The sequence below is a fragment of the Bifidobacterium pullorum subsp. gallinarum genome (assembly GCF_000741215.1).
Classification (GTDB): domain Bacteria; phylum Actinomycetota; class Actinomycetes; order Actinomycetales; family Bifidobacteriaceae; genus Bifidobacterium; species Bifidobacterium pullorum_B.
Genome location: NZ_JGYX01000001.1, coordinates 230687 through 286298 on the forward strand (window position 1 = coordinate 230687; position 55612 = coordinate 286298).

Annotated in this window: 57 protein-coding genes and 3 tRNA genes (2 of these 60 cut by a window edge); 14 read left to right on the forward strand and 46 right to left on the reverse strand. The window is 66.2% G+C overall.

What is annotated here, in order from left to right; translation table 11 throughout:
• On the reverse strand, positions 1–756 hold the 5' end (the start) of the coding sequence (locus BIGA_RS01065) for a S10 family peptidase (protein WP_033505768.1). Its footprint begins 810 nt before the window's first position; 756 of the gene's 1566 nt are visible here — the first part of the coding sequence; it begins with the start codon at positions 754–756; its stop codon lies off the left edge, out of view.
• Positions 757–873: 117 nt separating this feature from the next.
• Between BIGA_RS01065 and BIGA_RS01070 the strand changes: the two genes are divergently transcribed.
• Positions 874–1410, forward strand: a complete 537-nt coding sequence (locus BIGA_RS01070; protein WP_272944564.1) for an LURP-one-related/scramblase family protein — start codon at positions 874–876, stop codon at positions 1408–1410.
• Positions 1411–1568: 158 nt separating this feature from the next.
• On the opposite strand, the gene BIGA_RS01075 is transcribed toward BIGA_RS01070, so the two are convergent.
• The 3 genes from BIGA_RS01075 to BIGA_RS01085 form a co-directional block, all read right to left on the reverse strand.
• Positions 1569–1973 carry a pyridoxamine 5'-phosphate oxidase family protein gene (locus BIGA_RS01075; protein WP_033505772.1) on the reverse strand — a complete coding sequence of 135 codons (405 nt, stop codon included), beginning with the start codon at positions 1971–1973 and terminating at the stop codon, positions 1569–1571.
• Between the two features lie 121 nt (positions 1974–2094).
• The gene (locus BIGA_RS01080; RefSeq protein ID WP_033505923.1) at positions 2095–3096 is read right to left on the reverse strand and encodes a VanZ family protein; all 1002 of its coding nucleotides are present in this window, start codon (positions 3094–3096) and stop codon (positions 2095–2097) included.
• A gap of 251 nt (positions 3097–3347) precedes the next feature.
• Positions 3348–4031, reverse strand: coding sequence for an endonuclease III domain-containing protein (locus BIGA_RS01085; RefSeq protein WP_033505774.1), 684 nt, complete (start codon positions 4029–4031; stop codon positions 3348–3350).
• A gap of 193 nt (positions 4032–4224) precedes the next feature.
• Between BIGA_RS01085 and BIGA_RS01090 the strand changes: the two genes are divergently transcribed.
• Positions 4225–4806 carry a GNAT family N-acetyltransferase gene (locus tag BIGA_RS01090; RefSeq protein ID WP_033505775.1) on the forward strand — a complete coding sequence of 194 codons (582 nt, stop codon included), beginning with the start codon at positions 4225–4227 and terminating at the stop codon, positions 4804–4806.
• Between the two features lie 15 nt (positions 4807–4821).
• On the opposite strand, the gene BIGA_RS01095 is transcribed toward BIGA_RS01090, so the two are convergent.
• The gene (locus BIGA_RS01095; RefSeq protein ID WP_033505777.1) at positions 4822–5034 is read right to left on the reverse strand and encodes a helix-turn-helix transcriptional regulator; all 213 of its coding nucleotides are present in this window, start codon (positions 5032–5034) and stop codon (positions 4822–4824) included.
• A gap of 39 nt (positions 5035–5073) precedes the next feature.
• Positions 5074–5343, reverse strand: coding sequence for a DUF6442 family protein (locus BIGA_RS01100; protein ID WP_034259521.1), 270 nt, complete (start codon positions 5341–5343; stop codon positions 5074–5076).
• Positions 5344–5503: 160 nt separating this feature from the next.
• On the opposite strand from BIGA_RS01100, the gene BIGA_RS01105 reads away from it, so the two are divergent.
• Both BIGA_RS01105 and BIGA_RS01110 read left to right on the forward strand, forming a co-directional pair.
• Positions 5504–5701, forward strand: coding sequence for a type II toxin-antitoxin system HicA family toxin (locus BIGA_RS01105; RefSeq protein WP_033505925.1), 198 nt, complete (start codon positions 5504–5506; stop codon positions 5699–5701).
• Positions 5698–6111, forward strand: a complete 414-nt coding sequence (locus tag BIGA_RS01110; RefSeq protein ID WP_033505780.1) for a type II toxin-antitoxin system HicB family antitoxin — start codon at positions 5698–5700, stop codon at positions 6109–6111. Before BIGA_RS01105 ends, BIGA_RS01110 begins: the two co-directional genes overlap by 4 nt.
• Before the next feature lie 156 nt (positions 6112–6267).
• Here the strand turns inward: BIGA_RS01110 and BIGA_RS01115 are convergent.
• From BIGA_RS01115 to BIGA_RS01125, 3 genes are all read right to left on the reverse strand, one after another.
• Positions 6268–6343, reverse strand: a tRNA-Ala gene (locus BIGA_RS01115).
• 75 nt (positions 6344–6418) lie between these two features.
• Positions 6419–6491 (reverse strand) — tRNA-Ala (locus BIGA_RS01120).
• A gap of 101 nt (positions 6492–6592) precedes the next feature.
• Complete coding sequence (locus BIGA_RS01125) at positions 6593–7603, reverse strand: hypothetical protein (protein WP_033505782.1); 1011 nt, start codon at positions 7601–7603, stop codon at positions 6593–6595.
• Between the two features lie 235 nt (positions 7604–7838).
• On the opposite strand from BIGA_RS01125, the gene BIGA_RS01130 reads away from it, so the two are divergent.
• Positions 7839–8624 (forward strand): DUF1287 domain-containing protein, encoded by a 786-nt coding sequence (locus BIGA_RS01130; RefSeq protein WP_081929301.1) that lies wholly within the window; start codon positions 7839–7841, stop codon positions 8622–8624.
• Between the two features lie 103 nt (positions 8625–8727).
• On the opposite strand, the gene BIGA_RS01135 is transcribed toward BIGA_RS01130, so the two are convergent.
• From BIGA_RS01135 to BIGA_RS01170, 8 genes are all read right to left on the reverse strand, one after another.
• Complete coding sequence (locus BIGA_RS01135) at positions 8728–9429, reverse strand: histidine phosphatase family protein (RefSeq protein ID WP_033505783.1); 702 nt, start codon at positions 9427–9429, stop codon at positions 8728–8730.
• Positions 9426–9803: a ribosome silencing factor gene (gene rsfS, locus BIGA_RS01140; RefSeq protein WP_033505785.1), complete on the reverse strand. Its 378-nt coding sequence runs from the start codon at positions 9801–9803 to the stop codon at positions 9426–9428. Before rsfS ends, BIGA_RS01135 begins: the two co-directional genes overlap by 4 nt.
• Before the next feature lie 4 nt (positions 9804–9807).
• Positions 9808–11190, reverse strand: coding sequence for a bifunctional UDP-N-acetylglucosamine diphosphorylase/glucosamine-1-phosphate N-acetyltransferase GlmU (gene glmU, locus BIGA_RS01145; protein WP_033505787.1), 1383 nt, complete (start codon positions 11188–11190; stop codon positions 9808–9810).
• 70 nt (positions 11191–11260) lie between these two features.
• Positions 11261–11331 (reverse strand) — tRNA-Gln (locus BIGA_RS01150).
• A 113-nt stretch (positions 11332–11444) separates the two neighbouring features.
• The gene (locus BIGA_RS01155; RefSeq protein WP_033505789.1) at positions 11445–12464 is read right to left on the reverse strand and encodes a ribose-phosphate diphosphokinase; all 1020 of its coding nucleotides are present in this window, start codon (positions 12462–12464) and stop codon (positions 11445–11447) included.
• 134 nt (positions 12465–12598) lie between these two features.
• Positions 12599–13327, reverse strand: coding sequence for a nicotinate-nucleotide adenylyltransferase (gene nadD, locus BIGA_RS01160; RefSeq protein WP_033505790.1), 729 nt, complete (start codon positions 13325–13327; stop codon positions 12599–12601).
• Positions 13324–13899: a hypothetical protein gene (locus BIGA_RS01165; protein ID WP_033505792.1), complete on the reverse strand. Its 576-nt coding sequence runs from the start codon at positions 13897–13899 to the stop codon at positions 13324–13326. Before BIGA_RS01165 ends, nadD begins: the two co-directional genes overlap by 4 nt.
• Positions 13896–15182 carry a glutamate-5-semialdehyde dehydrogenase gene (locus tag BIGA_RS01170; RefSeq protein WP_033505794.1) on the reverse strand — a complete coding sequence of 429 codons (1287 nt, stop codon included), beginning with the start codon at positions 15180–15182 and terminating at the stop codon, positions 13896–13898. The genes BIGA_RS01165 and BIGA_RS01170 overlap by 4 nt, the downstream gene beginning before the upstream one ends.
• 134 nt (positions 15183–15316) lie before the next feature.
• Here BIGA_RS01170 and thrC point away from each other — a divergent pair, with 134 nt between their 5' ends.
• Positions 15317–16804 (forward strand): threonine synthase, encoded by a 1488-nt coding sequence (gene thrC / locus BIGA_RS01175; RefSeq protein WP_033505795.1) that lies wholly within the window; start codon positions 15317–15319, stop codon positions 16802–16804.
• 176 nt (positions 16805–16980) lie between these two features.
• Here the strand turns inward: thrC and BIGA_RS01180 are convergent, their stop codons facing one another.
• From BIGA_RS01180 to BIGA_RS01210, 7 genes are all read right to left on the reverse strand, one after another.
• A complete protein-coding gene (locus BIGA_RS01180) occupies positions 16981–17706 on the reverse strand; it encodes an ABC-2 transporter permease (RefSeq protein WP_033505797.1) in 726 nt (241 codons plus the stop codon).
• Between the two features lie 5 nt (positions 17707–17711).
• The gene (locus BIGA_RS01185; RefSeq protein WP_033505798.1) at positions 17712–18419 is read right to left on the reverse strand and encodes an ABC-2 transporter permease; all 708 of its coding nucleotides are present in this window, start codon (positions 18417–18419) and stop codon (positions 17712–17714) included.
• A 3-nt stretch (positions 18420–18422) separates the two neighbouring features.
• Positions 18423–19310: an ABC transporter ATP-binding protein gene (locus BIGA_RS01190; RefSeq protein WP_033505800.1), complete on the reverse strand. Its 888-nt coding sequence runs from the start codon at positions 19308–19310 to the stop codon at positions 18423–18425.
• Positions 19307–19684, reverse strand: a complete 378-nt coding sequence (locus BIGA_RS01195) for a GntR family transcriptional regulator (RefSeq protein WP_033505802.1) — start codon at positions 19682–19684, stop codon at positions 19307–19309. The genes BIGA_RS01190 and BIGA_RS01195 overlap by 4 nt, the downstream gene beginning before the upstream one ends.
• A gap of 118 nt (positions 19685–19802) precedes the next feature.
• A complete protein-coding gene (locus tag BIGA_RS01200) occupies positions 19803–20462 on the reverse strand; it encodes an HAD family hydrolase (RefSeq protein WP_033505803.1) in 660 nt (219 codons plus the stop codon).
• A gap of 127 nt (positions 20463–20589) precedes the next feature.
• Entirely contained in the window at positions 20590–22449 is a 1860-nt protein-coding gene (locus tag BIGA_RS01205; protein WP_033505805.1) for a DNA repair protein RecN, read from the reverse strand.
• A gap of 6 nt (positions 22450–22455) precedes the next feature.
• A complete protein-coding gene (locus BIGA_RS01210; RefSeq protein WP_051912196.1) occupies positions 22456–23466 on the reverse strand; it encodes an NAD kinase in 1011 nt (336 codons plus the stop codon).
• A 174-nt stretch (positions 23467–23640) separates the two neighbouring features.
• On the opposite strand from BIGA_RS01210, the gene BIGA_RS01215 reads away from it, so the two are divergent.
• The 3 genes from BIGA_RS01215 to BIGA_RS01225 all read left to right on the forward strand — a co-directional run bounded on the left by BIGA_RS01215 (position 23641) and on the right by BIGA_RS01225 (position 26647).
• Positions 23641–25092, forward strand: a complete 1452-nt coding sequence (locus BIGA_RS01215) for a TrkH family potassium uptake protein (RefSeq protein WP_081929303.1) — start codon at positions 23641–23643, stop codon at positions 25090–25092.
• A gap of 68 nt (positions 25093–25160) precedes the next feature.
• Positions 25161–25814, forward strand: a complete 654-nt coding sequence (locus tag BIGA_RS01220; RefSeq protein ID WP_033505807.1) for a potassium channel family protein — start codon at positions 25161–25163, stop codon at positions 25812–25814.
• A gap of 152 nt (positions 25815–25966) precedes the next feature.
• Complete coding sequence (locus BIGA_RS01225) at positions 25967–26647, forward strand: hypothetical protein (protein WP_033505809.1); 681 nt, start codon at positions 25967–25969, stop codon at positions 26645–26647.
• Between the two features lie 7 nt (positions 26648–26654).
• Here BIGA_RS01225 and BIGA_RS01230 read toward each other — a convergent pair whose 3' ends face one another.
• From BIGA_RS01230 to tyrS, 5 genes are all read right to left on the reverse strand, one after another.
• A complete protein-coding gene (locus BIGA_RS01230) occupies positions 26655–27428 on the reverse strand; it encodes a TlyA family RNA methyltransferase (protein ID WP_033505811.1) in 774 nt (257 codons plus the stop codon).
• Positions 27428–27595, reverse strand: coding sequence for a hypothetical protein (locus BIGA_RS09655; protein WP_162832086.1), 168 nt, complete (start codon positions 27593–27595; stop codon positions 27428–27430). The genes BIGA_RS01230 and BIGA_RS09655 overlap by 1 nt, the downstream gene beginning before the upstream one ends.
• A gap of 8 nt (positions 27596–27603) precedes the next feature.
• Positions 27604–28656 (reverse strand): HAD-IIA family hydrolase, encoded by a 1053-nt coding sequence (locus tag BIGA_RS01240; RefSeq protein WP_033505814.1) that lies wholly within the window; start codon positions 28654–28656, stop codon positions 27604–27606.
• Between the two features lie 4 nt (positions 28657–28660).
• Complete coding sequence (locus BIGA_RS09780; RefSeq protein ID WP_033505815.1) at positions 28661–30433, reverse strand: helicase; 1773 nt, start codon at positions 30431–30433, stop codon at positions 28661–28663.
• Positions 30434–30580: 147 nt separating this feature from the next.
• Positions 30581–31903, reverse strand: a complete 1323-nt coding sequence (gene tyrS, locus BIGA_RS01250; RefSeq protein ID WP_033505817.1) for a tyrosine--tRNA ligase — start codon at positions 31901–31903, stop codon at positions 30581–30583.
• A gap of 109 nt (positions 31904–32012) precedes the next feature.
• On the opposite strand from tyrS, the gene BIGA_RS01255 reads away from it, so the two are divergent.
• From BIGA_RS01255 to BIGA_RS01275, 5 genes are all read left to right on the forward strand, one after another.
• A complete protein-coding gene (locus tag BIGA_RS01255) occupies positions 32013–33878 on the forward strand; it encodes a DUF975 family protein (protein WP_237744009.1) in 1866 nt (621 codons plus the stop codon).
• A 188-nt stretch (positions 33879–34066) separates the two neighbouring features.
• On the forward strand, positions 34067–34609 hold the full coding sequence (locus tag BIGA_RS01260; RefSeq protein WP_033505821.1) for a hypothetical protein: 543 nt from the start codon (positions 34067–34069) through the stop codon (positions 34607–34609).
• Complete coding sequence (locus tag BIGA_RS01265; protein ID WP_033505823.1) at positions 34606–34905, forward strand: transcriptional regulator; 300 nt, start codon at positions 34606–34608, stop codon at positions 34903–34905. The genes BIGA_RS01260 and BIGA_RS01265 overlap by 4 nt, the downstream gene beginning before the upstream one ends.
• A 19-nt stretch (positions 34906–34924) precedes the next feature.
• A complete protein-coding gene (locus BIGA_RS01270) occupies positions 34925–35701 on the forward strand; it encodes an ATP-binding cassette domain-containing protein (RefSeq protein ID WP_033505824.1) in 777 nt (258 codons plus the stop codon).
• Complete coding sequence (locus BIGA_RS01275; protein ID WP_033505826.1) at positions 35698–36396, forward strand: hypothetical protein; 699 nt, start codon at positions 35698–35700, stop codon at positions 36394–36396. The genes BIGA_RS01270 and BIGA_RS01275 overlap by 4 nt, the downstream gene beginning before the upstream one ends.
• An 8-nt stretch (positions 36397–36404) precedes the next feature.
• On the opposite strand, the gene BIGA_RS01280 is transcribed toward BIGA_RS01275, so the two are convergent.
• The 17 genes from BIGA_RS01280 to pheT all read right to left on the reverse strand — a co-directional run.
• Positions 36405–37178, reverse strand: coding sequence for a putative ABC transporter permease (locus BIGA_RS01280; RefSeq protein ID WP_033505828.1), 774 nt, complete (start codon positions 37176–37178; stop codon positions 36405–36407).
• 12 nt (positions 37179–37190) lie between these two features.
• Positions 37191–37748, reverse strand: a complete 558-nt coding sequence (locus tag BIGA_RS01285; RefSeq protein ID WP_033505830.1) for an HD domain-containing protein — start codon at positions 37746–37748, stop codon at positions 37191–37193.
• A 237-nt stretch (positions 37749–37985) separates the two neighbouring features.
• Positions 37986–38558 carry an anthranilate synthase component II gene (locus tag BIGA_RS01290; protein WP_033505832.1) on the reverse strand — a complete coding sequence of 191 codons (573 nt, stop codon included), beginning with the start codon at positions 38556–38558 and terminating at the stop codon, positions 37986–37988.
• Positions 38555–40024 (reverse strand): anthranilate synthase component I family protein, encoded by a 1470-nt coding sequence (locus tag BIGA_RS01295; RefSeq protein WP_033505933.1) that lies wholly within the window; start codon positions 40022–40024, stop codon positions 38555–38557. Before BIGA_RS01295 ends, BIGA_RS01290 begins: the two co-directional genes overlap by 4 nt.
• 200 nt (positions 40025–40224) lie before the next feature.
• Entirely contained in the window at positions 40225–40677 is a 453-nt protein-coding gene (locus tag BIGA_RS01300) for a hypothetical protein (RefSeq protein ID WP_033505833.1), read from the reverse strand.
• 151 nt (positions 40678–40828) lie between these two features.
• A complete protein-coding gene (locus BIGA_RS01305) occupies positions 40829–43618 on the reverse strand; it encodes an ABC transporter permease (RefSeq protein ID WP_033505835.1) in 2790 nt (929 codons plus the stop codon).
• Positions 43618–45093: an argininosuccinate lyase gene (argH, locus tag BIGA_RS01310; RefSeq protein WP_033505836.1), complete on the reverse strand. Its 1476-nt coding sequence runs from the start codon at positions 45091–45093 to the stop codon at positions 43618–43620. The genes BIGA_RS01305 and argH overlap by 1 nt, the downstream gene beginning before the upstream one ends.
• Before the next feature lie 67 nt (positions 45094–45160).
• Positions 45161–46399: an argininosuccinate synthase gene (locus BIGA_RS01315; RefSeq protein WP_033505838.1), complete on the reverse strand. Its 1239-nt coding sequence runs from the start codon at positions 46397–46399 to the stop codon at positions 45161–45163.
• 91 nt (positions 46400–46490) lie between these two features.
• Positions 46491–47012, reverse strand: coding sequence for an arginine repressor (argR, locus tag BIGA_RS01320; protein WP_033505840.1), 522 nt, complete (start codon positions 47010–47012; stop codon positions 46491–46493).
• A 15-nt stretch (positions 47013–47027) separates the two neighbouring features.
• Positions 47028–47993: an ornithine carbamoyltransferase gene (gene argF, locus BIGA_RS01325; protein WP_033505841.1), complete on the reverse strand. Its 966-nt coding sequence runs from the start codon at positions 47991–47993 to the stop codon at positions 47028–47030.
• A gap of 40 nt (positions 47994–48033) precedes the next feature.
• Positions 48034–49335, reverse strand: a complete 1302-nt coding sequence (locus BIGA_RS01330) for an acetylornithine transaminase (RefSeq protein ID WP_033505843.1) — start codon at positions 49333–49335, stop codon at positions 48034–48036.
• On the reverse strand, positions 49325–50278 hold the full coding sequence (argB, locus tag BIGA_RS01335; protein ID WP_193345846.1) for an acetylglutamate kinase: 954 nt from the start codon (positions 50276–50278) through the stop codon (positions 49325–49327). The genes BIGA_RS01330 and argB overlap by 11 nt, the downstream gene beginning before the upstream one ends.
• Positions 50279–50287: 9 nt before the next feature.
• A complete protein-coding gene (gene argJ, locus BIGA_RS01340; RefSeq protein ID WP_033505846.1) occupies positions 50288–51457 on the reverse strand; it encodes a bifunctional glutamate N-acetyltransferase/amino-acid acetyltransferase ArgJ in 1170 nt (389 codons plus the stop codon).
• Positions 51454–52548, reverse strand: a complete 1095-nt coding sequence (gene argC, locus BIGA_RS01345) for an N-acetyl-gamma-glutamyl-phosphate reductase (RefSeq protein ID WP_033505848.1) — start codon at positions 52546–52548, stop codon at positions 51454–51456. The genes argJ and argC overlap by 4 nt, the downstream gene beginning before the upstream one ends.
• Before the next feature lie 145 nt (positions 52549–52693).
• Complete coding sequence (locus tag BIGA_RS08865; RefSeq protein WP_051916985.1) at positions 52694–53365, reverse strand: response regulator transcription factor; 672 nt, start codon at positions 53363–53365, stop codon at positions 52694–52696.
• 70 nt (positions 53366–53435) lie between these two features.
• Entirely contained in the window at positions 53436–54101 is a 666-nt protein-coding gene (locus BIGA_RS01355) for a hypothetical protein (RefSeq protein ID WP_033505850.1), read from the reverse strand.
• Positions 54102–54213: 112 nt separating this feature from the next.
• A protein-coding gene (gene pheT, locus BIGA_RS01360; protein WP_033505852.1) for a phenylalanine--tRNA ligase subunit beta crosses the window boundary here: on the reverse strand, positions 54214–55612 show its 3' portion. The gene runs 1211 nt beyond the window's last position; 1399 of the gene's 2610 nt are visible here — the last part of the coding sequence; the start codon falls outside the window, past its right edge; the stop codon is at positions 54214–54216.

A 55612-nucleotide genomic window follows, 5' to 3' on the forward strand; every position in this document is an offset into this window, starting at 1 on the left:
CTGACCGGCCTTGCCGTGGTAGTGCGCCACCGAGACGTAGGTTGGGAAATAGCCGACGTAGCACTGGTCGCTGGTGTCGAACACATGCGCGTAGTCGAGGATGTTCGAGATGAGCGTCAGGCCGTTCAGCGAGACGCCATCCTGCTGGAGACGGTAGGCGAGCGCCGCGCCGCGGGTGGTGCCGTAGGATTCGCCGAGCACGTACTTGGGCGAGTTCCAGCGGCGGTACTTGCTCAGGTAGGCGCGGATGAACGCGCTGAAGCCCTTGACGTCGCCGTCCACGCTCCACAGTTCGGGCTTGGCCTTGTCCAGGATGGTGGAGAAGCCGGCGCCGGCCGCGTCGATGAACACCAGGTCGCTGACCGGCAGCAGGGTTTCGGGGTTGTCGGCGAGCGTGTAGGGGGCGGCGGGCACGGGGTCCGTGTCGGTCACGTCGATGCGTTTGGGCGCGATGGATCCCAGCAGCAGGAATGTGGAGCTGGAGCCGGGGCCGCCGTTGAAGATGAAGGTCACCGGGCGGGTCGCGTCCATGGCGCCCTGGTCGTCCACGGCGTTGAATGCGGCGAAGAAGATGCTGGCGGCCGGCTTGACCTTGGCGGTGTCGATGGTGATGGTGCCCAGGGTGGCATCGTAGCGCCATTCGCGCCCGTCCAGCGTGATGGTGTGGCGCGTGGTCTTCTCGTAGGGTTCGGGCAGGCGCTCCTTGTCGGCGTCCGCGGACGGCGTCTGCGCCGCGGTGGTGTTCTGATCGGTCATTGATCGTCCTTTGCTCGATGATGGACAGGATGTCTCCCATGATACGGTTCGCACTGCTTCGGGGTTTGTTCTTCAGGACACGGTGTTCCGCCCCTGTTGGATTTGCGCCCTGAAGTAGTGCGAACCTACAATGATGATTCCATGAGACGGCTGTATATCAAGCAGAGGATGTTCGCATTCGGCGGCGAGCAGTTCGACGTCACCGACGAGGATGAACGCCCGGTCTATCACGTCGAGGGCAGCTTCATGCGCATCCCCAAGTCCTTCACGATCACCGACGAGAACGGTTTCGAAGTGGCGCGCATCGAGAAGAAGACGCTGAGCTGGCTGCCCCATTTCAGCGTCATCGTTGACGGGGTCGAGATTGCGGGCATCGACAAGGAGTTCTCGTTCTTCAAGCCGAAATACCGCATCGATGCGCAGGGGTTGCGCGTCGAAGGCGACTGGGTCGATCTGAACTTCACGGTCGTGCGCGGCGATGAACTGGTCGCCGAGATCTCGCAGCGTTGGCTGAGCTGGGGAGACAGCTATGAGGTCATCGTGCACGATGATGCGATGGCGACGATCGTCGTGGCGCTGGTCATCGCCATCGACAAGGTCAAGGCCGACGAGGAGAGCAGCGGCAGCGCCGCGGCCGTCAGCGACTCGTTGTGACCGGAATCCGCGGGACGGGCACGAGGACAAGGAACAGGAAGAAGCCGGGCCGGGCAGTCGCAATGACGGTCGGCGGGACGGCACACATATGCGATGTCCCTCGTTCATCGTCGTAAAACGACGCGGAACGAGGGACCGACGAGGGGCCGACGAGGGGCTCAGTCCTTGTCGATGGTCTTGCCGGCGTTGGCGCCGGAGGTCAGGTCCTGGATTTCGGTGATCTCCATGACCGGGACGCAGGCCGGGATCTTGGTGCCCTTCTCCTGGGCGACCTTGACCTGCGCGTCGTAGATCTCGCCCTCGGTGTGCAGGGTCACGGGGCCGCGGAATCGGTAGCCCTTCTTCTCGGCCAGGTTGGCGACGGCGATGACCAGCGGGCTGCCGTCCTGCAGGTTGCGGTACACCTGGCCGGCCGTGCGTTCGTGGTAGGCCAGATGGTGGTCGTCGAGCACGAACATCGACATCTTCGGGCCCAGATCGAGCTGGCCGTCCTTGCCGATCGTGGTGACCCACGCCAGATTGTTCTCGATGAAGGTCTTCATCTCTTCGGTGAGCGTTGCCATATGTCCATCCTTTCGTTAGACGTATCTCCAGCCTACTGCACCGCGGTGGGATTCACCCCGTGGAATCACCGACTGTGACCAACATCACGGCATGGCGCGACCCGCTCGGATAATCGGATAATCAGATAAGGTCATAGGGCATGCGGTACTCCACCAGCCAGAACACCCCGAGGCCGAGCGGCACCACACCGAGCACCCCTCCCCCGTTCCCGGTCATCCAGCACACAGCCAGGCAAAGCACTGCGAAGCGGGCCAGATAGAATACGGCACGCCGGGCTCCGCGCCGAGGCCTGGTCTCCACGCTCATCCGGACGAACCCGGCCCCCAGCGTGCGACCGCCGCGCACCCACGGAATCCACAGTTCGGTGACGGCCAGGCATATCAGGAACATCGGGACCCCCATCGCGAAGGTCAACGGCCTGAACCCGGTGAATTGGATGCCGACGAGATACACGATCGCCGTGCACGGCACGCTGACGATTCCGGTGATCACGCAGTCGATGCAGAAGGCGACGCAACGGCGCACGAACCCGGGTTCCGTCACGATGCCTTCGTCGACGTCCCGCCGCGGCAGTGCGTGGTTGGCGAGCGCCGCGACGGCGTAACCGAGGAGCGCGCCCAATGTGTTCCAGATCAGGTCGTCGACGTCGAACAGTCGGTAGGAGCAGGGGTAGAGGTGGAAGATGCCGGTGAGCTGCGCGGTTTCAATCAGCAGCGACACGGCGAACCCCATCAGAGCCGTGCGCGCGAGCCCCGCGCGGAGGAAACGGCCCAGGATGAAGCCGAGGGGAACGAAGAACACGATGTTCATGCCGATCTGCAGCAGCGCGGTCACGCCGTCGGTTCGGATGTCGCCGATGAACCGCAGCGGATCAAGCTGCGGAGTCAGATGGTGCGTCGCGCAGTATGCCGCCGCGTCCTGCGGCATCGGGTACAGCGTGAAGCAGCCGAGTGCGAGCAGGTAGAGCACGCACCCGTAGGAGACGGCGACCGAAGTCAGCCGGATGCGGTTCTCGCGATGGTAGAGCATCGCCAGCACCGGCAGCGTCAGCACCGCTGAGGCGAATGGCCAGATCGCCACCGCGAGGATGAACGGTTCGGTGAAGTCGCCGAGGAATGCCATCATGTCGTTTCCCGCCTTCCGACCGGGTTCGTACACGACGATCGTGACGTCTGCCCGGGTCCGACGGTGTCATGCTACGGCGCCGATCGCACGGCGCGCATCGGCCGTCGGGCCTATTCGCGGACGGGATTGCGCGCAGCATCCGTCCTGCGGATGACCCCGGTTCCCGTCGGCGCCGGCATATCGGACGATGATGCCGAGTCGTCCCGTGGCATCGCCATCCATGCGAAGACATGCCGCGGGCGCCGTTCTCACGGCAGCGGCATGCGGTATCCGGCAACGATGCTGTGATTCCAATCCTCCGGCGTACGGCAGGTCTTGCCGAGTTCGTCGATCAGACCGTGGAACTCCTGGAATTCCGGGATGCTCCAGGCGTCGGCGTCGATCTGCGGCATGACGCGGCGACGGAACCCCTCATAGGATTTCGGCAGGTCGTCCACGCCGAGCGTTTCGAACATGCGACGGGCGTAGCGGTCGGCGATGAACGCGGGCCGGTCGAACACATACAGCAGCAGGTCGTCGGCCGTCTCGCCGCCCACGCCGCGGATGGACAGCAGCTCGCGGCGCAGCGTCTCGTCGTCGACTTCCCGCACGAGGGCGGGGATGTCGTCGTCATGGCTCCACTCCCCCAGATCCAGGAACCATTGGCAGAACGCGCGCAGATACACGGCCTTCTGCCGGTAGTAGCCGGTCGAACGAATCAGGTCCCACAATGTTTCGTCCGGCAGATCGGCGATCGAACGGGCGTTCAGCACGTCGGCCGCCTTCATCCGGTCGAGTGCCGTCTCCACATTGCCCCATGCGGTGTTCTGGGTCAGGATCGCACCGATGGCGATCTCGAACCGCGTGTCGGCGGGCCACCAGTGCGTGGGTCCCATATGGTCCAGCAACAGCTCGTACAGACCCCGCACATCGATCAGACACCGTTCATCCATGATGCCATCCTACCCAGCCGCCGACGCATGTCGCCGAACACTCCCCTCCCGAGCAACCCCGACATCTTCCGCGCGGTGCCGCAGCCCGCCGATATCCAGTGCGATGGACGGGGGTCGCGGCACATCCGTTAGCTATCGTGGTGAATGAGGGTATCGTGATCGCACACGATCAACGACAAGACAGGAGACCGACATGACCATGCTGGAGACGGAACGGCTGACGCTGCGACCTTGGCGAATGGATGATGCCGCGGACGCACAGGCCCTGTTCACGTATGCCAGCAGTCCGGATGTGGGGCCGGCCGCGGGCTGGCAGCCGCATCGGAGCGTCGCGGAAAGCGCCGAGATCATCCGTGCGGTGCTGAGCGCACCGGAGACGTATGCCGTCGTCCTCAAACGAACCGACGAACCGATCGGCAGCATCGGATTGCAGAAGCCGTGCGCCTCCGTCATCGGCACGCCGGGATATCAGACCCCGGCCCTGGAAATCGGATATTGGATCGGGAAACCGTACTGGGGGCAGGGACTCGTTCCCGAGGCGTCGCGTGCGTTGATGCGCCATGGGTTCGAGGATCTGGATCTGCAGGCGGTCTGGGGTACGCATGACATGGAGAACGCGAAATCCTCCCGCGTGATGGACAAGCTCGGATTGCGGCTCGTCCGCGTCCAGCCGCATGTGCGCATGGAGCTGTTGGGGGACGTCTGGCGCGATGAAGCCGTCCGCCGCATCACCCGCGAACAGTGGGAGGCCGGAGTCGCGGATGCGCTGGACTGAGCCGATGCCCCGTGGTCATTCGTCGAAATAAAACAGTTCCTCGAACTCCCTGTCCAGGGCGACGCACAGGATCAGGGCGAGCTTGGCCGTCGGGTTGAACTGACCGGTTTCAATGGAGCTGATCGTCTGACGGGAGACTCCCACGAGCTCAGCCAACTGCGCTTGCGAAAGCCCCTTTTCCGCCCGCGCCGCCCTCAAACGGTTCCGCAGAATCAGACTATTGTCCAACCAGTCACCTCACGTGCCATTGGTTACGAATGGATGATCCTACAGTAGCGTGGACAGCACATAGCCCACCAACGCGATCACCGTCCCCACACTCCCCACAATCCCAGTCGCCAGAACAACCGTTTCACGACGCGCCACATACTGCCCCCAAGCCTGGCAGGTCAGGTATCCGAGAAGAAATACCAACGGCAGCGAGATGCTGATGCCAATCGCCGCGTTATAGATGATGACGACGGCAATAAGAACCATGAATCCGGCGACCCCCACCCGCCGCCCCTTTCTGGTGCGCGTCCAGAGCCCCTTCGTCATGGAGACGATTGTCCTTCCGGCCCTTTTCCAGTATTTCATCCCTATCCATGAGAGATCCCCCTTTCATGCTATGCCAAGTTTACTTGACATAGTGATTGTATGTCAAATCTACGTTGTTTCCGCTCTGGCAAACAATGCGCATCATGCGTATAATATGGACATGAGGTTCAAGGAAATCGAGAGACGTCTGATGGCGGACGGGTGGCAACTGGCCGGGCAACGCGGAAGCCACTGCCAGTACGTGCATCCGACCAAGCCCGGGCGCGTGACCGTGCCCAAGCACAATGGGGACGTCAACCCGGTCACGGTCCGGTCGATATGGAGACAGGCCGGCATCGACGAAAGGAGGACGAAATGAAGTTGGCATATCCCATCATCCTGATTCCATTCGAGGACCACAGCGGCGGATACGCGGTGGAGGTGCCGGATCTCCCCGGGTGCGTCACCGAAGGCAAGAACCTTGCTGACGCCCTGCTCATGGCCGAGGACGCGGCCAGCGGCTGGGTCCTCTCCGAGCTGGAGGAAGGCGGCACCGTGCCCGAAGCCAGCGACCCACGCGACGTGCAGCCCGAGGAGGACGACGCGCTAGTCAGCATGGTCGCGCTCGACATGGACGCGTATGCCGCCAAATACGGCAGCAAGGCCGTACGTAAGAACGTCACCATCCCCGCTTGGCTCGACACCTGGGCAGACAAGCATGATATCAACTACAGCGGCGTACTGCGCGACGCACTCGAGTACATGTATCAACAGCCCGTCGCAGTCTGACGCGAACACTCCGCCAGCAAACGCAAATCCGTCCCGGCGCCCCATCAGCGAACGCCGGGGCGGTTCACATCCACACCCCACCTTGCGAGCATACGCCCTAAAATCGGGGCGTTTCAACGAACAAGGCCGGTCATTGTTGACCGGCCTTGTGTTTGGTGGTGGAGCTAAGGGGATTCGAACCCCTGACCCTCTCCATGCCATGGAGATGCGCTACCAGCTGCGCCATAGCCCCGTTTTCAGTTGTCGGTTCGCGGGAGTTACGTGAACCCGCCGCGAATCCGTGGCAGAACCCGTAGGCTCTGCTGAGTGGAGCTAAGGGGATTCGAACCCCTGACCCTCTCCATGCCATGGAGATGCGCTACCAGCTGCGCCATAGCCCCGTTTTCAGTTCTTGCCGCTCTCGAAGAGCCTTAGATACATTACAACACGGATGTCATTTCGGCAAACATGGCGTGTCGCGCGGGTTGCCGCATGACATCGGTCACTTGCCCGCCGTGTCGGTCCCCGAGGTTGACGAGCCCGACGACCCCGAGGAGGTGTCGGAGCCGGTCGTCCCCTGGGTCCCGGTATCGGTGGATCCCTGCAACGTCCCACCGCCCTGCGATGACGATCCATCGACTCCGGTCGAACCATCAACGGATCCGTCTTCGGTCCCGCTATCCGTCGTTCCGTCCGTCGACGACTCGCCGTCTGGCTGCGGTGTGGTGGTGCCCGAGGCGCCGGAATCATTCGAACCGGAAGCACCGCCCGTGTTCCCGTCCGTCGTGTCCGGCGTATTCGTCGACGGGTCGCTTCCGGTCGTCCCGTCATCCGTACCCGCGGCACCGTCTTCCGGCTCACGGTCGCGGTCACCGCCGTCAACCGGCCCGATCGGCCGCTCGGTATAGGACCGGTCGACCCAATCGCGCACCACGCTGTCGGTGCCCTGCCCCTGGGTCACGGCCAGGATGATGCCCGCGGTCACCGCCACCGCGACCAGGGCGCTGCCGATGGCGACGAGTATGGCGACACGCTTGGCTTTTGCCGACGCCGCAGTCCCGCGTTGCCGGTTCACGCCCGACCGGTTGCGGCCGACTTCCGCCGCCCCCGACGATACGCCATCGCGCCGTGATACGGATGCGCTGCCACGCACCACCCGCCCTGTGACCGGCATCGTTTGCGTGGCGGCCACAGGTTCGGCAGCGGATTCGGCGATGGCGTCCAGCCGCGTGGTCGCATCATCGGCGGATACAGCCGTTTCACCTTCCAAGCCGTCCGCGCCATCCGCGCCATCCGTCGCATGGAACGGCACGGCGTTCTGCAGTTTCTCCGATGATGCCTTGAGCACGTTCTGGTAGATCTGCGAGGCGACGGCGGAGACGATCGAACCGACGGCCACGCCGATGACGGATCCGGCGATGCCGATCTTCGCGGACAGCAGGAACGAGGTGACCGCGGCCAGCGCCCCCGCGCTGAGCTGCGTGACCGATAAACCCTTGAAGAAGTTTCTCACGACTCTCGACCGTAGCGGCATTCCCTGCCGATATCCTCAACTTACGCTGAAAGCCGTTGAAGTTTCACGATACCGTTGCAAACCACCACCTTGCCCAGAAAAGGCATCGCCATACGGCACGCGTCGCATCCGCTTCCGACACCGGCCAGTTGTATCGGCCGTGTGGCGGAAACACGGACGTCGCACTATCGCGACGTCCGGCGGTGTACATTCGTTGGCAACGACAATCATTCAGATGGGGGGATTCGCCATGCAGCATGGGTCATCCATACCTCGACGTCACCGCACCGGCCGACGAGTCGCGGTCGTCATCGCCGCCGTCGCGGTGGTGACGATCGTCGCCGCCGTGGTCGTCACGCACCTGTCGGACACCGGCGTCATCGCACCTGCGTTGGGCGGCGATACGCATGCCGCGGACGAGTCGATGCGGGGCCGATACCCGATGACGCCCAGCGACGTGGACTTCGATGGCGACGGTGTGGACGACTACACGGATATCCTCGCCGGCGCCCGCAAGGACGCCGAGGCGGCCCCGGCCTACGACGACGGCTACTACCAGGGCGGTTATCCGCCCGCGGACCGCGGCGCCTGCACCGATGTGGTCTGGCGTGCGTTCGCCGAGGCCGGCTACGACCTCAAGGCGATGGTCGACGCCGATGTCGCCGCCCACCCCGCCGACTATGCGAGCGCCGCGCCCGCGCCCGATCCGAACATCGACTTCCGCCGCACCGGCGTGCTTGACGTGTTCCTGTCCAAGTACGCGCAGACGCTGACCACCGACACGTCCGACAAGGCCGCCTGGCAGGGCGGCGACATCGTGGTGTTCGAAACCACCCGGCATATCGGCGTGGTCTCGGACCAGCGGGACGGCGATGGCCTGCCGTTCATCATCCACAACATGGGCCAGCGCCAGCGCGAGAACGATTACCTTTCGTTCCGCAAGCACATGGCGGTGACCGGCCACTACCGGTTCGACGCCTCGCAGGTGCCGCAGGACATACTGCGGCCGTGGAACGGCTGAGCGCGCCCACGCCGCCTTCCCGTCGTTTTGCACACTCGCAAAACGTCGGATGCCCCGGAATCACTGAGATTCCGGGGCATCATCTAATGATTCCGGTCGCGTCTCAGCCGAGCGGCGGGTTCTCCCATTGCGGGGTGTCGGCGATGGCCGGCCCGTGGTTGTATTCCATCAGCCGCCAGCGCACCTCGCCGTCGCTCCGATCCAACGGCAGGAGCCGCACCCAGTGGGCGTTGCGCATCGACAGCACGCTGGCGAAGTCCGGGAACGCCGCGCTGATGCCCAGCAGCGTCTGCAGGGTCTGGGAGATCCATGCGCCGTGGGTGAAGAAGAACAGGTCGGTGTGCTCATCGCCGAGGGCCGACCACTCGTGGATGGCCTCCACGCCGCGCCTGCCGACGGCCTCCTTCGATTCGGCGCCGTATTTCATCTCACCGCCGCGGAATTCGGCCCAGGACCGGTAGTCCTCCGGGTAGCGTTCGGCGAGTTCGTCCACGGCCGTGCCGTCCCACTCGCCGAAGCTGCGTTCGCGCACGCGCGGGTCCAGATGCACATCCAGTTCCAGCGGGTCGGCGAAGGCGTGCGCGGTGGCGGAGGCACGGCACAGGTCCGAGGCCACCACAATGCGCTTCGTGACATCCGGCCGGCGTTCCACGTACAGTTCGCGCAGCGTCTCGCCGGTGCGTTCGACCTGCCAGCGGCCGACCTCGTCCAGCGGGATGTCGACCTGCCCCTGCAGGCGGTGCGCCGCGTTGTACGAGGTGCGGCCGTGGCGGACAAGGAAGATGGAACGGACGTGCTGGCTCATGACTCCTCCGGATGCTCAAGCTCAAGGTCGATGGTCGGCTGGTCGCGCCACAGGCGTTCGAGCCCGTAGTAGTCGCGCGATTCCTGATGCATGATGTGGATGACGAAATCGCCGTAGTCGAGCAGGATCCACTGGCCTTCGGTCAGGCCTTCGCGCGAGCGCGGCGAGAGTCGGGCCTTCAGGTGCAGGTCCTTCTCCACCTCCTCGGCGATGGCCAGCACCTGGCGCTCGTTGGAGGCGGAGGCGATCATCATGACCTCGGTGAACGCGAGCAGGTCGGTGACGTCGAAGGCCACGATGTCGTTGGCCTTGACGCGGTCGGCCGCGGAGGCGGCGATGCGGACGGCGTCGATGATGGTGGTTGCGGCGGTCATCGGATCAGCGCTCCCAGGCGGGCTTCCAGCCCTCGACGACGTGCTGCGTGTTCTCGGAGTAGACCATCGCGTCGTCCGGGACGGCGTGACGGATCACGGAACCGGCGCCGGAGGTCACGTTGTCGCCGACTTCGACCGGGGCGACGAACAGGTTGCCCGCGCCGATGTGCACGTTCGAGCCGATGTTGGTGTGGTGCTTGTGCACGCCGTCGTAGTTGGCGGTGATGGTGCCGCCGCCGATGTTGGTGTGTTCGCCGAGGTCCGCGTCGCCGACGTAGCTCAGGTGCGGCACCTTGGTGCCGTTGCCGATATGGGCGTTCTTCATCTCCACGAACGCGCCGGCCTTGGTGCCGGTTCCTAGTTCGTTGCCGGGGCGCAGGTAGGTCCACGGGCCGATGGTGGCGTCCGCGCCGATGTGCGTGCCCTGCACGCGGGAGCGTTCCACGGTGGCGCCGGCGTCGACGACCGCGTCGATCAGCGTGGTGTAGGGGCCGACGACCGCCCCTTCGCCGATGACGGTGCGCCCCTGCAGGAACGAACCGGGCAGGATGGTCGCGTCGCGTGCGATTTGCACGTCGTCCTCGATCCAGGTGGTCGCCGGATCCAGGATGGTGACGCCGTCGCGCATCCACCGCTCGCAGATGCGGCGGTTGTACGCCTTGGAGAGTTCGGAGAGCTGGACGCGGTCGTTGACGCCCTCCACGGTCAGCGGGTCGGGCGCGGCGAAGGCGCCGACGTTGCCGTCCGCCTTGGCCATCTCCAACGCGTCGGTCAGGTAGAACTCGCCCTGCGCGTTGTTTGACTTGAGTCCCGCGATGGACCTGGCCAGCACGGCGGCCTCGAACACGTAGACGGAGGTGTTGACCTCCTGCACGGCCAGTTCGCTGCGGTTGGCGTCCTTCTGCTCCACGATGCGCAGCACGTTGCCCTCGCGGTCGCGGATGATGCGGCCGTACCCGGTCGGGTCGTCGAGGATGGTGGTCAGCACGGTCGCGCCGTTGCCGCTGGCCTCGTGGAACTCCAGCAGGTCATGCAGGGTGCCGGCGTCGAGCAGGGGCATGTCGGAGGCGGCGATGAGCACCGGGCCGCTGAGTTCGCCGCGTTCGGCCAGCTGGGTCATCGCGCACTGCACGGCGCGTCCGGTGCCGGGGATGTCGTCCTGGTTGACGATTTCGACCTGGTCGTTGTAGGAGCGGGCGGCGGCGGCCACACGGTCGGCCTGGTAGTGCACGACGACGGCGAGCGTGTCCGGATCCTGCGCGCCTACGGACGCCATCACGCGTTGGAGGAAGGTTTTGCCAGCGAAGGTGTGCAGCACCTTCGGGGTACGCGAACGCATGCGTGTGCCCTCGCCCGCGGCGAGGATGATGGCGGCGGATAGTGCCATGAGATATGCTCCATTCCCTCGTGGACTCGCCTGGGGCGGCGGCCGCGAGGGCCACCGCCCCGGCACCAAGCTCCCCCACCTGGACTCGAACCAAGACAAAGGGTTCCAAAGACCCGTGTGCTGCCATTACACCATGGGGGAACGGCGGGACGAATCCCGCCAAGTGTTCATTATGCCATACGGCTGGACCACGTCAACCGCTCCAGCGGGTTGCCTTGCGATTCCGGGGTGTAAACCGTATCGGAGGATTGCCGTCAGGCGAACAGGAAGCCCTGCCCGTGATGCTCGGGATAGGTGTCGAACAGCTCGGCGACCGAACCATCCTCGAACACCGCGCGGATGGCGCTGGCCAGCAGCGGCGCGATCGAGAGCACAGTCAGGCCGTCCCAGCGCTTCTCCTCGGGAATCGGCACGGTGTCGGTGAGCACCACCTCGCGGGCGCCGCACTCCTTGAGCCGGTCCACCGCGGGGCCGGAGAGCACGCCGTGCGTGGCCACCACGGTCACGGAGTTGGCGCCGGACTCGCGCAGCACCTTGCAGGCGCCGGCGATCGTGCCGGCCGTGTCGATCAGGTCGTCCACGAGGACGCAGTCCTTGCCCTCCACGTCGCCGACCACGCGGTTGGCGACGGCGCGGTTCGGCCGGGTGATGTCGCGCGTCTTGTGCACAAAGGCCAGCGGGCCGCCGCCGAGGCGCTGCGCCCACTGTTCGGCCACGCGGATGCGGCCGGCGTCCGGGGAAACGACGGCGACGTTGTCCAGATGATTGAAGAAGCGGTCCCGGATGTAGTCGACGAGCACCGGCATGGCGATCAGATGGTCGACCGGGCCGTCGAAGAACCCCTGGGACTGCGCGGCGTGCAGGTCGACCGACATGATGCGGTCGGCGCCCGCGGTCTTGAGCAGGTCGAACATCAGACGGCAGGAGATCGGCTCACGGCCGCGGTGCTTCTTGTCCTGGCGCGAATAGCCCAGCAGCGGGCACACGGCGGTGATCGAACGCGCGGAGGCGCGCTTCAGCGCATCGATCATGATGAGCTGTTCCATGATCGACTTGTTGATTGGGTTGGCGTGGCTCTGCAGCACGAACACGTCCGCGCCGCGCACCGATTCGGTGTAGCGCACGTACATCTCGCCGTTGGCGAAGTCGTAGGCCGTGGTCTCCAGGACATCGATGCCGAGTTGCTCGGCCACGTCCGCCGCCAGCTTAGGGTGGGTACGCCCCGTGACGAGAATGAGGTTCTTATCGGGCTTGCCTGTAAGGATTGCGCTCACCGTATCTCCAAACGTGTGTTTCGCTGACGTGGACTGAACCTTAGTCTAACCATGTGCGCCGACGTGCGACACGGCCGGACGCCGCCGACCAAGACCTCGCTGATAACGCTCACATCGGCGGAATCCCGCGCCTGCTACTCCGACCGCCGCCGGTACAGACCGTGTTTGCCGATGTACTGGACCACGCCGTCGGGCACCAGGTACCAGACCGGCTCGTCGTGCGCGGCGCGGCGCCGCACGTCGGTCGAGGAGATCGCCAGCGCGGGGATCTCCAGGGTGTCGACCTTGCCCTCGGGCAGGTGCGCCCCCTCGGGGCCGGAGTACCCCGGGCGGGTCACGGCCACGAAGTGCGCCAGGTCCCACATCCGCTCCGCGTCCTTCCATTCCATGATCTCGGCCACCGCGTCCGCGCCGGTGATGAAGAACAGTTCCGCGTCCGGATGCTGCGCCCGGATGTCACGCAGCGTGTCGATGGTGTAGGTGATGCCGGGACGGTCGATATCCACCCGGGACACGGTGAATTTCGGATTGGACGCTGTGGCGATCACGGTCATCAGGTACCGGTCCTCGGCGTTGGTCACATGCTTGTCGAGCTTGAACACGGGGCGTCCGGTCGGCACGAAGATCACCTCGTCCAGGTCGTATACCCAGGACACCTCGGAGGCGGCCACCAGGTGCCCGTTGTGGATCGGGTCGAAGGTGCCGCCCATGATGCCGATGCGCCGACGGCTGTGCCAGTTGCCTCGTGCCGAAAGCCTGCCTTTGCCGGGCGCGTGGACGCTTTGCGTCGCCGACGCGGGCAGCAGGTCGGACATCCGGCGTTCCTGCTCCCCCGCCATCGTCTCGCTCGTATCCGCGGTCATGCGGCAACGCCCCCCTCATGTCCGGTCTGCCGGCGATCGGCCTCGCGCGTCTCCTGCTCGGCCTGGTCGGCCGTGGAGATGGCGCCGTCGGCGTCGATCCTGTCCATGTCCTCGTCCCACTCGTCCTGCACGACCTGTTGGATCTCGGCGAAGGTCGGCAGCGCGAAGTCGGGCTGGTACAGTCCGCGGATCACGGCCACGCATTCGGTGACCTTGACCAGCGTGTCGGTCATCCCGTCGACGTCCCCGTCCCGTTCCTGCCTGCGGAAGTCCAGGATCCGCCGCTCCATCAGTTCCATCTGCGCGCCTACCGTGGCCAGCTGGTCCCCGTCCAGGTCGGCGACCTCATGCGAGTCGGTCTCCGGCCAGCCGATCAGCACCGCGTCCGCGTATTCGAGCGAGGCGCGCTGCGCCGCCGTGGCGATGCCGTCCTCGATCTGCACCAGGAACACGTAACGCACCAGGCTCAACCGTTCCGCCGCGATCCGCAGCCCCAGCCGCGGATCGTCCAGATCGGCTCCCCACGGGTTCGCCACATTCGCCTCACCGCCGGTTGTCGCTTCCTCACTCATGCTCGCACCTGCCCTGTTCCGTATCCGATCCACTTGGTCGTGGTCATCTCCCTCAGGCCCATCGGACCGCGGGCGTGCATCTTCTGCGTGGAGATGCCCAGTTCGGCGCCGAAGCCGAACACACCGCCGTCGGTGAACCGCGTGGAGGCGTTGACCATCACTACTGCCGAGTCTATACGCTGGGTGAACGTTTCCACAGCCGAGTAGTCCTCGGCGATGATCGATTCGGTGTGTCCCGTGGAGTGGGCGTTGATGTGGGCGATCGCCTCGTCCAGCGAGTCGACCACCTTGATCCCGATCTTCAGCGCCAGATACTCGGTGTCCCAATCCTGCTCGTCGGCATGCGCCAGGTCCAGATCCAGGATGTGCGACTGCCCGATGATGCGGTACGCGGTCTCGTCGGCGCGGATGGCCACATGCGCGTTGGCGAGCGCCTGCGCGGCCACCGGCAGGAACCCTTCGGCCACGTCCCTGTGGACGAGCAGCTTCTCGGCGGCGTTGCATACGCCCACGCGCTGCGTCTTGGCGTTGAGCAGGATCGGGATGGCCTTCTCCGGGTCGCCGCTGCGGTCGATGTAGATGTGCACGTTGCCGGCGCCGGTTTCGATGACGGGCACGGTGGAGTTGCGGACCACGGACTGGATGAGCCCGGCGCCGCCGCGCGGCACCAGCACGTCGATGTGGCCGCGCGCCTGCATCATGGCGGTCGCCCCGTCCCTGCCGTAGGCGTCGACGCTGGCCACCAGGGCCGGGTCGAGGCCGTGCTCGGCGAGCGTGCCGCGGATGACCTCCAGCGTGGCGGCGTTGGTCCGTTCGGCCGCGTGTCCGCCGCGCAGGATGGCGGCATTGCCGGATTTCAGGCACAGGCTGGCCACGTCCACGGTCACGTTGGGGCGGGCCTCGTAGATCATGCCGATGACGCCGATGGGCACGCGGATCTGTTGGAGCCGCAGGCCGTTGGGCAGGGTGGAGCCGCGGACGATCTCGCCGAGCGGATCGGGCAGCGTGGCCACGTGGCGCACGCCCTGCGCGCTCTGCCGGACGCGTTTGGCCCCGAAGTACAGGCGGTCGAGCTTACCCTCGTCCATGCCGTCGGCGCGAGCCTGCGCCATGTCGGCGGCGTTGGCTTCGGCGATGTGGTCGGCTTGGGCGTCCAGGGCGTCGGCCAGGGCCTCCAGCAGGTCGTTCCTGGTTTCGCCGGTGGTGTGGGCAAGGTCGGATTGCGCGGTGGCTGCGGCGTCGGCCAGGGCGTTGACGGCGGCGTGCACTTCGGGATTCGTCATACACCTTAGGGTATCGCACGCATGCGTCGTCATGACGGGTGTTCCGGGATATGGGCGCACCGCCATGGGGCTGCCCATGCTCAAGGATAGACTTAGGAGCGTTTGGCAACCCGACGATTCGCGGAGGATACAACGTGACCACGTTCCATAGCACGCGCAGCACCACCGATTCCCTGACCTCCAAGCAGGCGATCCGCCAAGGCATCGCCGCCGACGGCGGTCTGTTCGTCACCGACGCGCTGGGCGAGACCCGCGTGGACGTGGCTCAGCTGGTCGGCAAGTCGTATCAGGACATCGCGGTGACGGTGCTGGGCGCGCTGCTGCCCGATTTCTCCGAGGCCGAGCTGCGCGAGTGCGTCGAGGCCGCGTACGGCCCGCAATGGGGGGACGGGGCGATCACCCCGTTGAAGCCGTTGGGCGAGGACTGGGTCCTGGAGCTGTTCCACGGCCCGACCTCCGCGTTCAAGGATGTGGCGCTGCAGATCCTGCCCCGGTTCATGGCCCGCACCGCCCCCGCCGACGGTGGGGCGGACGAGAAGATCATGATCGTGACCGCCACCTCCGGCGATACCGGCAAGGCCGCGCTGGCGGGGTTCGCCGACGCCCCGGGCACCGGCATCACCGTGTTCTATCCGCAGGGCAAGGTCAGCCAGGTGCAGGAGCTGCAGATGACCACGCAGACGGGTTCGAACGTGACCGTGTGCGCGGTGGAGGGCAACTTCGACGACGCGCAGTCCGCGGTCAAGCGGATCTTCGGCGACCGTGACCTGGCCGCCCGTCTGGCCGGCGACGCGCATGTGCGCCTGTCGTCGGCGAACTCGATCAACGTGGGCCGTCTGGTCCCGCAGGTCGTGTACTACTTCTCCGCCTACGTGCAGCTGGTGGAGCGCGGGGCGATCGCGCTGGGCGACGAGGTGGAGTTCTGCGTGCCGACCGGCAACTTCGGCGACATCCTGGCCGGCTATTACGCCAAGCTGCTGGGCCTGCCGGTCAAGCATCTGATCGTGGCCTCGGACAGGAACAACGTGCTCTTCGAGTTCCTGACCACCGGCACGTACAACCGCCAGCGTCCGTTCTTCCAGACCATCTCCCCCTCGATGGACATCCTGATCTCCTCGAATCTGGAGCGCATGCTGTACTACATGTCCGATAAGGACTCGCGTCTGATCTCGATGCTGATGAACGATCTGAACCAGTGGGGCGCTTATGAGATCCCGGATGAGATGCTGGCGCGTATCCGCCATGTCTTCGGCTGCGGCTGGGCCGACGAGGATCAGGTGCGCGAGTCCATCCGCGACTGCTGGGAGAGGAACCGTTACGTGATCGACCCGCATACGGCCTGCGGCTATTTCGTGCTCCGCCAGATGCCGCGCGATCCGTCCGTGCCGCGCGTGCTGCTGAGCACCGCCAGCCCGTACAAGTTCCCGCGCGTGGTCAACGAGTCGCTGGGCTTCGAGGCGACCGGCACCGACTTCGCATGCATGGATGTGCTGGCCCGCGAGACCGGGACGACGGCCCCCGCCGCGTTGCGTGGTCTGGAGAACGCCGCGGTGCGGTTCGACGACGTCGTCGCCATCGACGGCATGGCCGGCGTGGTCGAGCGCGCCGCGCACGCCCTCTGACCGACACGCCCGGCCTCCCCGGACCCTGACACTTTGTGACCGTGATCCAATCAACGGAATCGTTGGAATTTCAACGTTTTGCTGATTGAGGTTTTGGCCGAGAAGTGTCAGAGTCCGTGGAGGCCGAGCGTGTATTGGTTTGTGCCCCCCTGCCGCGTCGCTGAGAGGGTTCGGGGTTACAGTTCCTTGTTCAGCCAGATATGGCGGGAGATGGCGTAGGAGACGGCGACCGCCGCCGAGCAGCCGATGACGCCGATCAGCCCCCACATCCAGCCGGGCATGGCGGCCAGCGATTCGGCCATCGAGTGCAACACCTCGTCGGGTATCAGGATGATGCCCACGCCGAACGCACCAGCCACGACGAACACGGCCGACCAGAACCAGCTGGACGCCTTGGTGAACTCGAAGGCGTAGTAGAACGGCATCTCCAACGCCACGATCGCAACGAACGCAGCCATCGCCACACCCACGACCATGCCCGTCGGCAACACCGAGACCGGCGTCGAATCATCCTGCCACGGCAACGGCATCCAGACGACGTCGATCAGCCACAGCAGGCCGATCTGCACGATGATCTCCGCCAGGCAGACCACGCCGAGCACGCCGGCGGACAGGTATCGGCCCACAACCTGATGGGACCGTGTGACCGGCACCAGCGCGCTGAGACGGCCGCATTGGACGCTGCTAGTGTTCACGAACAGCCCGGCCGCGGACAGCGCCCAGTACCCGACGGTCAGCGTCAGGCACAACGCCAGCGCGCCCACCGTGCCGACCATGAACGCGATCAGCGGGAACAGCAGCGGGAACAGGAACGTCACCAGTGTGGAGACCAATCCCGAATCGGTAATCGTCTGGTAGTCAAGCCGCATCGCACGGCGAATCGCAACGGATGCGTCCTTCATGGTCCTCAGAACTCCTTTCGGCGCCGGCAGACGATCGACACCGGCAGGGAGACGGCCGTCATGACGACAAGGACCCCCAGCCCCGCGGGGATGCCGACCGCCGGGTTCGCCATCGCCTGTGCAACGGCGTCGCCGAACGCGTTGAACGCATCCTCCGGCACGAGATACAGCGTCACGGTGACCAACACGGCCACCCCGACGAAGAACGCCGCCACGCACAGCAACGCCTTGCGCATGTCGTTCCACCGGTAGAACAGCGGGAACAGGACCAGCTCGAACACCATGAACGACCATGTGCTGCCCAGCACCGACGTCGTCAGGGCCTGCGCCAGACCGTTCAGGTTCCCGTGGGCCGTCAGATGCAGGATCGCAAGCGCCAGCGTCGTCTCCGCAATGATGATGGCGGCGAACACCGGCAGCGTCAGATACCGACCGATGACCTGGTGCGTGCGGTCGGCGGGGATGATGCCGTTCATCCGCCCATGCTGCTCCAGCCATTCGTAGCTGAACGCGCTGATCGGCAGGATCGTGCCGACGCCGAACACGCTGCCGACCACGCCGCCCGTGGCGAAGTCGGCGGCACCGGAGGTTCTGCCGGCCAAGCCGAAGATGACGGCGAACAGCAGCGGCAGCAGGAACGGCACGAAGCCGCTGGCCGACGATACGGTGATGCGGGCCATGTCCAGACGGAACGAAACCAGTACGGCACGCATGGCTCACACCTCCCCCAGCGAGGATTGCCCGACGTTGGTCAGGCGGATGATGTCGTCGATCGACGCGGGCTCGACCACGATCTGGTCCGCGGGGAAGATCGGCAGGTTCTCGCTGCGCACCAGCGCGTCGAAACCGGTGGAGTAGTGGTGCACGCCGACGCACGCCTTGGCGGGCAGCCGGTCGAGCAGGTCGAGGCCGGCCTTGACGATGCGGAACGAGTCCTCGAACTCGTCCTTGGGACCGGTGAAATACAGTTCGCCGCGGGTGATGTAGGTGATGAAGTCGGCGGCGCGTTCCAGGTCGGCGGTGATATGCGTCGAGAACAGGATGCTGCGCTCGCCGTCCTCGATGGTGGCGGCGAGGATGTCCATCAGCTCGTCGCGGGCGAGCACGTCCAGGCCGCTGGTCGGTTCGTCCAGGATCAGCAGACGGGCGTCGTGGCTCAGCGCCACGGCCAGCATGAGCTTCATCTGCATGCCGCGGGAGAGCTCCTTGACCTTCTTGCCGCGGTCCAGGCCGAATCGCCTGAGGTGGCCGTCGAAGGCCTCATGCCGCCAGGTGCGGTACATGCCGCGCATGACGCGTTCGACCTTGTCGACGCTCCAGGTGTCCACGAAGTAGCTGGTGTCGAAGACCACGCCGAGCTGCTCCTTGACGGCCTCCTCGTCGGCGATCGCGTCCAGACCCAGGACCTGGATCTGGCCGGCGTCGCGGCGGATCATGTTGAGGATCAGCTTGATGAGCGTGGACTTGCCGGCGCCGTTCGGGCCGATCAGGCCCATGATGTAGCCGGCGGGCAGGTCGAAGGTGACGTCTTCCAGCGTGAAGCCGGAATCGTAGTGTTTGGTCGCGCCCGTGACGGACAGCGCCATCGGTGGTGTGGTGGTCATGACTGGTCCTTGTAGCTTGCCTCGAGCATCGCCATCAGGTCGAGCAGCGGGATGTCGGCGGCCTTGGCGGCCGTGCAGGTCTCGTCGAAGATCCGCTGGATGCGCGTGCGGGCCCGCCGCTTCATCAGCTCGGTCCCCTGGCTCATCACGAACGTGCCTTTGCCCTGGATGTTCTCCACAATGCCCTCGTCGGCCAGTTCGTTGTACGCCCTGGTGACGGTGAGCACCGAGATCCGCAGCTCCTTGGCGAGCTTGCGCAGGGAGGGCAGCGCCTCCCCTGCGGCGAGTTCGCCCGAGAGCACCGCCGCTCGAATCTGATCCTTGATTTGCTCGTAGATCGGTTCTCCGGACACGGATGAGATGATCAGCTTCACCGCGTATCCCCTTTCTGATTGTGCTAGCGGAACAGTGATTAACTGTTCTATATAACACTATAACAGTTTCGGGGCAACTGTTCAACTCGGAACATAACAGTCGGCGCGGCGGCCGAGATTACAGGATCTCGGGGGCGTCGGAGAAATCGAAGAGCACGCCGTCAGACACCTCGCAGATCTCGGCCCAGTCGCCGGCGGAGGAATCGTCGTTCATGGCCCAGACCGTCATGCCCACCGACTTGGCGGCCTTGATGCCCACCAGCAGATCCTCGAACACCGTGCAGTCGGCCGGCGAGACGCCGAGGCGTTCGGCCGCCAGCAGGTAGACGTCCGGACTTTCCTTGCTCACGTCGCCCGCGTCATCGACGCTGACCACTTCGTCGAACAGGCCGCCGATGCCGACGTGCGCCATCGCCGGGTCGCGCAGGGCGGGCGGCAGCGAGGTCGCCACGGCCAGCTTGGCGCCCGACGTCCTGAGCAGGTGCAGGTACTCGACGGCGTGCGGCTTGGCCTCGACCACGGTGGAGTAGGCCACCCGGGCCATCTCGTCCCATTCCGCCATCAGCTGCTCGGGGGTGTCCTCCAAGCCGAAGCGCGCGATCGTGTATTCTGCGATCTGGCGGAACTGCATCGCGGAGACCTTGGTCATGTAATCGTCCGGCACCTCGATGCCGCGGCGTCCCAGGAAGTCGATGTCGACCTGATCCCACACGCCCATGGAATCCAGCAATGTGCCATCCAGATCGAAGATGGCGGCCTTACCCGTATTGATGCCCATATACCAAGCATAGTCCATCCCGCTTGTCCGAATCCCCCGATTCGGACAAGCGCGTAACGACGGGCCGGACAGCGGGGACGGCGGGCCGGACAGCCGGGCATCACGACGGGCCGGCCGGGCCGCCGGTTCAGCCCAAGCGGCTTTCGGCGAGCAGTTCGCGCGCATGGTCCAGCGAGGTCTCCGACTCGCTGCCCGAGAGCATGCGTGCGATCTCGGCCACACGCTCCTCCTCACGCACCTCGTGCACGGTAGTGGCCACGCCGTCGGCGGACGGGTCGCCGCCCTTGCTGACCACGAACTGGGCGTCCGCCCAGGAAGCGACCTGCGCCAGATGGGTGACGACGATGACCTGCGCGACGCGGGCCAGCCGGGCCAAACGACGTCCGAGCTCCACGGCGGATTTGCCGCCGACGCCGGCGTCGACCTCGTCGAAGATGAAGGTCATGGCGGGCTGGCCCGGCCGCACCGGGGGATCATCGGCCCGCACGCCGCCGAAATCGGTCACGCCTGCCCTTTCTGAGTCCGTTTCGGTGGACCCGTCGCCACCATCGGCATCCGGGATGGCGACCGAAACGTCGTCCGTCCCATATCCCATGCGGCGTTCGGCGGCCACCAGCTCCAATGCCAGCATCAGTCGGCTCAGCTCGCCGCCCGATGCGCTTCTGCCCATCGGCAGCTGCGGCGAACCGGGGAACGGGGTGAACAGGAACGCGATGTCGTCGCGTCCGTTGGCGTCCAGCGGCCATGTGCCTCCGCGGGCCTCGTCCGCCTCCCGCGGCGTGACGCGGATCTCCAATCCCGCTCCGGACATCGCCAGCGAGGACAGCTCCTCGCCCACGCGCGCGGACAGTTCCTCCGCCGCCCGCCGACGCACGGACGACAGCCTATCGGCTGCCTCCAGCGCGTCCTCGAACAGCCGCCGGCGCTCCTGCCGGAGCTCGGCCAGCTTCTCCGGCGAGGTGTCCAGATCCTCCACGTCCAGCACGGCCCTGTCACGCCAGGCGATTACGTCGGCCAGGGTCGGCCCCCAACGGCGGGTCAGCTCGTCGAGCTCGTGGATGCGCCCGTTGATCGCGTCCAGATCGTCGACGCCCTCCTCCATATCGATCTGGCGGGAAAGGCTGAACACCACATCCGACAGATCCGCGCCGATCGATTCCAGACGGTCGGCCAGATCGGAGAACGGCCCCTCCACATGGATGGCGCGCAGGTGCTGCACGGCGCGTGTAATCAGATCCGAGGCCCCCAATGCGTCCGGATCGCCGTCGACCGCCGAGGCGTCCAACGCGCCCAGCGCGCCGCCCACGCCCTGGGCTATCTCCGCGGCGTTCTCGATGCGGCTGCGGCGGGTCTTGAGGTCCTCGTCCTCCCCCGGCTGCGGATCGACCCGATTGATGCGCTCGATCGATTCGCGTAGGTAGTCGGCCTGCTGCCGGATCAAGGACTCTTGGCTGGCCAGTTTCTCCAGCCGTTCGTCCATGGCCGCCAACGCCTCCCACGCCTGTCGGTATGAGGCCAGTTCCGCCTGGTCGCCGGCCACGGCGTCCAGGAACTCGCGCTGTCTGGCGGCGGAGGCGATGCGCAGCTGGTCGGCCTGCCCGTGCACCGTGACCAGTTCGTCGGTGATGCGGCCCAGCACGGATCGGGGTACGCTACGGCCGTTCGCCGTGGCGCGCGAGCGCCCGGACGCCGGCACGCTGCGTGCCAGGAACAGCTCGCCGTCCTCCGGCTCGACCCCGGCCTCGGCGGCGATGGCGGCCGCCGCGGTCTGCGGCCCGGCCATGAACACCCCTTGCGCCCATGCGGCGTCCGCGCCCGACGACACGCGATTGGCGTCGGCGGCGGCACCGGAGATCAGTCGGATGGCGTTCAGCAGCATCGATTTGCCGGCACCGGTTTCGCCGGTGATGGCGGTCATACCCGGGGCGGGCGTCAGCACGGCCGATCGGATGGGCCCCAGATTGCGGATTTCGAGTTCCTCCAGCATGCCGGATCAGACCTCGCTTCCGCCGGTGTCCCCGGTGGCGCAGGTGCCGCAGCAGCGGTCGGCGTCATCGCTGTGCACGACTTTGGCCGCGGACGGCCAGGAGACCGCGACCTGCCCGTGGTGGACGTCGCCGGTTTTGCGCGCCTGTTCGCGCCAGCCGACCACCGGCAGGTCGAATTTGCTGACCAGACGGCTGGTGAACGGTGCGCCGGACAGACGTGCCAAGCGCAGCATGTTGCGCGATTCGCGCACCTGAACGCGCGTGCCCTTCGGCAGTTCGCGCTGACGGCGCCCGTCGCAGCAGATCCAGCCGTTCGTGGAGGACTCCTCCAGGATGTCCAGGGTGAACGTCGAGTGCGAACCGATGATCAGCGGGCGCGCGAACAGCGCATGCGCGGCGTTCGGTACCAGTTGCAACGCCTTGACGTTCGGCCAGATGATCGGCCCGCCGGCGGAGAACGCGTAGGCGGTGGATCCGGTCGGGGTGGAGACGATCACGCCGTCGCACCCGAACGAGCTCATCTCCACGTCGTCCACGCGGATGGACAGCTCCACCATCCGGCCGCGGTCCACGCGCTCCAGCGTGATATCGTTCAGCGCCCAGTCCTCCAACGGCTTGTCCGCGCCGGGCATCCACACGTCGGTATGCGCGATCATGCGCTCCTCGATCGAATAGTCCCGGTCGGCGATGCGTTGGATCGCCTCGCTCATCTGGAAGCTTTCGAATTCGGCCAGGAACCCCACATGGCCGAGGTTCACGCCCAGGATCGGCACGTCGGTGCAGTGCACCAGCTCGGCGGCGCGCAGGATCGTGCCGTCGCCGCCCAGCACCACCACGATCTCGGTGTCGGGGTCCACGCGCGGCGAGTCGCCGCCGAAGCGCGGCGCGGCCACGTTGTCGACGATCGTCACGCGGAAGCCGGCGTGACGCAGCTGATCCACCGCCTCGGGCACCACCGTTCCGCTTTCGCGCAGACGGCTGTGCGTCACCACCACGGCACGGCGATCGCTGCCCATAATGCCCCTTCCGTTCAAGGTCCATGCGGCGGCGTTCCGGCCGCCCACACCCATCCTAATCGAAGCCGCCCCTGCGCGCCGTACAATGGTGCCGTCGGCCGAACATGTGTCCGGATCGGCGTCACGGACGCACTACGGGCCGCAGCGGGGCCGGTTCCCGGTAAGGAGCAGTGCATGAAGCCATCCAACAGCCATAGACCGTCGATTCGCCGGCGCGCGCCCCGCGGCACCGATCTGTGGCGCGCGCTGGTGGACCCCGATCAGAACCCCTCCGCCCGCACGCGGGTGTTCAGCGACCTGCTGCTCGCCTACCCCGGACGGTTGACCATCATCTACTTCATCATGCTGGTCGTCATCGCCACCGTGCTGCTGACGCTGCCCGTCTCCTCGCGCTCCCCCGGTTCCACGGACCCGCTGACCGCGTTCTACACGGCGGTGTCGGCCCTGTCCACCTGCGGCATACCCATCGTCAACAGCACCGAGCATTGGAGCGTGTTCGGCCAGTGCGTGATCCTGGTGTCGGTGCAATTGGGCGGGCTCGGGGTCATGACCTTCGCCTCGCTGATCATGCTGGCCACGGCACGGCATCTGCGCGCCTCGCAGCGGTTGCGCACCGCCAACGAACTGGGCGCCTCGGCGTTGGGCGAGACCAGGGACGTGCTCGCCGTGGTGTTCGCCACCACGTTCATCATCGAGGGCATCACGTTCGCGGCCCTGTTCCCCGGGCTGTTCTCCATCAACCGGGGCGATTGGGGGCAGACGGCCTGGGAGGCGCTGTTCTACGCGGTGTCGGCCTACAACAACACCGGGTTCACGCCGGATGCGGCGGGTCTGCACGTCAATAACCCGGCCGTCGGCCTGCCGATCCTGCTCAGCGCGTTCTGCGGCACGCTCGGCTTCCCCGTGCTGCTCAACCTGGCGCGCGCCTGCCGCCGCCGCATCCCGCCGCGCCGTTGGCAGCTGCATACCAAGCTCACGCTGGTCACCACGTTCGCGCTGGTCCTGTGCTCCCTGCTGTGGTACGTGGCGGTCGAGTGGAACAACCCGCGGCTGTATGCCGACGCCGATCTCGGCGTCAAGCTCCAGGCCGCGCTGTCCGCCGCGGTGATGCCCCGATCGGCCGGGTTCGACCTGTCCTGGGTGCCGGAGCTGAGCGATCCGACCCGTGTGTTCATGAGCATGCTGATGTTCATCGGCGGCGGCAGCTCCTCCACGGCCGGCGGCATCCGCGTCACCACGCTGGCCGTGCTGGTGCTGACCTGCCGCGCCGCGTTGACCGGGCACGGCGACGTGACGGCCTTCCGCCGCCGTCTGCCCATGCGCGTGGTGATGATGGCCGTCAGCGTGACCCTGATCTTCGCCCTGCTCACCTTCGCCGCCTCGCTCGCGCTGATGTTCGTCACCGGCAAGCCGCTGAGCGATGTGCTGTTCGAAGCCTGTTCGGCCCTGAGCCTCGGCGGCTATTCGGTCGGCGTGGCGAATGCGCAGGAGCCGGCCACGCTGGTCATCCTCGCGCTGCTGATGATCGCCGGCAGGATCGGGCCGACATCGGTCGTCTACGCGATCAGCCGGCCGCATGCCACGGAGGCGATGCGGTATCCGGAGGAAAGTATCATCGTGGGGTAATACCCCGTCGCCCGTTATGGGTGGCATGGATGCGGCCCGCGTAGCGCGTACAGGAAAGGAATGGGACGATGGCGAACGGCAATCGCAGTGTGCTGGTGGTCGGGTTGGGACGGTTCGGCAGCGCCGTGGCCACCACGCTCGACCATATGGGGCAGGACGTGCTCGCGGTCGACAGGAACGCCGAACTGGTCAGCCGATGGTCGTCGATCCTGCCCACCGTGCAGGCCGATCTGACCGACGTGATGGCGGTCGAACAGATCGGCATCACCGACTTCACCACCGCCGTCGTGGCGATTGGCGACAGCGTGGAGGCCTCGGTCCTGGTGACGGGCAACCTGCTGGACGCCGGCATCAGCGACATCTGGGCCAAATCCGTTTCCCTCCAGCATGCGCGCATTCTCGAACGCATCGGCGCCACGCACATCATCAATGCCGAGACCGATGCCGGCAAGCGCGTCGGCCACCTCGTCTCCGGCAACTACCTGGACTACATCGAGATCGACGGCCCGCACACGGTCGTCAAGATCCACACCCCGAACCACCTGATCGGCTACAGCATCGCGGAGGCCCAGGTGCATGAACGGTACGGGGTGACCGTGGTCGCCGTCAAATCGCCGAACCGCGACCTGGAATACGGGTCGAAGGATCTGGTCATGCACCGCAATGACGAGCTGATTCTCATGGGCACGCAGGACCAGATCGAACAATTGATCCGCGGATGACACCGCCCGGGACCTGCATGACGAAAAGCCGCGGAACGGCGCGGCTCCCCGGTCGGCGCGCGACGGATGACCTGCAGAGCCGCTTGCATCGGCGGTGTGCGCTCCGATAATCGAAAGGTACGGCGATGCTGCCGTCATGTAGGGAGAGCACCATGAATCTGCGTCTGTCGGATGGTCATGTCGCCGCCGGGCGATACCGCACGATCGTGGCCCGCGGCCACACCGTCATCGATCCGGGGGTGGTCTTCGACACCCTGGTGGTCGCCGGCGTGGTGGCCATGGTTGGATGCCGGGGCGGAACGGTGGAGTGCAAGGCGGGCCGCATGGTGTGCGCCGGGGATATGGACGTCCGCAATATCATCGGATACGGTGAGATCCACGTCTCGGGCAGGCTGTCCTGTCAGACGCTGCGATTCGTCGGCGTCGTGAGCGCCGACGGAGACCTCGTATGCGCGCGGGATGTTGCCGTCGACGGCATGCTGAGCAACGGCAGTGTCATCTCGGCCGCGTCGGTCACGTTGCACGGCGTGCTCGAAAGCGCGGATGTCCGGACCGATACGCTGAGCATCGAACCGTTGCACAGCATGATGCTGACGCGGCATGCGATGGGCGAGTACACCGCATCGAGCCGCGCCCGCACCGTGGTCGGCAATGCGGTGCGCGTCCATGCCCTGACATGCGTGACCCTGCATGCCGACGCCGTGGAGCTGTCGGAGCGTTGCCGGATCGAGCGCTTGTGCAACGCCTCGCATGTCGCCGGCGACGGCACGGCGGATGTGTCGCTGTTCTGCCCGACCTGTTCGCAGACGCATCTCAAACGCCGCAGGGCCTGAACGCCGCTCAGCGCTCCGCCGCGCGCGCGTACAGCAGGTACTCGGCGTTGCCGTGCGTCCCCTCGATCGGCGATGGCGCCGTGGCGACGACGTCCAATCCGCATTCGTCGGCGCATGCGGCGACGGCCGCCAGCGCCCGCTCGCGCAATGCGGGGTCCTCGACGATGCCGCCCTTGCCCAGATGCCCCTTGCCGACCTCGAACTGCGGCTTGACCAGGAGCACGATATGCGCGTCGGGGGCGGCGATGCGTGCGATCACCGGGATGACGTACGTCAACGAGATGAACGAGACGTCGGAGACCACCATCCGCGGCCGGTAGGGCAGATCGTCGTCCCGCACGTCGCGGATGTTGACGCCGCTCATCTCGATGATGCGCGGATCGCCTGCGATGCGCGGGTCGAGCTGTCCGTGGCCGACGTCGAGGGCGATGACGCGGTGCGCGCCGCGCCGCAGCAGCACGTCGCAGAATCCGCCGGTGGACGCGCCGATGTCCAGGCAGTCGAATCCGACCGGCTCCGGCAGCCCCGCGGCACGGAACGCGTCGAATGCGCCGACCAGTTTGTAGGCGCCGCGGGAGACATAGTCGTCGCCTTTGTCGATGGCGATGTCCGAGGCGGAGGCGATCGTCTGCGCCGGTTTGACGGCGGTGACGCCGTCGACCATGACCTTGCCCGACTTGATCAGCCGTTGCGCCTTGGCCCGGGATTCCACCAGCCCCAGCGCCACGAGTGCGGCGTCCAGACGGTCGGGGATTGTGGTGCCGCCGTTGTCGATGCCCATCAGATATCCCGGCTTTCGTTGAGATCCTGTTGCAGCGCGTCCAGAACCTGCTGGAAGGCCGCGATGCGTTGGTCGTCGTCCAATCCGTCGAGTTCCGCCAGTTCGGGGAACCGCGCGGTCAACGGTGCCGGGGTCTCCCGCTGCGATTCGCTATCGGCATCCGGCATGGTGATGTTCACTCCCCCGCTCCGATGAGGCCGAAATCCGGCAGGATGTCGGCATCCAACGCTCGTCCGTTGTCCGAGGCCTCCCAGGCGGCGCAGCATGCCGCCCGCAGCGCATCCATGGCCGTCGCGTCGCTGACGGTCAGTCGTCCCGCGGCGTCGATGGCGGCCTCGTCCCGTCCGCACACCCAGCGCCCGTCCGGTTCACGGCGCGGCGCGGGTATCGGCTCGTTCAACGCGCGCAGGTCGCGGGCGATGAAGGTCGGCCGCAGGTGGCGGGGGGCGAGCATGAGCTCATGCGGGTTCGTCACGCCGGTCAGCACGGCCAGGGAATCGTAGCCGCCGCGGTTGCCCGCCTCGATATCGGTGTCCAGACGGTCGCCGATGGCCAGGCACAGCTCCCGCCGGACCGGTTCCGCGCCGTCGGCGGCCGCCAACAGCCGGGCCTCGTCGTACATGGCCGATTCCGGTTTGCCGGCGCAGGCCGCGGGCTGCACGCCGGTGGCGTTGACGACGGCCTGGACCATCGACCCGCATCCGGGGGCGATGCCCAGTTCGCGGGGTATGGTCAGATCGCGGTTGGTCACGTAATAGGCGGCGCCACGCTCCACGGCGAAGGCCGCCTGCGCCAGCTGGTTCCAGGTCATATCGGGGTACCAGCCCTGCACCACGGCGGCGGGATCGTCCTCGGCGCGCTCCACGATCTCAAGCCCCTGCCGGGCGATCTCCTCGCGCAGATGCTCCGCACCCACCACCAGCACCTTCGCGCCGTGCGGCACCGCGCGGGCGACCATGCGTGCGGCCACCACCGAGGAGGTGATGACCTGCCGGGGTTCGACGCTCAGGCCGAATCCGATGAGCTGATCGGCCACCACGGACTGGAAGCGCGAGGAATTGTTCGTGGTGTATTCGATGGCCATGCCCCTACGCTCGGCGTCTCTGATGGCATCGGAGGCGTGGTCCACCGGGTTCTTGCCTCGGTAGACCACGCCGTCCAGGTCCAGCAGCGCCAGCGCGTAGGCTTCGGCCAACGGGCGATCGGAGCCGCGAAGGTACGCCGGCATGCCGTCAGTCCTCGTCGGAGGCCGGCTCGGTGGAGTCGTCCTGCGGCTGGTCGGCGTCCGATTCGCCGGTGGCGGGTTCGACCACGGATGAGGCGCCGTCCTGCGCCTCCTGCGCGGGCAGTTCGCTCTCGTCGTCGGATTCGGTGTCGTCATCGTCGATGCCGGCGTCGGCCAGGATCTCGCGCACCTCGTCGTCCACGGTGAAATCGGCGTCCTCCGACTCGTCCTCGCCCGACTCGTCGTCGGTGTCGGACTCATCGGCCCGGCCCTCGCCATGCTCGCCCTCGTCGGCCTCGTCGTCCGGAGCGAAGCGCGCGTCGTCGGCGGTGATGCCGAGGTCCTCCATCAGGTCCTCCGACATGGTCTGCAGATCGTAGTCGATCAGCACGTCCTCATCGGTCTCGTCCTCGTCCACGTCGGCGTACTGCATCTCCAGCTTGTCCAGCATGGTGTCGAGGGCCACCGCCTCGTCCGTGCGTCCGGCCTCCTCGAGGAAGTACTGCTCGGCCTGGACCGCGCGCATGCGGTAGGCGCCGGCCAATCCCTTGGAACGGCCCAGCGTATGCACGATCTGAATGGCCTTGTCCCACAGCTCCAGATCGCCCAGGGCGCCGGCGTACACCAGGAACATCTCGGCCTTGGCCTCGCCGCGCAGATACTTGGCGTCGTCGGACATGGCCAGCTCGATGGCCTTCTTCGGATTGCCCACGCCGCGCTCGCAGTCGGCGATGAACGGCAGATAATCCAGGAAGCCGTTCATGCGGTAGGCGGTGCGGAACTCGCGCATCGCCAGCTTGTAGTCGCCCTGACGGTAGGCGATGAACGCCAGCGTCTCACGGGCGATGTCGATGCGGGAGGCCTGCTTGGCGGCCCACTTGGCATGCGCCAGCGCATTCTCCGGATCGTTCTCCTCCTGCGCGTACGCGGCCAGGATATGCAGGCCGATGTTCTCGGCATGCTCCTTCGACAGACCGCGCAGGCGTTCGCGTTCGTCCTTGGAAAGCATCGACCATTCAAGCCCCTTGGGCATCTTGGGCTCTCCCGGACGGCGGTCGGTATACGGGTTCTGCGAGGGGAAGCTCATCGTGCCGTCGGAATTGCGGCGTGGCTTGGACATGTACTCGCCGCGCTTGGCCTCACGGTACTGGCGCTTCTCCTCGGGGGTGAACTCCCGACGCTCGTCGCGGGCCTGCCCGTCGTGTCGGCGGTCCTGGCGGTCCTGATGATACGGACGGTTCTGGTCGCGGAATCCATCGCGGCCGCCGTCACGATAGCGCGGATTGTCGCCGCCATGCTGGCCGTTACGACGGAAGCCGGAACGATTGCCCTGCCCGTTGCCGTGATGGAAGGAACGGTTGCCGCCACCCTGTCCGTTACGATGGCCGCCGTTGCCGTAACGACGCTCGCCCTCACCGTCGTTGTAGCGGCGTTCGCCGTCACCATTGTAGCGACGCTCGCCGTTGTAGCGGCGCTCGCCGTTGTAACGGCGTTCACCGTCACGGTGGAACCGACGCTCGCCGTTGTAATGACGTTCACCGTCGCGGTGGAACCGGCGCTCGCCGTCACCGGCACCATGCCGTGCGTCATCGTGGCGACGGTACCCGCCGTTGTCATCGTGACGGCGCGGCCTGAACCCCTTGTCGCCGTAGCTCTTGCCGCCGTTGCCGCGCGGCTTGAACCCCTTGCCCCCGCGATTGCCGGGGCGGCCGGAGCCGGGCTTGCGGCCGCCGTACGAGCGGCCACCGTGCGAAGCGTGATTGTTGTTGCCTTCTGCCATGTCGTTCCTTTTCATCCGCCGCTGCTGTCAACGGCCGTTCATCGTTACCGATAGCCTACATCGTTGCCCGAACCGCACGGTGTCCCGCCGCGTCGGCCCTCGGGGCCTCAACGGCGGGACACCGTCATGGATCGGAAATGTCAATCGTCAGCGGGCCGCCACCACGCCAAGCGCCTTCTTGCCGCGGCGGATCAGTGCGAACCGCCCCTGCAGGAGGTCGGACTCACCCAGCACCTGCTCCTCGTCGTCCACACGCACGTTATTCAGGTACACGCCACCGGACCTGATGGTCTTGCGCGCCTCGGAGATCGACTTGAACAGTCCGGCCCTCACGCCGGCCTCGGCCACGCGATCGCCCACGGCCACGCGGGCGAAGTCCTTGGAACCGTCCTCGTTCTCCACCTTCAACCCGTCCAGTGCGGCCTCAAGCGTGGCCTCGTCAATGGACGCCAGGTCGCCGCCGCGGCCGAACAGCGCCGCTGAGGCATCGATCGCCGCCTGCGTGGCCGCCTCGCCGTGCACGAAGCTCGTCACCTCCCACGCCAGCGTGCGCTGCGCCTCACGGGCGCCGGGGTTGGTCCGGCTCTCCTCGACAAGACGTTCGATCTCGGCCTTGGGCAGGAACGTGAACGCCTTGAGCAGGCTCTCCATCTCCACATCCGGGCGGTTGAACCAGAACTGGTAGAAGCGGTACGGGCTGAGCATCGTGCCGTCGATCCACACGGCGTTGCCCTCGGACTTGCCGAACTTCTTGCCCTGGGCGTCGGTGATGATCGGGCTGGTGAACACGTTGACATCCACGCCACGCACCTTGTGGATCAGGTCCAGGCCGGAGGTCAGGTTGCCCCACTGGTCGTTGCCGCCCAGCTGCAGCGTGCAGTGGTACTCGTCGAACAGATGCAGGTAGTCGTTGCCCTGCAGCACCTGGTAGCTGAACTCGGTGAAGCTGATGCCGTCCTCGGAGTTCAGGCGCCTCGCCACCGTGTCCTTGGCCAGCATGGTGCCCAGGCGGAAGTTCTTGCCGACATCGCGCAGGAAGTCGATGACGGTCATGTTCGCGGTCCACTCGTAGTTGCTGACGAACCGGACCGGGTTGGCGCCCTCGGTCTCCAGGATGCCGCCGATCTGCGATTTCAGGCGTTCGGCCCACTGGGCCACCACGTCCTTGGGGTTGAGCGTGCGCTCGCCGGACTGGCGCGGGTCGCCGATCAGGCCGGTGGCGCCGCCGACCAGCGCGATCGGGTGGTGCCCGGCCGCCTGCAGGTGGCGCATGTTGATCAGCTGCACGAGGTTGCCGATATGCAGGGAGGGTGCGGTCGGATCGAAGCCGCAATAATACGTGATCGGCTCACCGTTCAGTGCCTCGGCGAGTCGCTCCCGGTCCGTGGACTGGGAAATCAACCCGCGCCATTCCAGCTCATCGAGGAGGGTGTCGAACCCGGCCTCCTTGAAATCGATGACGTGAGCCATTGCTATTCCATCTCCCTATCGAGTTGTATCGGATTGGCGCCTGCTGTTCAGGCGTTCTCAGTCTGACAGCAGAGGCCGACACTGTGGACTTGCTGATACTGTGGGGGATATGACCAAGAGGGAGAGGAATGCCGTGATGGACCGCAAGGTCATGAAGGCCGCGGCCAAGGGCGTGTTCAAACGCCAGTACTGGCTGATCGTCGTCATGTGTCTGATCGCCGCGCTCATCGGGGTGGAATACACCTCGTCGCTGTGGGTGGAGTCCTACGAGGACCCGACCATGGCGCAGCCGACCGTTGTGGATCAGGCCACCGAGCGGCTCGGGACCATGCTCGGCCAGATGGCCACGGGCAACGAGGATCAGGTCCGCGACGAGGTGGCGCGCAACGAGCAGGACATCCGGGACGCCGACACCATCGCCATGCTCGGCCGTTCCCGCGGCGTCTTCGCCTCGGTGCTGAACTCCTTCTCCTCCGGCAGCATCCTGCTGACCGTCTCGGATGCCGCCCGTTCGATCCTGCAGTCGCCCAACGCAGGCATCATCACGCTGATCGTCATCAGCCTTATCGTGTATCTCTTCGGCTGGCTGTTCATCCAGGAGACCTACACGATCATCATCCGGCGCATCATGCTGGAGGCCCGGACCTACGAGCAGGTGCCGCTGCGCCGGTTCCTCTACCCGATCCAGACCGGCCGCTGGCCGCATATGGCCTGGACGATGTTCCTGACCACGCTGTATCTGATCCTGTGGTCGTTCACCATCGTCGGACTGTTCGTGAAATCCTATTCCTATTTCCTGGTGCCGTACATCATGGCGGAGAATCCGACGATGGGCGCCAACGAGGCGATCACCCTGTCACGCCGCATGATGAAGGGGCACAAGTGGGAGTGCTTCGTCATGCAGCTGTCGTTCATCGGCTGGCATGTCCTGAGCGCGCTGACGTTCGGTCTGGTCGGCATCTTCTGGCTCAACGGCTATCAGGCCGCGTTCTTCGCCGAGTATTACGCGCGGCTGCGCGCCCTGGCCAAGGGTAACGGCGTGGAGGGCAGCGAGCGGCTGTGCGACGAGGCGCTGTTCGTCCGCCCCGACCGCGCGACGGTCGAGGTCGTCTACGCCGACGCCGCGGAGGCGATCGCCTCCACATCCCGCGAGCACGCGCAGCGTCCGACCGGGTTCACCGGGCTGCTGGCCGACTGGTTCGGCATCACGCTACGCCGCAACGGCAAGGTGGATGCCTGGCAGCGCCATGAGGCGCAGATGGATGCGCTCGACCACGCGCAGGACATCCTGGACGGCCGCTGCTACCCCGGGCGGCTGGCCCCGGCCCCGATCGGCACCAAGGTGGAGCGGATCTCCGGCCCGGATGCCACGCGCAGCTACACGGTGCTCAACCTGGTGATGATGTTCTTCATCTTCTGCTTCGTCGGCTGGATCTGGGAGGTCACGCTCGCCTTCATCACCGAAGGCATGTTCGTCAATCGCGGCACCCTGCACGGGCCCTGGCTGCCGATCTACGGCACCGGCGGCATCGCCATCCTCGTGCTGCTCAAGAAACTGCGCAGCAGGCCGGCGCTGGAATTCGTGGCGGCGATGGCGCTGTGCGGCGCGATCGAGTATTTCTCCTCCTGGTATCTGGAGGTCACGCACGATGGCCAGCGCTGGTGGGATTACACCGGGTATTTCCTCAACCTCAACGGCCGCATCTGCGCCGAGGGCCTGCTCACCTTCGGTCTGGGCGGCCTGGCGATCGTCTACCTGCTGGCGCCGGCGCTTGACGATCTGCTGCGCCGTGCGAACGTACGCGTGCTGACGGTCGTCGCCGCCGTGCTGCTGGTCGCCTATTGCTGCGACCAGGTCTATTCGGCGCAGCATCCCAACACCGGCGCCGGCATCACCGACTACAAGGGCTCGGACACCATATCCGCGCCCGCGGTCGACTCCGCCATTCCGACGATTCCGGTATTGCAGGGCTGACCAAGCCGCCGGCTGCGTCGCCTCCGTTGCGGTGATGCGGCCGGTTTTGCAGCGAGGCGACACAGTACCGCACGCATCGTCAGATTCGATGCACGCCGTCCCCGAGTGACACACCGAAAACTTCTTTCCACCATGGAAAGTGATATGCTTTCCACAACGGAAAGAAGTTCTCGGTATTTGGGGGATATATGGACGAACACATCCAGACGTCGCAGCATATGCTCGACACCCTATCCTCGGATCACGCACGCCTGATGGCGCGCACCCGCATGCCGCGGTTCTACGCCGTCGGCATCGGCATCCTCGCCGGCGTGCTCGATGTCATGTGGTGGGTTATCGGCACGGCGTTCGCCGGAGGCAGCCTGTTCGGGTTGCACACCACCGCCCTGCTGATCATCGCCCTCATCATCAACACCGTCTGCCTGCTTGGCAGCGCCGCCATCATCCTTGCGGTCAGACGTATTCGCGGCGTGGGATTCTGGTCCCTCGACCGCACACAGTACGTCCCACGGTCCGCACGCCAACGGCTTCTGCACGGCATCGTAGTCTCCGCCCTGCTGCTTGCCATCATGCTCGGCAGCGCCGCCTTGTGCCTATTGCTGGGTTTCCGACTGGCCAGCTTTCTCTGGATACCGCCGGTAGCCATCATCGCAGGCGCACTCACCGCCGTCGTGCAACAGGCCGGCATCACCCTGTCCGAACGACAGACCGTCATGGAAGATCCCTCATGAGAGAACCGCAATTCGATGAAGTCATCCACGCACCAATCAGGCTGCGCATCTGCGGACTGCTGGCCACCTACTCCCCCATGCGGTTCGACGTCCTGCGCGACACCCTGCAGATCAGTGACGCCTCCTGCTCCAAGCATCTGAAGACGCTGGCCGACCACAGTTACGTGTCGCTAAGCAAGAAACCCGGTGCCGACAAAGGCTACAAGATCACCTGGGTCGCACTCACCGAGCAAGGCCGCCGTGCGTTCGACGAACACGTCGCCGCCCTTCGCCGTATCGTCGCCGGCGAAATCTGATTACCTAGGAGGCAACACCATGCCCGAATCCACACCGATCGCCATATCGGTACGCAATGTCACCTTCGGATACACCCGGCACGACACGGTGCTCGACCATGTCGGCTTCGATGTTCCCCACGGCCAGTCGCTGGCCGTACTGGGGTACAACGGGGTGGGCAAAACCACACTGTTCCGCATCATCACCGGTCTGTTGCGGCCGCGTTCCGGTGAAGCGATCGTCAACGCCGACGTCATCCACGGCATGCGCGACGTATTCATGCTGTCCGCGGACGGCGCGCTCGCCATGCAGCTGAGCCTGCGGGAGAACATCTCGTTCCGTGCCAAACTGTTCGCCACGCGGCAAGACCCTTCTCCGATTGACTTGGACCAGCTGGACCGGCTTCCCCTGATCGAAGCCTTCGGTCTGGCCGACCGTCTCGATACCAAGGTGGGTGAGCTGTCCAGCGGGTTGCGCCGGCGCGCCGATATCGCGGTCGGACTGCTGTTCCACCCGCATCTGGTCATGCTGGACGAACCGACGAACGCCGTCGATCCGGCGACACGCGACCTGCTCATCGAACTGTCACACCAGCTCTCCGATTCCGGCCGCACCCTGCTGACCATCACCCACGACCTCGACTACTGCTGGCGCATCGCCGACCGTGCCATCCTGTTCGACCACGGACGTATCGCCATCGACCGCCGCATCGCCGATTTTCCCGACTTCGACACGTTCAAGGCGGCAATGACCATCGACGAACCACATCCGGCCGTCTTGTTCGGATTCAACGAGGAAAGGAGCCACCGCTCATGAACGCCGTGCTCTGGTATGACTGGCTGCTGTGCCGCCGCAGCCGCAGCTTCTGGGCGTCCGCCGCACTCACCCCGCTCCTGTTCGCCGTCATGGCGTTGCAGGGAGCGATCATCCCCAATCCATTGGGAGGCGTCACCGGCACGCAGCTGTTCCTCTTCTGTTTGCTCATACCATGCTGCGGCTGGATGAGCGCGGCACTGGTGTCCATGAATGCGATCGGGGCCCTCAATCTGGGTTCCGGGGAGTCGGCGAACCGGTTCGTCGAGGAGGCCTACCATGAATCCGGCAGGCCGATGGCCGGCATGGTGCTGGCGCACGTCCTGCTCTCCTGTCTGTTGGCCCTGCCGATGTTGGCGATCGTCATCGGCTTGCACTGCTGGTGGGGCACGATAACGGATCCGTCCTTGCTGTGCTCCCCACTCGCCTGGAGCGGGTATCTGTGCACGGCGTTGTCCGTATTCGTCACCGTCGCGGCCATGATTCTTTCGTCGGGGCATAATACGAACGAGCTGGTCCTGGCCATGATGGTGACGCTTGTGCCGATAATCGCGGTGATGACCGTCGTCATCATCGCCTTGACGCTGTGCCCGCTGGCCATACCGCCGCTGGCGATCGTCGTCATCGCGGTGACGATGGCCGTCGCCATACGGCATTGCCGCCGCCGATACACCGACACGTTCCGGTCGTTGGGCTGACCGGTGTCCTAATCGCGGCGCAGCAGCTCGCGGATGGTTTCCAGCACGCGGTCGTAGTTCACGGACTTCAAGTGGGGGAACGACTCGATCATGCGGCGCTGCTGTTCGTTAAGCATCAGCGCGGCCACGTCGCGCAGACCGGACAACACCTCCTGCGAGGATTCGGCCCAGTCATGGATCCTGCCGCGCAGCGCGTCGCGGCCCCACTGCCAATGGTCGCCGGCCTTCGCCGCGTATCCCTGCACGATATCGGTGAACGCGGCCAGGCTGTCGTCGAAATGCGCGATGCCGGCCACCGTGACCGTCAGGTCGATGATCAGCAGCAGCAGACACACAATCGACAGCCAGTGCACCACCGGCAGGGGCATCAGTCCCGTCCAGTACTCCACCTGTGGTTGGATGACCCGCACGATCACCACGCCGCCCAGACCGAACACCACGGCCCCCAGCAGGCAGATGCGCCCGTTGAGATTGAAGCGGAAATCCGTGTAATCCCACCATCGCGCGTGGAACAGCCGTTCCATCGCCCACGACGTGGCGTATTCCAGGACGCTCGCCCCCAGTGCGGATACGAGGAACAGCAACACGGGATGCCCGGACAACCCGCCCAATACCAGGCTGGCCAGCACCGCCCCGGTGCCGTAGATCGGGCACAGCGGGCCGTTGAGGAAGCCGCGGTTGACGAACCGGCGCTCCTGCACGGACACCAGGATCGACTCGTAGACCCAGCCAAGGAACGAGTAGAACAGGAACCACAGGAACAGGTGTTCGACGGCAAGCATCGGGAATCTTCCTCAGCCGCGACGGTTCCGGGCCGCCGCGGACGGCAGCGCAGGCCGACGGACCGCAACGCCGCGCCCCGGCGCCTTCGGCTGTTTGCTGAACCGGTCCGGGGACAGGGTTTCGCGGGTGGCGCTCACCTTGTCGGCCATCGTGACCAGATACCCTTCGATGTACCGCGGCGGCAGCGGGGTCAGCGGGAACATGTGCCGTGCGATGCTGTCACGCTCCACATGGTTGAGGTCGCCGAAGTCGCGCATCGCGTTCTCCAGGGCGGCGCGCCCGTGGGTGAAGCCGTGCAGCCGGTGTTCGCCGTTGTCCCAGTCGTGCCAATCGTAGAGGAAATAGTCGTGCAGCAATGCGGCGCGGATCAGCGAGCGCAGATCGACGCGCCGCCACAGCCGCAGCCGGTCGGCCATCCATACGGCCAGGCAGGCCACGCGGATCGAATGCGCGAAGGTGGTCACGGCCCCGTGCTGGTAGCAGCGGCGTTCGATCATCATGTTCTCGTGCGCGATAATCTCCCGGCCATGCCGGTGCACCAGCATGCGGATCTGCCGTCGTGTCAGCATGATTGTTCCCCCAACTGTAGCGGCGCAGGAGCGCGGTCGATTATCCGTCCGCTCCCGATTGTAGGGGCAGCCGGGGTCACCGGCACTCATCCGCCCGGATGAATCCCGCCCCGTACCCCCGTCGTCAACGTCAGCGGCCCTCATGCCATGGTGCCGCACCGTTATGCGGGTGTCTTGAGCGGTTCCGTACCGGACATACGCGGTGCGGAACTGCTCAAGCCCGGAAACGTTTTCGGTTCAGGAAAAGAAGTTGCGCAACATCGTCATGCCGTCGGGCGTCATGATGGATTCGGGGTGGAACTGGACCCCGTAGACGGGGGCACGCCCGGGGCGGACGTCGGCCACGGCCATCACCTCGCCGTCGTCCGCGGTGGCCGTCACCTTGAGTTCCGACGGCAACGTGGACGGGTCCACCGCCAGCGAATGATACCGCGCGACCGGCACGTTCGGCGCGCATCCGGCGAACAGCGGGCAGCGCGGATCAAGTTCGGTCGGCGACTGCTTGCCGTGCATGAGCCGGCGCGCGTAGGTGATGGTGGCCCCGTATGCCTGGCAGATGGCCTGGTGGCCGAGGCAGACGCCCAGCATCGGCACCACGCCGTTCAGTTCGCGCGCCACGTCCACGATCACGCCCGCGTCCTCGGGTCGTCCCGGCCCCGGGGACAGGACGATCCGGTCGGGGTGCAGCGCGCGGATCTCGTCCAGCGTCAGTTCGTCGTTGCGGACCACGCGGATGTCGGCGTCGATCGACCCGATTGCCTGCACCAGGTTGTATGAGAAGCTGTCGTAGCTGTCGATGAGCAGGATCATCGCATTCCCTCCCCCGCGATCCGCAGCGCGTCCAGTGTGGCGCCGGCCTTGTTCAGACATTCCTGGTATTCGTTGTCGGGCACCGAATCGGCCACGATGCCCGCGCCGGCGCGCACGAAGACACGGCCGTCCTGCGCGAAGGCGAGGCGGATGCCGATGCACACGTCCATGTTGCCGGTGAAGTCGAGGTAGCCGATCGCCCCGCCGTAGACGCCGCGCTTGACGCCCTCCATCTCGCCGATCAGCTGGCAGGCGCGGATCTTCGGGGCGCCCGAGAGCGTGCCCGCGGGCAGGACCGCGGCGATGGCGTCGAGCGCGTCGCAGTCCTCGCGCAGTTCGCCGCGCACGTTGGAGGCGATGTGCATGACATGCGAGTAGCGTTCGATGTCGCGCAGCCGCTCCACCTGCACGGAGCCGAACCGGCTGACGCGCCCCAGGTCGTTGCGCCCCAGATCGACGAGCATGTTGTGTTCGGCCAGTTCCTTGGGGTCGGCGAGCAGTTCCCGTTCGAGCCGGAGGTCCTCCTCGTCGCTCGTGCCGCGCGGCCGCGTGCCCGCCAGCGGGAAGGTGTGCAGGACGCCGTTCTCCAGACGGACCAGGGTTTCCGGCGAGGCGCCGGCGATCTCGATGTCGGTGCCGGACAGGTAGAACATGTACGGTGAGGGGTTGGTGACGCGCAGCACCCGGTAGGTGTCCAGCAGGCTGCCTTCGAACGGGGCGCTCAGCTGGTTGGACGGCACGATCTGGAAGATGTCGCCTTCGTGGATGTGCAACTTGGCGCGTTCGACCATGGCCCGGAACTGGTCGCGGCTGAACAGCGCCGTGATCGGGCCGGTCAGCCGCCCCTCGCCGTTCCGGCACCGTTCGCCCTCGCGCAGCAGCCGTTCGAGCCGGTCGAGTTCGGTGACGGCCTGGTTGTATGCGACCTTGAGGTCGCCATCCAGCGGCATGTTGACGATCAGGGTCACGGTCTGGCGCACGTTGTCGAAGGCCACGACCTTGTCGAACAGCATGAGTTCCAGGTCGCGCAGCCCGTGCGGGTTGTCCACGTCACGCCGGACCGTCGGCTCCGCGTATTTCAGGTACTCGAAGGCGAAGTAGCCGACCAGACCGCCGGTGAACGGCGGCATGCCCTCGATGCGCGGGCTGCGGTACCGGCTGAGGATCTCCCGGATCCGCGCGGAGGGGTCGTCGGTGTGGAAGGTCCTGTCGCCGATGGTTATCCGCCCGTCGGTGCAGGTCACCGCCAGCGACGGTTCGAATCCGAGGAAGGTGTACCGTCCGCGCCGTTCTCGTCCGACCACCGATTCGAGCAGATAGCAGCGGTCGGACACGGTCTTGAACGCGCGCAACGCCTCGATCGGCGTGATGTCGTCGGCCAGGATCTCCCTACCGACGGGCGCGATGGTGTATGCGCCCGAGGCGGCGGCCCGTTGAATGGTGTCCAATGGTGTGGTGGTGAACATGGTGGCGCTTTCGGTCCGGCAGTAGGTTGGAGCAAACAATACCGCGCCGTCGTTGCCGTGCATCCCGCATGTTCACGATGCAGACATCCACATACAATCCGGAGGCCCCTCCCGGCGTTCGGGAGAGGCCTCCGGATTGTATGCGACACCGGTCCGCCGTCGGGCACGATATGCGGCCGGACGGGACCGGCGTACGGCGCTCAGGCGTTCCTGGCGTCCTTGCGGATCTTGGTGGCGTAGATCGCGGCGGCGATGGTGACCGCGAACACGATCCAGCCGAGCCAGTTCACGGAGGCGCCGAGCAACTGGCTGAGCACCACGGATATCATGCCAACGATGGCCAGGATCCAGGCGAGTACCATGAACACGCCGATCTTGGCGGGGTTCTTGGCGCCACGGATGCCCAGCGCACCGAACACGATGTAGAACAGGCCCGAGATCAGCCACCAGATGGCCAGAGCGAGGCTCCACACCATCACGTTGAGGTCAAGACCATCGGCGACGGCCACGGTCTGGGCGGGGTCCACCACGCGCGCGCCGGCGATCATCACGCCGCCCGAGATGAGGTAGACGACGCCCAACACGATGAACAGCACGCCGAACACCTTGAGTGCGCCGCGTTCCGCGGACACGGACTGGTTGGAGGAGGTCACAATGGTTCCTTTCCCGAAAGCTCTCTTCCTTTGGGCATGGATCCATCCATGCCGACCCTCAGTATGGACTGCATCGGCGGCCCTGTTTACCGCAAACAGCCCGAATGTTCCCCTTTTACGGCAGAAACCGCCCATTCGGGGCGCATCGCGGTCAGTCCACCGATTTGAGGCTCTCCACCATATCCACCTTGTCGAGCCGGCCGCGCATGGCCAGCACCACCACACCGCTGAACACCAAAGTGAGCAGGAAGGCGTACAGGTAGCTCAACGGATGGATGATCCGCCCGAACATCACCACATCCACCTCCACCGTGGTGATGACGAATCCCTCCAGCCAGGTGCCGAGCGCCAACCCGAACAGATCACCGACCAACGAGAGGATCGCGATCTCCCGGAAGATGTAGGCGTTGACCTCGCCGCGGGTGAACCCCAGCACCTTGAGCGTGGCGATCTCGCGCACGCGTTCGCCGATGTTGATGTTCGTCAGGTTGTACAGCACGATGAACGCCAACGCCGCGGCCGAGACGATGAGCACCACCACAATCAGGTTGATCGAGCTCAACATCGTGGAATACGTGTCGATCGAGATCGCCGAGAACCCGACCGTGGACAAATGCGGCACCTCGCGCAGGGCGGCCGACAGGTCGTCCCTGGCGCGCTGGCCGTCCGGCGTCACCGCGTACGTGGTCCGGTACGCGAGGTCGGTGTCCATCCCGTCGTCCTGCGCCGCGGCTTGCCGCCAGACTTCGGGCCCCACATAGACCATATTGCCCACGTAGTTCTCCACGATGCCGGTGATCCGCGCCCGCGCGCCACCGCCCGTGGCGTTGCCCATGCCGTCCTGCCGGTACAGGGTCAGCTCGTCACCGACATGCAGGCCGAGCGTGGCGGCGGCCTTCTCGGTCACCAGCACCGCGTCGTCGTCGAAGGCAACCGGGGTGTGGCCCACGCGCTCGCGGAAGGTGATGACGTCGGACAGCGCCGACGCCTTCCGCGGAACGATGACCTGCACGGCCAACGGGTCGGCATCGTCCGTTCCGGCAACCTGCATGTTCTGCACATCCACGCGGGTCAATTCGGTGGCGTCATGCTCCCGCAAAGTGCGCCACACCGATTCGAGATCCTCGTCGGTCGCGTTCGCGTCCAGGCTGACGACGGTGTTGTAGTGCTGGATCGTCCCGAACTGGTTGTCGATGATGTCCCAAATCGAATCATGCAGGCCGAAACCGACGAGCATCAGCGCCGTGCAGCCGCTGATGCCGATAAGAGTCATGAGGAAACGCCGTTTGTAGCGGAAGATGTTCCGGCAGGTGACCTTCCAGGAGAACGACATCCGCCGCCACAACGGTCCGACGTGTTCGAGCACGATGCGCTTGCCGGCCTTCGGCGGACGCGGCAGCATCAGCCGGGAGGGGGTCTCGCGCAGGCTGGACACCACGGCGAACCAGGTGCACAGCAGGGTCACGCCGACGCCGAGACCGCCGGAGAGCAGTGCGGCGCCCGGCTGGATGGGCAGCGGCAACGGCGGCGCGGGCACCGCGTAGATGATGGCGTACGCCTGCATGACGATATACGGCAGGACCTGGCTGAGCACGGCGATGCCGATGACGGCTCCGGTGACGCTCGCCGCGGCCGCGTAGGCCAGGTACTTGCAGGCGATGGTGGCGGTGCCGTAGCCGAGCGCCTTGTAGGTGCCGATCTCGATGCGCTCGTTCTCCACCATGCGGGTCATGGTGGTCAGGGCCACGAGCGCGGCCACCAGGAAGAACATGGCCGGGAACACGTCGGCGATGCTGTCCATGCGTTCGCTGTCGCCCTGATAGCTGGCCGCACCCTCGCTCTGGGTGCGGTCGAGCACGTAGAGTTCGGGGGATTCCATGGCGTCGAGCTCGGCCTGTGCGTCCGTCAGTTGCGCTTCGGCGTCGGCGAATTCCCGTTCGGTCTGATCCTGCTGCTGTTCAAGTTGCGCGCGGGCCGCGGCGATCTGGCCGCTCCCCGGGCTCGATTGCGCGACGACGTCGAGCTGTTGCGCCGTTTGTTCGAGCTGCGCCATCGCAGCATCGCGTTCGGTCTCATAGGTGGCGCGGCGTTCGTCCAGTTCCTGCTGGAGGGGGCGTTTGACGTCGTCCAGGCGGTCGGCGGCCAGGTCATCGGTGTTCCGTTCGATGCGGTCGGCGACCCGGGTCACGGTTTGTTCGTAGTCGTCGGATCCGCTTTCGTGGGCGTCCGCGCCCTCCACGGTGGCGTAGATCTCGGTGTACGCGGCGTCGGCGGCGAAGGCGTCGCGCGGCGCGTACAGATACTGTTCGATCATGCCGGAGCCGAGCGTGGTCGACCCGAAGCTGACCGTGTACGGGTAGTTCGAGGAGCTGACGGTGCCGACGACGGTGAACTCGCGGCTGTCCAGCGTCCCGTCCAACGCATCGGTGCCGTAGAGCACGTGGATGGTCTGCCCGATGTGCGGTTCGCCGGCGGCGGTGTCGGCGGAGACCACGCATTCGTCCTCCGCCGTCGGCCACCGGCCGTCGCGCAGCAGCAGACGGTTGAGGTACCCATCGTCATCGGAGGCGACGGTCACCTCGTCGGTCTGTTCGCCGTCCTGCGCGCCGTCCGGCAGCAGGGCGATCCTGACGGCGGCCTGTTCGTCACCCATCTGCATCATCGCATCGGTGGATATCGAGGGCATGGCATCCGCGATGCCCTCGATATCCCGCACGCGCTGCACATCGTCATCGGAGAATCCGAGTGTGGAGAGCAGCCGGATGTCCCACAGGTGCGTGCCGTCGTAATACCGGTCGGCGGACGCACGCATGTCGGGGCCGCTCATCTGCAGTCCCGCGAAGAAACCGCAGCCGAGCGCCACGATGCCGATGATGGCCAGGAACCGTCCGAGCGAACCACGGATGGAACGCCGGACGATCTTGGCGAACGCGCCGTGCATCAGGCCAGTGAGCCTTCGGGCCTGTAGGCCGGGCCGTCGCTGATGGAGACGGCGAAGACATGGAGGGATTCGACCTTGGACCTGGCGTCGACGATCTGTTCGCGCACACGTTCGGGCGCGGTGCCGCCCTTGCCGCGGCGTGCGGCCACCGAGCCCTCGGTGGACAGCACCTCGCGCACCTGCGGGGCCTTGTCGGCAGGCAGATATCCCTCGAATACCGTGATGAAGTCGGCGTCGGTCAGATCCCACAGCTCCTGGCCGCGCTCCTCGGCGATCTTGACGCAGGCACCGGAGAGCTCATGCGCGTGGCGGAACGGCACGCCGTTGCGCACCAGCCATTCGGCGATGTCGGTGGCCAGCGCGAAACCGGTCGGCGCCTCGGCGGCCAGACGGTCCGTGTCGAAGGCCATCGTGGCCACCATGCCGGTGAAGGCCGGCAGCAGCACCTCCAGGGTGTCGACCTGGTCGAACACGGCCTCCTTGTCCTCCTGCAGATCGCGCGCATACGCGGTGGGCAGCCCCTTGAGCGTGGCCAGCAGACCGGTCAGGTCGCCGATGAGACGGCCGGACTTGCCGCGCGCCAGTTCGGCGATGTCCGGGTTCTTCTTCTGCGGCATGATCGACGATCCGGTGGAATAGGCGTCATCCAGCCGCACGAACGCGAACTCCTGCGTGTTCCAGATGATGATCTCCTCGCTCAGGCGCGAGATGTCCACGCCGAGCATGGCCGCCACGAACGCGAACTCGGCGACCAGATCGCGCGAGGCGGTGCCGTCGATCGAGTTGTCGGTGACGCGGGAGAACCCGAGTTCCACGGCCACGTTCTGCGGGTCCAGACCGAGCGTGTTGCCGGCCAGGGCGCCGGAGCCGTACGGGCTGGCGTCGATGCGGGCGTCCCAGTCCACCAGGCGCTGCACGTCGCGCAGCAGCGGCCAGACGTGGGCCATGAGCTGATGGGCGAGCAGCACCGGCTGGGCGTGCTGCATGTGGGTGCGCCCGGGCATGACCGCGTCCCCGGCCTGCTCGCACTGGGCGATCAGCGCGTTGACCAGGTCGAGCGTGAGCCCCGCGACGCGGCGGGCGTGGCGGCGCAGCCACATGCGGATCAGGCAGGCGATCTGGTCGTTGCGTGAACGCCCCGCACGCAGCTTGCCGCCCAATTCGTCCCCGGCGATCTCCAGCAGGCCACGCTCCAACGCCGTGGCCTCGTCCTCGTCGTCCTCGATCGGCGCGAACGCCCCGGAGTCCACACGGCGCTGCAGCTCGTCGAGGGCCTCCTCCATGCGGTTGAGCTCGTCCGCGGTCAGCAGGCCGGCACGGCCGAGCGCCCGCGCATGGGCGCGCGATCCGGCGATGTCGTCGTCGGCCAGACGCCAGTCGAACTGGGTGGATTTGGAGAGCCTGGCGAGCTCGGGCGAAGGACCGGAGGAGAACCGGCCGCCCCACAGGGCAAGATGTTCGTTCTGTTCAGTCATATGTCCACCTTAATACGAGTCCTCCCTCCGGCGGGAAGCCGTCGGAGGGAGGACGTGACGCTATCGGTTACTCGACGGTGTTGTCCGGCACCTCGATGCCGTTGCCGAACTTGACGTCGCGGGCGGCGGCCACGCGGGTGGGCAGGCCGTAGATCTCGATGAAGCCGTTGGAGGCGTTCTGATCGAAGCTGTCACCGGAATCGTAGGTGGCCAGGTTGTAGTCGTACAGCGAGGTCTCGGAGCGGCGTCCGGTGACCACGGCGCGGCCGCCGTGCAGGATCATGCGGATTTCGCCGGAGACGTACTGCTGGGTGTCCTCGATGAACGCGTTGAGCGACTTGACCGCCGGAGAGAACCACTGCGCGTCGTAGACCAGTTCGCCCCAGCGCTTGTCGATGTCGCGCTTGATACGGTGCTGTTCGCGCTCCAGGCAGCAGTTCTCCAGCTCCTGGTGCGCGGTGATCAGCGCCACTGCGCCCGGGCACTCGTACAGCTCACGGGACTTGATGCCGACTAGGCGGTCCTCGATCAGGTCGATGCGGCCGATGCCCTGGGCGCCGGCGCGGCGGTTCATCTCCTCGATGGCCTGCAGCGGGGTCACGTCGCGGCCGTCGATCTTCACCGGCACGCCCTGCTTGAATTCGATGATGACCTCGTCCTCCACCGGGGGGAAGGCCGGATCGTCGGTGTAGGCGTAGCAGTCCTTGGTCGGGCCGTTCCACGGATCCTCCAGGAAGCCGGTTTCGATGGCGCGGCCCCAGACGTTCTGGTCGATCGAGTACGGGCTCTTCTCGGTCTGCACGATCGGCAGCTGGTGCTCCTTGGCGTAGGCGATCTCCACGTCGCGGGTCAGCGACAGGTCGCGGATCGGGCTGATGGCCTTGAGCGTGGGGTCGATGGACTGGATCGACACCTCGAAGCGCACCTGGTCGTTGCCCTTGCCGGTGCAGCCGTGGGCGATGGTGTCGGCGCCGAACTGGTGGGCGGCGCGCACCAGATGCTTGGTGATCAGCGGGCGGGAGATGGCGGAGACCAACGGGTAGACGCCTTCGTACATGGCGTTGGCCTTAAGCGCCAGCATGCAGTACTCGTCGGCGAACTCGTTGCGGGCGTCGACGACGTAGGCCTCGACCGCGCCGCAGGCCAGCGCGCGCTCCTTGATGGTCTCCAGGCTTTCGCCGCCCTGACCGACGTCCAGCGAGACGGCGACCACGTCCTTGCCGGTGCGGTCCTTCAGGTACGGGATGGCCACGGAGGTGTCCAGACCTCCGGAGTAGGCCAGTACGATGCGGTTCTTGTCACTCATGTTCTGCCCTTTCTATCGAACACTGACTGCAAGTATATGCATATGCTTGTATAAATATTCACCATCGGTGCGTCGTGACGCCAACCGGACGTCACTGCTCCGATGTGGTCTTGGAGGCGATGTCGAGCAGCCACTTGGATCGGGCCGAGGCCATGGCCTCATCCGCGCAGATGACCATGACGGTGTCGTCCCCGGCTATGGTGCCGAGCACGCCGTCGAGCGGCTGTTTGTCGATCACGCTGGCCACATACTGCGCGGCGCCGGATGGCGTGTGCACGACGATCAGGTTGCCGGCGCTGGCCACCGAGGTCACCAGCCCAGACAGGACCCGTGACATCTGCTGTTCGCCCTTGCCCCCGGCATGCGGGGCGGGGTTCTGCTGGCGCCCGCCGATCGTGTAGGCCACGGTGCCATCCGCCAGGCGTGTCTTCACCGCGCCCAGCTCATCCAGGTCACGGCTCAGCGTGGCCTGCGTCACCTCGATGTCCTCATCGGCCAGGATCTGCGAAAGCTGGGACTGCGAGGTGATGACGTACTTGAGCAACGCCTCCTCGACCGCGCTCAGGCGGGCGGCCCGGGTTGCGGGCCGCTGCAACGGATTCGCTTCCGACATGTCCGCCTCTCAGGCTCAGGACAGCAGATCGGCGTCGCCGCGCTGCTGGCCGATCAGCCAGGTGAGCAGCGCCTTCTGCGCGTGCAGGCGGTTCTCGGCCTCGTCCCACACCACGGACTGCGGACCGTCGATCACCGAAGCGGTGACCTCCTTGCCGCGGTAGGCCGGCAGGCAGTGCTGGAACAGCGCGTCGGGCTTGGCCAGCGCCATGAGCTCGTCATTGACCTGGTAGTCCCAGAACGGCTTGGAGCGCACCGCGTACTCGGCCTCCTCGCCCATCGACACCCAGGTGTCGGTGAAGATGCAGTCGGCGTCCTTCGCGGCCTCCTGCGGGTCGGTGGTCACCAGGATCGAGCCGCCGGTCTGCGCGGCGATGCGTTCCGCATCGGCCACGATCTGCGGGTCGGGCAGATACCCGTACGGGCCGGCCACGCGCACGTGCATGCCGGCCACCGCGCCACCGAGCAGATACGAGTTGGCCATGTTGTTGGCCGCATCGCCGAAGTAGGCGATCGTCATGCCCGGCAGGGCGTCCACGCCGCCGCGGAACTGGGCGATGGTCAGCAGGTCGGCCAGGATCTGGCAGGGGTGGAAGGTGTCGGTCAGCGCGTTGACCACCGGCACGGTGGCGTATTTCGCCATCTCCTCAACGCGGTCCTGACCGAAGGTACGCCAGACGATGGCGGAGGTCATGCGGGTGAGCACGCGGGAGGTGTCGGCGACGGGCTCGCCGCGGCCCAGCTGGGAGCCGGACTTGTCGATGACCAGCGGGTACCCGCCGAGTTCGGCGACGCCGGTGGCGAAGCTGGAACGGGTACGGGTGCTGGGCTTGTCGAACAGGACGGCGACCGCCTGCGGCCCCTCGAACGGACGGTGGTAGAACCGGTTCTCGCGGAACTTCATGCCGAGTTCGAGGATCTGCTTCTGCTCCTCATGGGTTACGTCGTCGTCGCGCAGCATGTGGCGCAGTTGTCCGGTCATGGTCTTCTCCTTATGCGTGTTATGCGTGGTGTGGTGGATTTCAGTCGTTGGGCAGGTCGTTGGGGATGCCGGCGAGGATGGCGACGGCCTCATCAACGTCCCGTTCGCTGACGATCAGCGGCGGCGCCAGACGCAGCGCGTCGGGAGCCACGGCGTTGACGATCAGCCCGTGCTCCAGCGCCCAGTCCATGGCGGCGTGCGCGCACGGATGCGTCAGCTGGATGGCGTTGAGCAGACCGCGGCCGCGCACGTATTCGAACAGCGGGTTGTCCGAGGCCATGATGCCCTGGCGCAGCTGTTCGCCGCGCGCCTCGGCGTTGGCGATCAGGCCCTCCCGCTCGATGACGTCGAGCGTGGCCAGCGCCGCGGAGGCGGCCAGCGGGTTGCCGGCGAAGGTGGAGCCGTGGGTGCCCGGGGAGAACAGGGCGGAGAGCTTCTCGCCGAAGGCGATCATGCCGCCCATCGGGAAGCCGCCGGCCACGCCCTTGGCGAACGTGACGATATCCGGCGTGATGCCGCCGGACAGGTCCTCGCGCTGGAACGCGAACCACGCGCCGGTGCGTCCGATGCCGGTCTGCACCTCGTCGATGATCAGCAGCGCGTCGTTGGCGTCGCACATGGCACGCACCTTGGCCACATAGTCGGCGCCGAGCGGACGGACGCCCGCCTCGCCCTGGATGAGCTCCATGATGACGGCCGCCACCGGCCCCTTGCCGTACCGGCCCAGACCGGTCTGCCCGAACGCCTCGTACAGGGCCATCGGGTCGCCGGCCTCGACGAATTCGATGTTCGGCACCAGCGGTTCGAACGGCATGCGGATGACCGGCTTCCAGGTGGCCGACAACGCGCCCAGCGTGCGGCCGTGGAACCCGTGGGTCAGCGCGATGATGCGGGCCGGCTTGCCGCCGATCTCCGGCGCGGCGCCCGGCAGCGTGCGCCCGTACAGCTTGGCGAGTTTCAGGGCCGCCTCGTTGCCTTCGGCGCCCGAATTGCCGAAGTACACGTGCGAGCCCTCCGGTGCGCCGGCCAGCTTGACCAGACGCGCGGCCAGCTCGATCTGCGGCTCGGTGGCGAAGTAGTTGCTGGTGTGCGCCACCTTGGCGGCCTGGGCGCTGACGGCCTGCACCCAGGCTGGGTGGGCGTAGCCGAGCGAGTTGACGGCGATGCCCGCCAGGAAGTCAAGGTATTCGTTGCCGTCCACATCCCAGATGCGGGTGCCCTGCCCGTGGTCCATCACACGCAGCGGCGTGCCGAACACGTTCATGTGCACGCGCGAGTACTCGCCCAGCCACTTGCTGTCCTCGGGGCCGAGCGTTTCGGTGGTCTGCGATTCATCTGCCATAGGAACTCCTCATTTCCACGCCATCTTCCGGCACCACCATCGTACCGATACCGGCGGTGGTGAAGATCTCATTGAGAATCGAGTGCGGCTTGCGGCCGTCGATGATGTGCGCCTGGGGCACGCCGCCATCCAGGGCGCGCACGCAGGCCTCCATCTTGGGCCGCATGCCGCTCTCCAGGTCGGGAAGCATGTCGCGCAGGTTCTCCACGCCGATGCGGCCGATCAGCGAGTTGCGGTCCGGCCAGTCGGCATACAGGCCATCCACATCGGTCAGGATCACCAGCTTGCGCGCGCCGAGCGCCGCGGCCAGGGCGGCGGCGGCCGAATCGGCGTTGACGTTGAGCACCTGCGTGGCGTCGTCCTCGTTCGGCGCGACCGAGGAGACCACGGGGATGCGTCCGGCGTTGATCAGGTCCTCGACGGCCGACGCGTCCACGCTCACCACATCGCCCACCAGGCCGATGTCGGTGGCCTGGCCGTCGATGACCGGCCTACGCTGCATGGCGGAGAACAGGGCGCCGTCCTCGCCGGACAGGCCGACGGCGAACGGGCCGTGCGCGTTGATCAGGCCGACCAGTTCGCGCGAAACCTTGCCGGTGAGCACCATGCGCACCACGTCCATGGCTTCGGGCGTGGTGACGCGCAGTCCGCCGCGGAACTCCGATTCGATGCCCAGCGCGTCGAGCATCCGCGAGATCTGCGGGCCTCCCCCATGCACCACAACCGGATGCAGGCCCACCTGGCGCAGGAAGACCATGTCCTCGGCGAAGCACTGCTTCAGGTGTTCGTCGACCATGGCGTTGCCGCCGTATTTGACCACGATGCGTTGCCCGGCGAACTCCTCCAGCCAGGGCAGCGCGTCGATGAGCACCTCGGCCTTCTGGTCGGGGGTCAGGTCGGTGTGGACGTCCAGATGGTATCCGGGGCCTTTCCAAGTTGTCATGATGGTTGTTCAGCTTTCGTAATCGGCATTGATATGCACATATTCGTGGGTCAGGTCGTCGGTCCATACGGTCGCCTCGGCGTCGCCGGCGTTCAGGTCGATGTCGATATGCACCTCCCGCGGCGTCATATCCACCTCGGCCCGGTCGCGGCCGGGCTTGCCGCCGTCGCAGATGCGCACGCCGTTGATGTCCACGGTCACCCGGTTCGGGTCGTACGGCGCCACGGTTTCGGGAACCGTGCCCAGGGAGCTGACGACGCGCCCCCAGTTCGGATCGTTGCCCGCGATCGCGCACTTGAGCAGGTTCGATGCGGCCACGGCGCGCCCGCAGGCCAGTGCGGCGTCCTCGCTGGTCGCGCCGGCGACGGTGATCCGCACGTCATGGCTGGCGCCCTCGCCGTCGCCGATGATCTGGCGGGCGAGCGTGGCGCAGGCCTGCGCCACCAGCGCGTTGAACTCGTCGGGGTCCGGTTCGACGCCCGAGGCGCCGGAGGCCATGAGCAGCACCGTGTCGTTGGTGGACATGCAGCCGTCCACGTCGATGCGGTTGAACGAGGTGTCGACGCCGACGGCCAACGCCGCCTGCATCTGCCCGGCGGTCACCACCGCGTCGGTGGTGATGACGCACAGCATGGTGGCCAGCTGGGGGGCGATCATGCCCGAGCCCTTGACCATGCCGCCGATGCGGTAGCCGTTGCCTTCGAGCTCGACGGTTTTCGGCTTGGTGTCGGTGGTCATGATGGCGTGCGCGGCATCCGCCCCGGCCTGGGCGGTATCCGCCAGCGCCGCATGGGCGGCCGCGGCGCCGGCCAGGACGTTGTCCAGCGGCAGCAGCTCGCCGATCAGACCGGTCGAGCATACGGCCACGTCATCGGGCGTGCAGCCGAGCAGTTCGGCCACCGTGGCGGCGGTGGCGGCGGACTGGTCGTACCCGGCCTGTCCGGTGCAGGCGTTCGCCCCGCCCGAGTTGAGGATCACGGCCTTGGCATGGCCGTCGGCCACGACGCCCCGGGTCCACTGCACGGGCGCGGCGCAGAACCGGTTCGGCGTGAACACGCCGGCCATCGCGTCCAGCGGGCCGTCGTTGACCACCAGGGCCAGATCCTTCTTGCCGTCCACGGCGGAGATGCCGGCCTCCACGCCGGCCGCTCTGAATCCCTTGGCGAACGTCACGCTCACGGTGCCACTCCAATCTTCGTCAGTCCCTGATCCTCAGGGAGTCCCAGTGCGATGTTCAGTGATTGCACGGCCTGTCCGGCGGTGCCACGGTTGAGGTTGTCGATGGCGGCGAACGCGAGCAGACGGTTCGCCTTGCGGTCCACGACCACCTGCAGATGGGCCGCGTTCGATCCGATGATGTTCTGCGTGGCCGGCAGCACGCCCTCCGGCAGCACGACCATGAACTCCTGGCCGGCGTAGGCTCGCTCCCAGATCGCGTGGATGTCGGCATCGCTCATCGCGGCCCCGCGGTCGGTCAGACGGGCGGAGACCGAGGCCAGGATGCCGCGCGACATCGGGGCCAGGATCGGCGTGAACCCGAGTGTGAAGCGGTCCGCGTCGGCGGCCGTCAGGCCTGCCGCATGGGCCAGGTTCTGCAGGATCTCGGGGATATGGCGGTGCGTGCCGCCCACCGAGTAGGGCACCGCGGATCCGAACGCCTCCGCGGCAAGCAGATTCGCACGCTTGAGGTTCTTGCCGGCGCCCGAGTAGCCGACGACCAGATCGGCCACGATATCGGTGGTCTCGACCAGCCCTTCGGCCACCGCCGGCTGCAGCGCCAGCGTGACGGCCGTCACGTTGCAGCCGGGACCGGCGATGCGCCGGCTTCCCGGAAGCACGCCGCGCTGCCGGACGTACCCGCCCTCGGCGTCCCTGCCGATGATGAGCTCGGGCATGCCGTACGCCCAGTGCTCGTAGAAGTCCCCTCCGTAGTAGGCGTCCCACGCGGAGCGTTCCTCGAGCCGGTGGTCGGCCCCCAGGTCGATGACGACGGCGTCCGGGTCGAGCTGCGCGGCAAGCGCCCCGGAGGCCCCGTGCGGCAGTGCCAGGATGATCACGTCATGGCCGTTGAGCACCTCCGGCGTGGTGTCCTCCACCACCAGATCGGCCAATTGCGGGATGTGGGGCATGTGTCGGCCCAACCGGTCCCCCACCGAGGAATGTCCCGCCACGCAGGTCACCTCGAACGCGGGATGCGCCGCCAGGATGCGCAGCGCCTCGCCTCCCGCATATCCTGTGGCCCCTGCCACGGCGACCGTGTATTTCGCCATTTCGCGTCACCTTTCCGCGCATGACCGTCATGCACTCCGAATACAACACCCAGCATACACATTATGCAGTACATTGCATATTATGCACGCCAAGTCGATGGGCGGTCTTATGGCCGCAACAGCAATGCCCCGCACCGCCCCACACTTAGAACAGATGCAGCGAACGGAACTCGTCCAGCACATCGGACCATGTCCGCTTGCCCATTTTGTCCTTGATATTGCGGTGATAGGAGAAGACCGTGCTTTCGGCGATACCGAGCTCGCGGGCTATGCGGGAGGCGGGCATGCCTCCCAGCGTCATGGCGATGACGCGTTTCTCCGATTCGCTCAGCGGCCTGACCTGCCGGCAGTCGGAGCCACTCGCCAGACTCTGCTCCACGGTGAGGAAGTCCCCGTCGACCGGATAGCAGGACCCGCGGGACACGACGGCGAGCACCTCGGGCAGCTCCTCGACCAGCCGTTTCTTGTCGAGGAGCGCTTGCCCGCCCGCATCCCGCAACGGTTTGCGGTAGGTATCCATGTGGTAGGACGTCATGCCCACCACGGCGCAACGCGATCTCATCTCACGTATCGAACGGCATACGCCTACGCCATCCATCCCGGAGAGCGCCATGTCCAGGAACAGCACGTCGGTCCGATGCGCGTCGAAGCAGCATCGATGGATGGCCGTGGCCACGTCACTGCTGCCCCATACGTCGAGACTGACCTCGTCACGGCGGTTGAGGCGCCCCAGCAGCGCCTTCATGTACTCGACGCTCAGGTTGTCGTTATCCAGCACCCCGATTCGCAGCGTCGTCCGCATGCTCGTATCACGCATGGCACCACCTTACCCCCGTCAATGCCGCCATACCGACATGTATGGCACCGCATGACACGGCAACGCGGCTCTATGCGTGGATTGAGGTGGTCCCCTCACTGCCCCCCTGGTCGACCATGCCGCCCAGCAGCTGCTGATACAGGTCCATGGCGCTCAGGCCGTTGATCATCAGCCATATGGTCGCCACCGTATACAGCGCGTTGATGATGACGGCGGCCAGCGCCAGTCCGTAGCCCTTCATGCGGAAGTTCCTGGTTCGCCACATCGCCACGCCGCCCATGATCGCCGGCAGCACCGGCACCGGCATCAGCAGGGCGAACACCAGCGAGAGGATGGCGTAGAAATCCCAATGGCCATACAGCGGGTTCTGCCGCGGGTCGTCCATGTCGATGCCGTGGAACGGCTGTGGGCCGCGTTCGCCCGTCTCGGGACCGCCGGCGGACGGGGAGTCGTATCGGGGTTGCCCGAATGAGTCGCCGGGACCATACAATCCATTGGGAGCGTACGGCTCCGCGGGACCGCGGTCGGGCATGGCCTGCGGACCGCTGGGCCCGTTCTCCGGGGCTGGTTCGCTTCGTTCCGCTTCGGGGCGCCCGTACACGTAAGGATCGTATCCGGCGGGATACTGGCTGGCCATGGCCCCGTACTCAGGCTGGTTCACCTGCCCGTATTCCGGCTGCGCTCCAGATCGTTCGGTCGACGCATCCGGCTGCGACTGATCGTTCGATGCGGTCATGGACTGATACTCCTTACTGTGGTGGTCGGTGATGCACCGGTTGGTACCGATGATACGAAACGGGCTTGTCTTCCCTGTATCCCCGGGAAGACAAGCCCGCATCCGCCATGACTCAGGCGCGCAGCTGGGCGCCCAGTTCGGCCGCCCTGTCGATGATGGCCTTGCGGATGGTCTCGCTGTCCTCGGAGCCGAGCGTGCGGTCGACCGCACGGAACGTGACGGCGTAAGCGAGCGACTTCATGCCCTCGCCCACCTGGTCGCCGGTGAACACGTCGAACAGCTCGATGGATTCCAACACCTCGCCGGCCGCCTCACGGATCGCGTCCTCCAGCGCCGCGGCCGTGACCGACTGTGGAACCGTGAACGCCAGATCCTGCTTGACGGGCGGGAACGTGGAGATCGGCCTGGCCTGGATCGGGGCGTTGTCCAACGCGGCGAACAGCGCGGTCAGGTCCAGTTCGAAGGCCGCGGAATGCGCCGGGAAGCCAAGCGCCTCGTTGACATGCGGATGCAGCTCGCCCACCACGCCCACAACGGTCTGCCCGGCCAGCACACGCGCCATACGGCCCGGATGCCACTGCGCGGGCACGTCGTCCGGAGCGGGCTGATCCAGCGTCAGATCGGCGCCCAGCCGGTCCGAGATCCTGCGCACCGCCTCCACGGCGTCGCTCCAGTCCACGGCGCGGCGTTCGCCCAGCCAGCCGGTCTCCACCGCATTGCCGGTCAGGATGCCCGCCACATGCATCGGCTGTGCGGGCAGACCGGCGTCAAGCGCCGCCAGCTGCTCGTCGGTGGGGCGCACGCCGCCCGGCAGTGCCGGAATCGCCGGGGCCTGTGGATCCCACAGGTACACGTGGCCGATCTCATACAGCGAGACGTTCTCCAGACCGCGGCGCAGGTTCAGCCGCACGGTCTGCGCCAGCGTCGGCAGGATGTCGCGGCGCAGGAACGGACGGTCGCCGGCCAGCGGATTGGCGATCTCCACGCTCACGCGCTTGATCTCATCGGCGTCATAGGCGAACGCGCGGTAGTCCTCGTCGCCCACGAACGGATAGGTCAGGGCCTCCACCAGACCGTATTCCGCCAGCTCGTCGGCCACCTGGCGCTTGCGGCGCTGATCGTCGGTCAGTCCGACCTCGCCCTCCACGGGGGCCGGGGGCACGGTCACCGGAATCTCGTCATACCCGACCAGTCGGGCGATCTCCTCGACCAGGTCGCACGGCTCGTTCAGATCGGGGCGCCAGCTCGGCGGCATGATCGAGAACTCGCCGTTGCCGCCGCCGGCCACACCGCACCCGATATCGGTCAGGATGTCGCAGATCCGGTTCACATCGGTGTCCAGCCCCGTCACGCGCGCGACCTCGGTGGACTTGAAATGAATCGCGCGACGACGCGGCACATTGTTCACGTCGGTCGGATGCTCGGAGGCCTCGCCGTTGCCGTAGCGGATCAGCAGCTCGGCGGCCATCTGCGCGGCGGCGGGCTGCAACTGCGTGTCCACGCCGCGTTCG

What these genes read in the sequence shown, in the direction of transcription:
- BIGA_RS01075 (WP_033505772.1), bottom strand. Translation starts at nt 1,973, where the DNA reads ATGGCAACGCTCACCGAAGAGATGAAGACCTTCATCGAGAACAATCTG.
- BIGA_RS01080 (WP_033505923.1), bottom strand. Translation starts at nt 3,096, where the DNA reads ATGGCATTCCTCGGCGACTTCACCGAACCGTTCATCCTCGCGGTGGCG.
- BIGA_RS01085 (WP_033505774.1), bottom strand. Translation starts at nt 4,031, where the DNA reads ATGGATGAACGGTGTCTGATCGATGTGCGGGGTCTGTACGAGCTGTTG.
- BIGA_RS01090 (WP_033505775.1), top strand. Translation starts at nt 4,225, where the DNA reads ATGACCATGCTGGAGACGGAACGGCTGACGCTGCGACCTTGGCGAATG.
- BIGA_RS01100 (WP_034259521.1), bottom strand. Translation starts at nt 5,343, where the DNA reads ATGACGAAGGGGCTCTGGACGCGCACCAGAAAGGGGCGGCGGGTGGGG.
- BIGA_RS01105 (WP_033505925.1), top strand. Translation starts at nt 5,504, where the DNA reads ATGAGGTTCAAGGAAATCGAGAGACGTCTGATGGCGGACGGGTGGCAA.
- BIGA_RS01110 (WP_033505780.1), top strand. Translation starts at nt 5,698, where the DNA reads ATGAAGTTGGCATATCCCATCATCCTGATTCCATTCGAGGACCACAGC.
- BIGA_RS01130 (WP_081929301.1), top strand. Translation starts at nt 7,839, where the DNA reads ATGGGGGGATTCGCCATGCAGCATGGGTCATCCATACCTCGACGTCAC.
- BIGA_RS01135 (WP_033505783.1), bottom strand. Translation starts at nt 9,429, where the DNA reads ATGAGCCAGCACGTCCGTTCCATCTTCCTTGTCCGCCACGGCCGCACC.
- rsfS (WP_033505785.1), bottom strand. Translation starts at nt 9,803, where the DNA reads ATGACCGCCGCAACCACCATCATCGACGCCGTCCGCATCGCCGCCTCC.
- glmU (WP_033505787.1), bottom strand. Translation starts at nt 11,190, where the DNA reads ATGGCACTATCCGCCGCCATCATCCTCGCCGCGGGCGAGGGCACACGC.
- nadD (WP_033505790.1), bottom strand. Translation starts at nt 13,327, where the DNA reads ATGACCGCGGATACGAGCGAGACGATGGCGGGGGAGCAGGAACGCCGG.
- BIGA_RS01165 (WP_033505792.1), bottom strand. Translation starts at nt 13,899, where the DNA reads ATGAGTGAGGAAGCGACAACCGGCGGTGAGGCGAATGTGGCGAACCCG.
- BIGA_RS01170 (WP_033505794.1), bottom strand. Translation starts at nt 15,182, where the DNA reads ATGACGAATCCCGAAGTGCACGCCGCCGTCAACGCCCTGGCCGACGCC.
- BIGA_RS01180 (WP_033505797.1), bottom strand. Translation starts at nt 17,706, where the DNA reads ATGAAGGACGCATCCGTTGCGATTCGCCGTGCGATGCGGCTTGACTAC.
- BIGA_RS01185 (WP_033505798.1), bottom strand. Translation starts at nt 18,419, where the DNA reads ATGCGTGCCGTACTGGTTTCGTTCCGTCTGGACATGGCCCGCATCACC.
- BIGA_RS01190 (WP_033505800.1), bottom strand. Translation starts at nt 19,310, where the DNA reads ATGACCACCACACCACCGATGGCGCTGTCCGTCACGGGCGCGACCAAA.
- BIGA_RS01200 (WP_033505803.1), bottom strand. Translation starts at nt 20,462, where the DNA reads ATGGGCATCAATACGGGTAAGGCCGCCATCTTCGATCTGGATGGCACA.
- BIGA_RS01205 (WP_033505805.1), bottom strand. Translation starts at nt 22,449, where the DNA reads ATGCTGGAGGAACTCGAAATCCGCAATCTGGGGCCCATCCGATCGGCC.
- BIGA_RS01210 (WP_051912196.1), bottom strand. Translation starts at nt 23,466, where the DNA reads ATGGGCAGCGATCGCCGTGCCGTGGTGGTGACGCACAGCCGTCTGCGC.
- BIGA_RS01215 (WP_081929303.1), top strand. Translation starts at nt 23,641, where the DNA reads ATGAAGCCATCCAACAGCCATAGACCGTCGATTCGCCGGCGCGCGCCC.
- BIGA_RS01220 (WP_033505807.1), top strand. Translation starts at nt 25,161, where the DNA reads ATGGCGAACGGCAATCGCAGTGTGCTGGTGGTCGGGTTGGGACGGTTC.
- BIGA_RS01225 (WP_033505809.1), top strand. Translation starts at nt 25,967, where the DNA reads ATGAATCTGCGTCTGTCGGATGGTCATGTCGCCGCCGGGCGATACCGC.
- BIGA_RS01230 (WP_033505811.1), bottom strand. Translation starts at nt 27,428, where the DNA reads ATGGGCATCGACAACGGCGGCACCACAATCCCCGACCGTCTGGACGCC.
- BIGA_RS09655 (WP_162832086.1), bottom strand. Translation starts at nt 27,595, where the DNA reads ATGCCGGATGCCGATAGCGAATCGCAGCGGGAGACCCCGGCACCGTTG.
- BIGA_RS01240 (WP_033505814.1), bottom strand. Translation starts at nt 28,656, where the DNA reads ATGCCGGCGTACCTTCGCGGCTCCGATCGCCCGTTGGCCGAAGCCTAC.
- BIGA_RS09780 (WP_033505815.1), bottom strand. Translation starts at nt 30,433, where the DNA reads ATGGCAGAAGGCAACAACAATCACGCTTCGCACGGTGGCCGCTCGTAC.
- tyrS (WP_033505817.1), bottom strand. Translation starts at nt 31,903, where the DNA reads ATGGCTCACGTCATCGATTTCAAGGAGGCCGGGTTCGACACCCTCCTC.
- BIGA_RS01255 (WP_237744009.1), top strand. Translation starts at nt 32,013, where the DNA reads ATGACCAAGAGGGAGAGGAATGCCGTGATGGACCGCAAGGTCATGAAG.
- BIGA_RS01260 (WP_033505821.1), top strand. Translation starts at nt 34,067, where the DNA reads ATGGACGAACACATCCAGACGTCGCAGCATATGCTCGACACCCTATCC.
- BIGA_RS01265 (WP_033505823.1), top strand. Translation starts at nt 34,606, where the DNA reads ATGAGAGAACCGCAATTCGATGAAGTCATCCACGCACCAATCAGGCTG.
- BIGA_RS01270 (WP_033505824.1), top strand. Translation starts at nt 34,925, where the DNA reads ATGCCCGAATCCACACCGATCGCCATATCGGTACGCAATGTCACCTTC.
- BIGA_RS01275 (WP_033505826.1), top strand. Translation starts at nt 35,698, where the DNA reads ATGAACGCCGTGCTCTGGTATGACTGGCTGCTGTGCCGCCGCAGCCGC.
- BIGA_RS01280 (WP_033505828.1), bottom strand. Translation starts at nt 37,178, where the DNA reads ATGCTTGCCGTCGAACACCTGTTCCTGTGGTTCCTGTTCTACTCGTTC.
- BIGA_RS01285 (WP_033505830.1), bottom strand. Translation starts at nt 37,748, where the DNA reads ATGCTGACACGACGGCAGATCCGCATGCTGGTGCACCGGCATGGCCGG.
- BIGA_RS01290 (WP_033505832.1), bottom strand. Translation starts at nt 38,558, where the DNA reads ATGATCCTGCTCATCGACAGCTACGACAGCTTCTCATACAACCTGGTG.
- BIGA_RS01295 (WP_033505933.1), bottom strand. Translation starts at nt 40,024, where the DNA reads ATGTTCACCACCACACCATTGGACACCATTCAACGGGCCGCCGCCTCG.
- BIGA_RS01305 (WP_033505835.1), bottom strand. Translation starts at nt 43,618, where the DNA reads ATGCACGGCGCGTTCGCCAAGATCGTCCGGCGTTCCATCCGTGGTTCG.
- argH (WP_033505836.1), bottom strand. Translation starts at nt 45,093, where the DNA reads ATGACTGAACAGAACGAACATCTTGCCCTGTGGGGCGGCCGGTTCTCC.
- BIGA_RS01315 (WP_033505838.1), bottom strand. Translation starts at nt 46,399, where the DNA reads ATGAGTGACAAGAACCGCATCGTACTGGCCTACTCCGGAGGTCTGGAC.
- argR (WP_033505840.1), bottom strand. Translation starts at nt 47,012, where the DNA reads ATGTCGGAAGCGAATCCGTTGCAGCGGCCCGCAACCCGGGCCGCCCGC.
- argF (WP_033505841.1), bottom strand. Translation starts at nt 47,993, where the DNA reads ATGACCGGACAACTGCGCCACATGCTGCGCGACGACGACGTAACCCAT.
- BIGA_RS01330 (WP_033505843.1), bottom strand. Translation starts at nt 49,335, where the DNA reads ATGGCAGATGAATCGCAGACCACCGAAACGCTCGGCCCCGAGGACAGC.
- argB (WP_193345846.1), bottom strand. Translation starts at nt 50,278, where the DNA reads ATGACAACTTGGAAAGGCCCCGGATACCATCTGGACGTCCACACCGAC.
- argC (WP_033505848.1), bottom strand. Translation starts at nt 52,548, where the DNA reads ATGGCGAAATACACGGTCGCCGTGGCAGGGGCCACAGGATATGCGGGA.
- BIGA_RS08865 (WP_051916985.1), bottom strand. Translation starts at nt 53,365, where the DNA reads ATGCGTGATACGAGCATGCGGACGACGCTGCGAATCGGGGTGCTGGAT.
- BIGA_RS01355 (WP_033505850.1), bottom strand. Translation starts at nt 54,101, where the DNA reads ATGACCGCATCGAACGATCAGTCGCAGCCGGATGCGTCGACCGAACGA.